This is a genomic window from Thalassolituus sp. UBA6592 (assembly GCF_002433655.1).
In the GTDB taxonomy this organism is placed as follows: Bacteria; Pseudomonadota; Gammaproteobacteria; order Pseudomonadales; family Oceanobacteraceae; genus Venatoribacter.
Window position 1 is genome coordinate 1 of the sequence record NZ_DJIO01000063.1, and the last position, 45,265, is coordinate 45,265.

At 51.8% G+C, this 45,265-nt stretch carries 43 protein-coding genes and 1 pseudogene; 24 read left to right on the forward strand and 20 right to left on the reverse strand.

From position 1 onward, the window contains the following. Positions 1 to 390: 390 nt before the first annotated feature. From B2Z72_RS05555 to pptA, 10 genes and pseudogenes are all read left to right on the forward strand, one after another. A complete protein-coding gene (locus tag B2Z72_RS05555) occupies positions 391 to 888 on the forward strand; it encodes a (2Fe-2S)-binding protein (protein WP_296983980.1) in 498 nt (165 codons plus the stop codon). Beyond that, complete coding sequence (locus B2Z72_RS05560) at positions 885 to 3,281, forward strand: xanthine dehydrogenase family protein molybdopterin-binding subunit (RefSeq protein WP_297004325.1); 2,397 nt, start codon at positions 885 to 887, stop codon at positions 3,279 to 3,281. The genes B2Z72_RS05555 and B2Z72_RS05560 overlap by 4 nt, the downstream gene beginning before the upstream one ends. A 69-nt stretch (positions 3,282 to 3,350) precedes the next feature. Beyond that, positions 3,351 to 4,331 carry an XdhC family protein gene (locus B2Z72_RS05565; RefSeq protein WP_296983984.1) on the forward strand — a complete coding sequence of 327 codons (981 nt, stop codon included), beginning with the start codon at positions 3,351 to 3,353 and terminating at the stop codon, positions 4,329 to 4,331. Beyond that, positions 4,321 to 4,992, forward strand: a complete 672-nt coding sequence (locus B2Z72_RS05570) for a nucleotidyltransferase family protein (protein ID WP_296983986.1) — start codon at positions 4,321 to 4,323, stop codon at positions 4,990 to 4,992. Before B2Z72_RS05565 ends, B2Z72_RS05570 begins: the two co-directional genes overlap by 11 nt. Before the next feature lie 343 nt (positions 4,993 to 5,335). Beyond that, positions 5,336 to 6,157: a carboxymuconolactone decarboxylase family protein gene (locus B2Z72_RS05575; RefSeq protein ID WP_296983988.1), complete on the forward strand. Its 822-nt coding sequence runs from the start codon at positions 5,336 to 5,338 to the stop codon at positions 6,155 to 6,157. Between the two features lie 150 nt (positions 6,158 to 6,307). Continuing rightward, a pseudogene (locus tag B2Z72_RS05580) lies at positions 6,308 to 7,237 on the forward strand (MFS transporter); the annotation flags it as partial. 316 nt (positions 7,238 to 7,553) lie between these two features. After that, positions 7,554 to 7,916 (forward strand): cyclophilin-like fold protein, encoded by a 363-nt coding sequence (locus tag B2Z72_RS05585; protein ID WP_297004328.1) that lies wholly within the window; start codon positions 7,554 to 7,556, stop codon positions 7,914 to 7,916. A gap of 105 nt (positions 7,917 to 8,021) precedes the next feature. Next, positions 8,022 to 8,492, forward strand: coding sequence for a (R)-mandelonitrile lyase (locus B2Z72_RS05590; RefSeq protein ID WP_296983991.1), 471 nt, complete (start codon positions 8,022 to 8,024; stop codon positions 8,490 to 8,492). A gap of 128 nt (positions 8,493 to 8,620) precedes the next feature. Continuing rightward, on the forward strand, positions 8,621 to 9,619 hold the full coding sequence (locus B2Z72_RS05595) for an aldo/keto reductase (RefSeq protein ID WP_296983992.1): 999 nt from the start codon (positions 8,621 to 8,623) through the stop codon (positions 9,617 to 9,619). Between the two features lie 58 nt (positions 9,620 to 9,677). After that, complete coding sequence (gene pptA / locus B2Z72_RS05600) at positions 9,678 to 9,908, forward strand: tautomerase PptA (RefSeq protein WP_296983993.1); 231 nt, start codon at positions 9,678 to 9,680, stop codon at positions 9,906 to 9,908. 101 nt (positions 9,909 to 10,009) lie between these two features. Here pptA and B2Z72_RS05605 read toward each other — a convergent pair whose 3' ends face one another. After that, positions 10,010 to 11,203: a MalY/PatB family protein gene (locus B2Z72_RS05605; protein ID WP_296983994.1), complete on the reverse strand. Its 1,194-nt coding sequence runs from the start codon at positions 11,201 to 11,203 to the stop codon at positions 10,010 to 10,012. Between the two features lie 109 nt (positions 11,204 to 11,312). Beyond that, complete coding sequence (locus B2Z72_RS05610; protein WP_297004331.1) at positions 11,313 to 12,170, reverse strand: DUF3737 family protein; 858 nt, start codon at positions 12,168 to 12,170, stop codon at positions 11,313 to 11,315. Positions 12,171 to 12,722: 552 nt separating this feature from the next. On the opposite strand from B2Z72_RS05610, the gene B2Z72_RS05615 reads away from it, so the two are divergent. Next, positions 12,723 to 13,814: an MBL fold metallo-hydrolase gene (locus tag B2Z72_RS05615; protein ID WP_296983996.1), complete on the forward strand. Its 1,092-nt coding sequence runs from the start codon at positions 12,723 to 12,725 to the stop codon at positions 13,812 to 13,814. 186 nt (positions 13,815 to 14,000) lie between these two features. Here B2Z72_RS05615 and B2Z72_RS05620 read toward each other — a convergent pair whose 3' ends face one another. The 3 genes from B2Z72_RS05620 to B2Z72_RS05630 form a co-directional block, all read right to left on the reverse strand. Next, entirely contained in the window at positions 14,001 to 14,357 is a 357-nt protein-coding gene (locus B2Z72_RS05620; protein WP_296983997.1) for a cyclophilin-like fold protein, read from the reverse strand. A 233-nt stretch (positions 14,358 to 14,590) separates the two neighbouring features. Beyond that, positions 14,591 to 15,538 (reverse strand): alpha/beta hydrolase, encoded by a 948-nt coding sequence (locus tag B2Z72_RS05625; protein ID WP_296983998.1) that lies wholly within the window; start codon positions 15,536 to 15,538, stop codon positions 14,591 to 14,593. 210 nt (positions 15,539 to 15,748) lie between these two features. After that, positions 15,749 to 16,192, reverse strand: coding sequence for a (R)-mandelonitrile lyase (locus tag B2Z72_RS05630; RefSeq protein WP_296984000.1), 444 nt, complete (start codon positions 16,190 to 16,192; stop codon positions 15,749 to 15,751). A 118-nt stretch (positions 16,193 to 16,310) separates the two neighbouring features. Here B2Z72_RS05630 and B2Z72_RS05635 point away from each other — a divergent pair, with 118 nt between their 5' ends. Further along, positions 16,311 to 16,580: a helix-turn-helix domain-containing protein gene (locus B2Z72_RS05635; protein WP_296984003.1), complete on the forward strand. Its 270-nt coding sequence runs from the start codon at positions 16,311 to 16,313 to the stop codon at positions 16,578 to 16,580. Positions 16,581 to 16,595: 15 nt separating this feature from the next. After that, positions 16,596 to 17,198 carry a LysR substrate-binding domain-containing protein gene (locus B2Z72_RS05640; protein ID WP_296984004.1) on the forward strand — a complete coding sequence of 201 codons (603 nt, stop codon included), beginning with the start codon at positions 16,596 to 16,598 and terminating at the stop codon, positions 17,196 to 17,198. Positions 17,199 to 17,215: 17 nt separating this feature from the next. On the opposite strand, the gene B2Z72_RS05645 is transcribed toward B2Z72_RS05640, so the two are convergent. Further along, positions 17,216 to 18,055 (reverse strand): SDR family NAD(P)-dependent oxidoreductase, encoded by an 840-nt coding sequence (locus B2Z72_RS05645; RefSeq protein ID WP_296984006.1) that lies wholly within the window; start codon positions 18,053 to 18,055, stop codon positions 17,216 to 17,218. Positions 18,056 to 18,076: 21 nt separating this feature from the next. Continuing rightward, complete coding sequence (locus B2Z72_RS05650; protein ID WP_296984007.1) at positions 18,077 to 19,000, reverse strand: alpha/beta hydrolase; 924 nt, start codon at positions 18,998 to 19,000, stop codon at positions 18,077 to 18,079. A gap of 108 nt (positions 19,001 to 19,108) precedes the next feature. Here B2Z72_RS05650 and B2Z72_RS05655 point away from each other — a divergent pair, with 108 nt between their 5' ends. Continuing rightward, positions 19,109 to 19,759, forward strand: coding sequence for a TetR/AcrR family transcriptional regulator (locus B2Z72_RS05655; protein WP_296984008.1), 651 nt, complete (start codon positions 19,109 to 19,111; stop codon positions 19,757 to 19,759). On the opposite strand, the gene B2Z72_RS05660 is transcribed toward B2Z72_RS05655, so the two are convergent. Continuing rightward, a complete protein-coding gene (locus tag B2Z72_RS05660) occupies positions 19,731 to 20,615 on the reverse strand; it encodes a LysR substrate-binding domain-containing protein (protein ID WP_296984010.1) in 885 nt (294 codons plus the stop codon). The two genes, B2Z72_RS05655 and B2Z72_RS05660, sit on opposite strands and share 29 nt — an antisense overlap. Before the next feature lie 106 nt (positions 20,616 to 20,721). On the opposite strand from B2Z72_RS05660, the gene B2Z72_RS05665 reads away from it, so the two are divergent. Beyond that, positions 20,722 to 21,642, forward strand: coding sequence for an AEC family transporter (locus tag B2Z72_RS05665; protein ID WP_296984011.1), 921 nt, complete (start codon positions 20,722 to 20,724; stop codon positions 21,640 to 21,642). Between the two features lie 37 nt (positions 21,643 to 21,679). On the opposite strand, the gene B2Z72_RS05670 is transcribed toward B2Z72_RS05665, so the two are convergent. Further along, positions 21,680 to 22,438 (reverse strand): MBL fold metallo-hydrolase, encoded by a 759-nt coding sequence (locus B2Z72_RS05670; RefSeq protein WP_296984012.1) that lies wholly within the window; start codon positions 22,436 to 22,438, stop codon positions 21,680 to 21,682. A gap of 181 nt (positions 22,439 to 22,619) precedes the next feature. On the opposite strand from B2Z72_RS05670, the gene B2Z72_RS05675 reads away from it, so the two are divergent. Further along, on the forward strand, positions 22,620 to 23,978 hold the full coding sequence (locus B2Z72_RS05675) for a DEAD/DEAH box helicase (protein WP_296984013.1): 1,359 nt from the start codon (positions 22,620 to 22,622) through the stop codon (positions 23,976 to 23,978). A 64-nt stretch (positions 23,979 to 24,042) separates the two neighbouring features. Further along, a complete protein-coding gene (locus tag B2Z72_RS05680) occupies positions 24,043 to 25,266 on the forward strand; it encodes a S10 family serine carboxypeptidase-like protein (protein WP_297004334.1) in 1,224 nt (407 codons plus the stop codon). A gap of 25 nt (positions 25,267 to 25,291) precedes the next feature. On the opposite strand, the gene B2Z72_RS05685 is transcribed toward B2Z72_RS05680, so the two are convergent. Beyond that, a complete protein-coding gene (locus tag B2Z72_RS05685) occupies positions 25,292 to 26,212 on the reverse strand; it encodes a LysR family transcriptional regulator (RefSeq protein ID WP_296981535.1) in 921 nt (306 codons plus the stop codon). Positions 26,213 to 26,413: 201 nt separating this feature from the next. Between B2Z72_RS05685 and B2Z72_RS05690 the strand changes: the two genes are divergently transcribed. Next, positions 26,414 to 26,683, forward strand: a complete 270-nt coding sequence (locus tag B2Z72_RS05690; protein ID WP_296981533.1) for a hypothetical protein — start codon at positions 26,414 to 26,416, stop codon at positions 26,681 to 26,683. Positions 26,684 to 27,106: 423 nt separating this feature from the next. Next, the gene (locus B2Z72_RS05695; protein WP_296981531.1) at positions 27,107 to 27,946 is read left to right on the forward strand and encodes a hypothetical protein; all 840 of its coding nucleotides are present in this window, start codon (positions 27,107 to 27,109) and stop codon (positions 27,944 to 27,946) included. A gap of 194 nt (positions 27,947 to 28,140) precedes the next feature. On the opposite strand, the gene B2Z72_RS05700 is transcribed toward B2Z72_RS05695, so the two are convergent. Together B2Z72_RS05700 and B2Z72_RS05705 are read right to left on the reverse strand one after the other, a co-directional pair. Further along, positions 28,141 to 28,599 carry a CopD family protein gene (locus B2Z72_RS05700; RefSeq protein WP_296981529.1) on the reverse strand — a complete coding sequence of 153 codons (459 nt, stop codon included), beginning with the start codon at positions 28,597 to 28,599 and terminating at the stop codon, positions 28,141 to 28,143. 80 nt (positions 28,600 to 28,679) lie between these two features. Then, complete coding sequence (locus tag B2Z72_RS05705) at positions 28,680 to 29,489, reverse strand: sulfite exporter TauE/SafE family protein (protein WP_296981527.1); 810 nt, start codon at positions 29,487 to 29,489, stop codon at positions 28,680 to 28,682. Between the two features lie 291 nt (positions 29,490 to 29,780). Between B2Z72_RS05705 and B2Z72_RS05710 the strand changes: the two genes are divergently transcribed. Continuing rightward, complete coding sequence (locus B2Z72_RS05710; RefSeq protein WP_296981525.1) at positions 29,781 to 31,262, forward strand: TrkH family potassium uptake protein; 1,482 nt, start codon at positions 29,781 to 29,783, stop codon at positions 31,260 to 31,262. Positions 31,263 to 31,339: 77 nt separating this feature from the next. Here the strand turns inward: B2Z72_RS05710 and fabG are convergent, their stop codons facing one another. The 8 genes from fabG to B2Z72_RS05750 form a co-directional block, all read right to left on the reverse strand. Next, positions 31,340 to 32,104 carry a 3-oxoacyl-ACP reductase FabG gene (fabG, locus tag B2Z72_RS05715; RefSeq protein WP_296981523.1) on the reverse strand — a complete coding sequence of 255 codons (765 nt, stop codon included), beginning with the start codon at positions 32,102 to 32,104 and terminating at the stop codon, positions 31,340 to 31,342. Between the two features lie 31 nt (positions 32,105 to 32,135). After that, a complete protein-coding gene (locus B2Z72_RS05720) occupies positions 32,136 to 33,539 on the reverse strand; it encodes an aspartate aminotransferase family protein (RefSeq protein ID WP_296981521.1) in 1,404 nt (467 codons plus the stop codon). Then, a complete protein-coding gene (locus B2Z72_RS05725; protein ID WP_296981520.1) occupies positions 33,539 to 34,639 on the reverse strand; it encodes a phosphotransferase enzyme family protein in 1,101 nt (366 codons plus the stop codon). The genes B2Z72_RS05720 and B2Z72_RS05725 overlap by 1 nt, the downstream gene beginning before the upstream one ends. Before the next feature lie 85 nt (positions 34,640 to 34,724). After that, complete coding sequence (locus tag B2Z72_RS05730) at positions 34,725 to 35,744, reverse strand: heme-dependent oxidative N-demethylase family protein (protein ID WP_296981517.1); 1,020 nt, start codon at positions 35,742 to 35,744, stop codon at positions 34,725 to 34,727. 9 nt (positions 35,745 to 35,753) lie between these two features. Then, on the reverse strand, positions 35,754 to 36,704 hold the full coding sequence (locus tag B2Z72_RS05735) for a PDR/VanB family oxidoreductase (RefSeq protein WP_297004337.1): 951 nt from the start codon (positions 36,702 to 36,704) through the stop codon (positions 35,754 to 35,756). Continuing rightward, on the reverse strand, positions 36,704 to 37,312 hold the full coding sequence (locus B2Z72_RS05740) for a dimethylamine monooxygenase subunit DmmA family protein (protein WP_296981896.1): 609 nt from the start codon (positions 37,310 to 37,312) through the stop codon (positions 36,704 to 36,706). The genes B2Z72_RS05735 and B2Z72_RS05740 overlap by 1 nt, the downstream gene beginning before the upstream one ends. Before the next feature lie 338 nt (positions 37,313 to 37,650). Next, entirely contained in the window at positions 37,651 to 38,007 is a 357-nt protein-coding gene (locus tag B2Z72_RS05745; protein WP_296981898.1) for a cupin domain-containing protein, read from the reverse strand. 32 nt (positions 38,008 to 38,039) lie between these two features. Next, positions 38,040 to 40,397, reverse strand: a complete 2,358-nt coding sequence (locus tag B2Z72_RS05750; protein ID WP_296981900.1) for a DUF1989 domain-containing protein — start codon at positions 40,395 to 40,397, stop codon at positions 38,040 to 38,042. Positions 40,398 to 40,834: 437 nt separating this feature from the next. Here B2Z72_RS05750 and B2Z72_RS05755 point away from each other — a divergent pair, with 437 nt between their 5' ends. From B2Z72_RS05755 to B2Z72_RS05770, 4 genes are all read left to right on the forward strand, one after another. Then, positions 40,835 to 42,043 (forward strand): ATP-binding protein, encoded by a 1,209-nt coding sequence (locus B2Z72_RS05755; protein ID WP_297004340.1) that lies wholly within the window; start codon positions 40,835 to 40,837, stop codon positions 42,041 to 42,043. A gap of 75 nt (positions 42,044 to 42,118) precedes the next feature. Next, entirely contained in the window at positions 42,119 to 42,925 is an 807-nt protein-coding gene (locus B2Z72_RS05760; RefSeq protein WP_297004343.1) for a response regulator, read from the forward strand. Further along, on the forward strand, positions 42,925 to 43,704 hold the full coding sequence (locus tag B2Z72_RS05765; RefSeq protein ID WP_297004346.1) for a PAS domain-containing protein: 780 nt from the start codon (positions 42,925 to 42,927) through the stop codon (positions 43,702 to 43,704). Before B2Z72_RS05760 ends, B2Z72_RS05765 begins: the two co-directional genes overlap by 1 nt. Positions 43,705 to 43,834: 130 nt before the next feature. Next, on the forward strand, positions 43,835 to 45,211 hold the full coding sequence (locus B2Z72_RS05770; protein ID WP_297004350.1) for an NAD(P)-binding domain-containing protein: 1,377 nt from the start codon (positions 43,835 to 43,837) through the stop codon (positions 45,209 to 45,211). Positions 45,212 to 45,265 lie beyond the last annotated feature (54 nt).

Here is a 45,265-nt window from a genome sequence, read left to right on the forward strand (position 1 = left end):
TAGATAGATAGATAGATAGATAGATAGATACATAGATAGATAGATAGATAGATAGATAGATAGATAGATAGATAGATAGATAGATAGATAGATAGATAGAAGCGCCACCTCATTCCCCTGCCTGAAGATCCGGCTTTACACTTCCCTACACGCCCGGCGCTCCTATTGGAGAATCAGGCAATACAGCCGGACGATCTATCTAAATCCACGGGACTTTTCTGGCGGATACTTAGACACAGGATTAGTTTTATCACACGCCCTTTTATGCCCACTACTTATATCCACTATGGGCGAAGTGTCAGGCAGGCACACAAGATCTGCCGGCACAGGGGCCGCAGCAGTCAGCGCAGACTGCTCTCTGTCATGGCAAGAAGACTCAGAGGAAGCAAGATGATCAAGGTCACCATCAATGATGCAGAACATTCGCTGGATGTTCCGGAAGACACCCCGATTCTGTGGGTGCTGCGGGACACTCTGAAACTCACCGGAACCCGTTTCAGCTGCGGCATGGCCCTGTGCGGTGCCTGCACAGTGCATGTAGACGGCAACCCGGTACGCTCCTGCTCTACCCCAATCTCATCCGTCGCCGGCAAACACATCACCACCATTGAAGCCATGAGTGCTGATCCTGTGGGTCAGAAAGTACAACAGGCGTGGATGGACGAAGCCGTCGCTCAATGCGGCTACTGCCAATCCGGCCAGGTGATGAGTGCAGTCGCTCTGCTGAAGCAGCATACCAATCCGACCGATGAACAGATCGATAGCCTTATGAGCGGCAATATCTGCCGTTGCGGCACCTACCCCCGTATCCGCAGCGCCATTCATCGCGCTGCCAGCAATCAGACCGCAGATATCGAAAGCAGCCTGTTTACGGAGGTTAAGACATGAACAGTAAAGTGACTCACGACAATCATCAGGCCTCTGAATTGGCAAACGGCGCAGAGAGCACAATGAACCAGGATCTGATGCTGGCCAATGTCAGCCGTCGCCGCTTTATGCAGGGAGCCGCGGCTGCCAGTGCATTTGTTCTGGCAGCCCGCTTCACTCCGGCCAGCGCAGAAGAGAAGAAACCGGCCTACGGTGCTGCCGCCATGCCCAATGGCTGGGCAGATAATCCGGATGTGTTTATCAGCATCGCCACCGACGGCACCGTCACACTGATCAACCACCGCGGAGAAATGGGTCAGGGCATCCGTACCAGCATCATTATGGTGATGGCTGATGAAATGGGTGCCGACTGGCAACAGGTCAAAGTTGAACAGGCCATCGCCAACGAAGAAAAATACGGCAACCAGAACACTGACGGTTCACGCTCCATGCGTCACTGGTTTGAGCCGATGCGCCGTGCCGGAGCGGGTGCACGCTACATGCTGGAACAGGCTGCAGCCAAACAGTGGAATGTTCCGGCCGCTGAATGTAAAACCGATGTTCATAAAATAGTTCACCAGCCAAGTGGACGTTCACTGTCATTTGGTGAACTGGCAGAAGCAGCCGCTGACATTGCCGTACCGCAACGCTCGCAGCTGACGCTGAAAAAGCCCGGCGAATGGCGCTACATTATGCAGAAGCCTGAACAGTTTCCGGCTGCCAACAAAAAGCAGCCACTGGCCATCGATGGTATGGACATCGTTACCGGTAAAGCTCAGTACGCCGCAGACGTGTATTGGGAAGATATGCTGTACGCCGCCATTGCCCGTCCGCCATCTTATGGCTCTGCGGTAAAATCTTTTGATGATAGCGCTGCTTTAAAAGTACCTGGCGTCGTGAAGGTTATTGAAATGCCAACCGCCAGCCAGCCATCAGCGTTTGCTCCGTTAGGCGGCGTTGCTGTTCTGGCGGAAAATACCTGGGCTGCAATTAAAGGCCGCAACGCACTGCAGATTAAATGGGACGATGTGCCGGCCGGGGCCAACGCTGCCTATGACTCAGTGAAGTACCGCAAATATCTGGAACAAACCGCAGAACAGCCGGGCCAGGTGGTACATAAAAAAGGCAGCATTAACCGCGCCCGTAAAGGTGCAGAACAGGGCCTCACCGTTAATTACTACGCCCCACACATGTCACAGGCTCCAATGGAACCCATGGCTGCCATCGTGCGTATTAATGGTGATAAAGCGGATGTCTGGACCTCAGTACAGAATCCCCAGGCTGCGCGTGACGGTGTAGCCGGTCGACTCGGACTGAAGCCTGAAGACGTGACCGTACAGTGCGGCCTGATGGGTGGTGGCTTCGGCCGTAAAGCCAAACCGGATTACGTGTTTGAAGCGGCGGATTTATCAAAAGCCATGGGTGGTCGTCCGGTGCTGGTACAGTGGACCCGTGAAGACGATCTGCAGAATGGTTTCTTCCATACAGTTGCGCTGGAACACATGAGTGCCTGGATGGATGGTGATGGCAAAGTCACTGGCTGGCTGCATCGCTCCGTATCACCAAGCATCAGCTCACTGTTTGCACCAAACGCTGAACACCTGTCACCACCAGAACTGGCGCAGGGTGTGCGTAATATGCCGTTCAATATTCCGGCTGTACAGCTGGAAACCGGTGCCGCCCCGGGACACGTGCGTATTGGCTGGTTCCGTTCGGTTTACAATATCCCGCACGCTTTCGCAGTACAGAGTTTTATTTCAGAGCTGGCGTACAAAGCGAAAAAAGATCATAAGGAATTCCTGCTCGATCTGGTGGGTCCGGCGAGACAGATTGATCCACGCAAACTGGATGAACCGTGGAACTACGGCGAAGATCCAGAGCTCTACCCTATCGATGCCGCGCGTTATCGCGGTGTGATCGAACGTGCCTGTAAAGAAGCCGGCTGGGGCAAGAAAATGCCGAAAGGCCGTGCGCTGGGTCTGGCTGCGCACAACAGCTTCGCATCCTATTGTGCGGTGGTTGTTGATGTCGAAGTGACCGATGCCGGTGAAGTGATTGTTCACCGCGCAGACATGGCCTTCGACTGTGGCCCGCAGATCAATCCGGACCGGGTAAAATCCCAGCTGGAAGGTGCCTGCGTCATGGGTACCGGCATCGCACTGATGACAGAAATTACCGCCAAAGACGGACGTATTGAGCAAAGCAATTTCCATCAGTATCTGGTGCCACGTATTCCACAGGCACCAAAAGAAATTCATGTGCATGCGGTGAATAACAATATTAATGTCCCACCTGGCGGTGTCGGTGAACCGGGTATGCCACCGGTCGCACCGGCTATCTGCAATGCAATCTTTGCCGCCACCGGCAAACGCATCCGCAGTCTGCCAGTGGCGGATCAGTTAACCCGCAGTTAAAACCACCGGCCAGTCCCACGACCGGCCAAAGCATGCCCTTAAAAAGCATGCACTGAAAGGAAACGCTTAATGCAACACCTCGACGTTCAGATCGCCGAACAGGCGCTGACATGGTTAAACGAAGGCGAAACCATCTGGTTCTGCACGGTGCTGTCGACATTTGGTTCCTCTCCGCGTGAGCCGGGATCAACCATGGTCGCCAAAGCCGATGGCAAGCATCTGGGCTCTCTTTCCGGCGGCTGCGTCGAGGACGATTTTCTCGAGCGCCTGCAACAGGGCGAATTTGCTCAGCGTGTGCGTCAGGAGCGCTACGGTGAAGGTGATCAGTCTGATCGCCCACAAATTCAGTTGCCCTGCGGCGGATTGCTGGATGTATTAATCGAACAGCTGGCACCCGTGCCTGACAATATTCAGCACATGCAGCAGCTGCTCGACACATTAAAAGGCCAGCGCCAGATGATACGTTCTGTATCCCTGAGCGACGGCAGCCTGACACTGGATCACACCGACATTCAGAGTGGGCAACGTATTAAAACCATTGGCGACAGAATTACTATCCGTGTCGGTCCGGCGCAACGTCTTATTATTGCCGGGCTGTCCACTGTTTCGCGCTTTTGTGCGGAATACGCGGTATCTCTCGGCTATGACGTGATTGTCTGCGAACCACGCGAAGAGGAATTCCAGGATTTCTTCTGTGCCGGAGCAAAACTCGAAAAGACCATGCCTTCTTCGTTTATCCGCCGGGAAGGAAATGTTCACGCACAGACGGCGATTGTCGCCATGACCCACGATCCGCGCATTGATGATCTGGCCATGATCGAAGCGGTAAAAACCCCGGCGTTTTATATTGGCGTTATGGGATCACGTAAAACCTCCGACAAACGCGCTGAACGTCTGATGCGCTCCGGCGGCTTAAACGCAGAACAGATTGAACGCATTCATATGCCAATCGGCCTGTCGCTCGGCAGTAAAACGCCGGCAGAAATTGCACTTGCAGTGATGGCCGACGTACTGCGCTGTATGCGCGGCATTGAGCGTCATGACCTCTGATTCCAGCCTGCGAGATGAAACCGGCAGATCAGCACCGGACGACACAATCAATATCGTCCCCGGGCTGGTCATGGCCGCAGGATTTTCGACCCGCTTTGGTGATAAAGACAAACGTATCGCAGGGTTTAGGCAGAATGGCAGCAGTACTGGGTTACTGAGCACGACACTGAATAATGTACTGCCAGCATTTATTGATGCTGATGGTCAGTGCTGTCTGGCCGTTGTTCTCCGTCCGGAAGATTCTGCCGAAGCGCTGGGTGTTCCGCCACAGTGCAGAATTATTCATGCACCCAATGCAGCCGCAGGACTCGGGGCCAGCATTGCCGATGCTCTGACAGTCATTGCGGAAAATAATTATTGGCCATCAGCTCACGCATTGGCATTAATACTGGGCGATATGCCTGAACTCCGGGCTGAAACAATCACCGACCTGACACAGCAGATAAGTAAAAGCACCATAATTCGCCCGTACTTTAACGGAAAACCAGGGCACCCGGTATTATTTGGACGTACGTTCTGGACACAGCTAAGCAAAAATATCCATGGCGAAGGTGCACGACAGATTATTAAAAATAATCAGCAGGCATTTAAAGCTGTCGAGGTATCTGACCCTGGTGTTTTATTCGATATAGATACACCAGATCAGCTGTCCCGGGCATAACCATCAGGCCTTTCCATAGGACCTACCGTTATGCGCGCCAGAACAAATTCAGGCGTAATATATTGTCAGGATTTTTACAGTCAACGGATCAGTATTTTCTGAAAGACTCCGGGAATTCAAAAGCTGTTTTACAGTACCAACTACAAACACAATCAGTGCTTTAAAAAAATGGATTTATCTTAGCCTCAGCGGGTTTAAACCTGACCTGTCGCAAGAAGATTCACGCGTAATAAAGATAAATGGATTCATGAGCATTGGTCATAGCATCAACCTCGGGGATGTATTGATCCTGTCATACGAATCTGAAATTTTATATACGGTTAATTCAACACACGGGGTTCTTATGTCATTCGCAGCAGAATGTAAGCAGCAGCCTGAATCCATCAGCGACGTTATGCCTAAAAGCTTTTTTCGCCGGCTGTTCAGTACACTGTCACTAACAGCCGTTCTGGGCATGACTGCCGTCGCGCAGAATGCCAGCGCTGAAAGCACACTGGAAAAAGTATCGCCGTCACTGGCTCAGGCGGATGATGAGCTGGTTGGTAAAGAATTATGGCAGCGTAAGGGACTTTCCCCCCGTGACCGCAGCTTAGTGACCGTTGCAGCTCTGGTTGCCCGCAATCAGACCTTCCTGCTGCCACGCGAAGTGGAACGCGCCCTGGATAACGGGCTGAAACCGGCCGAGATCTCCGAACTGATCAATCACCTTGCCTATTATGCTGGCTGGGATAACGCTCTGGCCGCTGCCGACGTTACCGCAAAAGTTTTCGCCAAAGCCAAAGTAGGTAAAAACGCTCTGCCAAAAATTTCGCCCAAACTGCTGTCCTTTGACCAGAAAGCAGAAGATCAGCGTCAGAGCTTTGTATCCTCTACCTACGGTGAAGTATCTCAGGGTGTCGTGGATTACACCCAGAAGCAGCTTTTCCTGAACATGTGGCTGCGCCCGGGTCTGGCACCGCGTGACCGCAGTCTGGTGACCGTCAGTGCACTGGTCGCTTCCGGTCAGCCAGAGCAGATCGGATTCCATCTGAATAAAGCCATGGATAACGGCCTGACTCAGCAGGAAGCCGGCGAAGCGCTGACTCAACTGGCATTCTATGCCGGCTGGCCAAAAGTGTTCTCTGCTCTGCCAGTCGTCAAAGAAGTATTCGAAGGCCGTAAATAAAACACCGGACAAACTCACCGCCGGTGCCGGTCATTTCCGGTACCGGCGGTAAACAGTACCCACGATAATTAAAGAAGACAGTAACGGAGCATAAAATTGGAAAAAGGCGGCGACAAAATATCTTTTATCGGTGCGACGGCATCCCTGCTGATGGTGTATCTGGCCTCCGCTGCCCCCATTCCGCTCTACGGTATTTACCGCGCTGATGGTGCACTGACCTACACAGATTTATCCCTCAGCTCAGTTTTTTATTTTGCTGGTGCCGTCATTGCACTGGTTATTTTTGGCCGCTTATCCAACCATTTTGGTCGCAAGCCCGTGGCCTTTGTTTCTGTCATTCTGACAGCCCTGGCCTGCCTGTTATTTTTTAATGTCCACAGCGCGACACCGCTGCTGTTTGGTCGCTTACTGCAGGGACTTTCCTGTGGCTTAGCCTCAACAGCACTGGCTTCCTGGGTTGTGGATTCTTCCGAATCAGTACCCGCCTGGCTGGCACCGGCTGTTCTCAGTACAGGACCAATGACCGGGTTAACCATCGGCGACATCGGCTCCGGTATTCTGGTCGAATACGGGCCAATGCCGCGCCAGTTCACCTTTATGATTGTTATTGCTCTGCTGGTGTTATGTGCCTTTCTCATTCTGAAGGGTAAAGAAACCATTAACGGTAAACCCGGCGCTCTGGCTTCACTTAAACCCAACATGTCGCTACCGGCAACAGCGCGCAAAGCATTTCCTCTGGCGGCGGTTACCTTCGTCTGCACCTGGTCATTGGGTGGATTTTTCCAGGCGTTCGGACCAGCCATGGCCCGCGAGCAACTTCATTCAAGCAGCGCCTTAGCTGCCGCTCTGGTATTTGCCTCCATTATGGCGCCGGGCAGTATTGGTGCCTCACTGGCAGGACGCATGCATGCGGTAACAGCTCAGAAGCTGGGCATGCTGAGTTTTACCATCGCTGTAATGGTTTTATTGTGGACTCTCGACTTCGGCAACCTGACACTGTTTTTAATTGTTAGTGTCATTACCGGTATCGCTCAGGGTACGGTTCTGGCCGGCAGTATCCAGACCATGGTCGCCGATCTGTTGATTACCGAACGCGCCGGTGTGCTGTCCGTTATTTATGCGTCTTCCTATACCGGCGCTGCCATTCCTACTCTGGTGGCCGGGAAAATGTCGGAAGAATTCAGTCTGCTGCAGGTGGCTTCCGGTTACGGCGTAATGGCCATTCTCGGCTGCCTGGCAGTCTTTCTGGTGCCGGCACTGAGTCGTCGCGGAAAACCCCATGAAGTACATTAAGCCAGTTTTTACCGCCGGCATACTGTTGCTGGCCAATACCCTGACTTATGTCCAACCACAAAACCTCCAGGCAGAGAATGCACCCGGAAACAAGGAGAACACCATGCAGATCACTATGGAAATTGACGGCGAAATCATTAATGCCAGTCTTGAAAATGGCAGCTCAGCCGCAGCCGATTTCTATGCCTTGCTGCCACTGACCCTGACCCTGACCCTGACCGATTACGCTTCCACTGAAAAAGTCAGCGATCTGCCAGGCAAATTATCTACCCATACAGACCCGGCGGGCACCAGCGCAAAAGCCGGTGACATTACCTATTATGCCCCCTGGGGTAACCTGGCCATCTTTTATAAAAATTTTGGTCATGCCAATGGTCTGGTCAAACTCGGCACCATGGAATCCGGTGTTGATCTGCTGAAAAAGCATAAGGAAGCCTTTGAGGTTGTCATCAAAGCTGCCGATTGATTTAACCTTCCATCATTTTTTACAGAGCAGTGGTCGCATAATGTGCCACTGCCCTGACTGAGTTAACCCTTCACTCACTCAATCTGGACATAACCGGAGTTAATTATGACCAAACTGAAAGCACTGATCCTTTCAACTGCACTGGCTGCAGTATCCGCCGGCGCCTTCGCTGATGGGATGGAAATCAGCAAAAATGGCAGCCGTGAAGTCATGAACGGACCTGCAGACAAATTCACCGGCGACGCCAAAGTGGAAATGCTGTTTGGCAACAACGAGCCTTTTATGGTGAACGGCGGTAAAGTCCGCTTTATGCCTGGTGCCCGCTCCAACTGGCATACACATCCGGCTGGTCAGGTTCTGATTGTTACCGACGGTCAGGGCTGGGTTCAGGAAGAAGGTAAACCAAAACAGGTTATGAATCCTGGTGACGTTATCTGGTGTCCACCAGGTGTAAAACACTGGCATGGTGGTACCGATAAAACATCGGTTACCCACATGGCTATCCAGCAGTTTAAAGACAAGAAAAATGTCGAATGGCTGGAGCCGGTAACTGACGGGCAGTATCTGGGTAAATAAGCCTCACGACTGCTGCGCAGGCAGAAAATCTTTCACGATTCTGCCTGCGTTCCGCTATCACATCTCCCGCGCAAATCCACCACCAGTAATCCGAAAGCACACTCAGCTACCTTAGCGGAAGACTCCTTATGAAAACACGTATTCTTGGACAGGGTCTGGAAGTTTCTGCCATGGCGCTTGGCTGTATGGGCTATGGCAAAAGCCGTGATATTCCCGACCGTAAACAGATGATTGAATTACTGCGCTATGCAACCAACAGGAGCGCAACGGATCAGGCAATCAACTTTATCGATACAGCAGAAGTCTATGGCCCATGGACCAATGAAGAAATGGTCGGAGAAGCGCTGCATAGCCGCCGTGGAGAGATCATTCTGGCGACTAAGTTTGGCTGGAATATCGAACAGCGAACGGGCCAGCAACTGGCAGGACTCAACAGCCGCCCGGAGCAGATACGGCAATCACTCGAAGGCAGTCTGCGCCGCCTGAACACAGATTATATTGATCTTTACTACCAGCATAGGGTTGATCCTGATGTGCCTGTTGAGGAGGTAGCTGGTGTCGTCAAAGACCTGATTCAGGAAGGAAAAGTCCGTTGGTTTGGCATGTCTGAAGCCGGAGAAGAATCCATCCGTCGTGCCCATGCAGTGCAGCCACTGGCGGCGCTACAGAGCGAGTATTCACTGTGGACCCGTGAACCGGAGCAACAGATTTTACCTGTATTAGAAGAGCTGGGTATTGGTCTGGTGGCCTTCAGTCCTCTCGGCAAGGGGGTTCTGACCGGAAAAATTGATGACAAAGTTCAGTTCACAGACAATGATCTGCGCTCAAAGATGCCGCGTTTCAGCTCTGCCTGTCGTAAAAAGAATCAGGAAATTGTTCAACTGATAACAGACATTGCAGACCATCATAATGCCACCCCAGCACAGATTGCGCTTGCCTGGTTACTGCAGAAAAAGCCCTGGATTATTCCGCTGTTCGGTACCCGCAGCATTGATCGCTTCAACGAAAACGTCACAGCATTAACGATTAGTTTGTCAGAAATGGAACTTAAGCAGATAGAAAATGCCGGATTTATTACAGCGGGTGATCGCTATCCGGAATATCTGATGAAACTTTCCGGTCGCTGATAGCTTCAGGCTCTTCTATAGCGACACCGCAAATTTACCGCAAAGAAAGGAAACCACTATGCCTCATGTAGATATTAAATATTTTCCCAGAGATCTGAGTGAAGAAGAAAAGCAGATCATTGCCGACAAAATATGTTCGGTACTTAAACAACACCTTCATGCCGATGAAGGCTCGATTTCGGTTGCTATGACCGAGGTGCCATCAGGCCTTTGGAAAGAAACGGTATACGATCGGGAAATTTCCCCAAAGCTGGATCAACTGGTGAAAAAGCCAGGTTACAGCTACTGACAAAGGTATGTCAGGGACAGGGATGTAGGGTAAGAGCGTGTCAGGTGCTTTTGTACCTGACACGCATGACCGCAGTGATCAGAGATAATACGGAATAATCATCAATCGGATGGCAGGTGCAGATCAAAGGCGTTGTCGTCGAACGCACGCTTAAGCCGGTTCAGGCCTTCTTTTACCCGCTCGCGATTGGTCGCCAGATTCATGCGGATAAAGGTATCCGTTTCATCTCCGTACATAGTCCCTTCGTTAAGCCAGAGGCTGTAATCGCGCTTCAGTATCTCTGTCACTTCTGAGGCAGGAATTGCCAACTCGCTGAAATCAATCCAGGCCAGATAGGTCGCTTCCAGCTGAGGCACTTTAAGCTGCGGCAGATGTGCCCCCAGAAACTGCTGAAGATATGCGAAATTCCCCGCGATGTATTCACACAGTTCATCCAGCCAAAGATCGCCTTCACTGTAGGCTGCAATTAAAGCTTCAGCAGCAAACGGGCTGATATCACAGACTTCATTAATATTAATCTGTTTATCGATGCGTTTACGCTTCTCTTCATCTGCCACCAGAATGTTCGAGACCTGAAGTCCAGCCAGATTAAACGCTTTGCTTGGCGACGAGCAGGTTACCGACATCTGCATAAATTCGCTGTTTAACGCAGCAAACGGAATATGCTGATAGCCCGGTTGAATCAGATCGCAATGGATTTCATCAGACAAAACAGTAACGTTATGCTTGAGACAGATATGACCAACCCGCTCCAGATCGTCAGCGTGCCAAGCACGCCCTACCGGATTATGCGGATTACATAAAAGCATCATGGTATTTTTCGGGTCTGCCGCTTTTTCTTCCAGATCGTCGAAGTCCATCAGATATTTACCATCTTCGTAGATCAGCGGACTGGAGATCTGACGACACTGGCTGTTACGGATAGAAGAGAAAAAGCAGTTGTACGCTGGTGTCTGCACAATCACCCCTTCTCCCGGTTCACACAGAGCCTGAATAATCGCTGACAACGCAGGTACGACACCTGTGGTATAGATCAGGTGTTCACGCGGAAAGACAAAACGGTGGCGACGCTTAAACCAGCCGGTAACTGCTTCATAATAAGCGTCCGGCGCACGGGGGTAACCAAATGCGCCGTGCAGTGCCCGATGCTGTATTGCCTTCAACACTGCTGGCGCAGTTTCAAAATCCATATCAGCTACCCACATGGGTAACATATCAGGATCACTGCTGCTGTCCCATTTATAGGAATTGGTATCGCGACGATTCAGCGGTTTATCAAAGTCGAAGGTGTTCATCGTTTCCTCTTATTTCCTGTCCCTGTTCGATGGTGCGTTTGCCTGTGTGCTGAATCAGGAGGGCGAAAAAATTCCCCCTGCTTCACAACACTGATGTGTGTCAGCCAGATCAGGCGGACACTTTTTCTTCAGTGCTGATTTTACAGGCACCTGGATTCACGCAGTTTTCATCAATGATCAATTCACCGATTTCCCGTGCATGAATACGACCACCTTTCGGGTTTTTAATACTGGTCACTGAACTGATAATATCAGCATCCAGTGTACTGTACTCAAAGCACAGGTCTGCGCTCTCTTCCATAATACAGTTTTCCATCACCAGATCCGTGGTATAACACAAAGCCTGCGTACCTTTGATGGTGCAGTTCACCAGGCGCAGATTTTTTGAATGCCAGCCAAGGTATTCGCCATCCAGCACAGAATCATAAACAGTAACATTCTCTGAACACCAGAAGGCATCTTTGGAATCCAGCCGGGAGTTACGTATGGTCACGTTACGTGCATCCTGAAAGCTGTAGTTACCCTGCATATCAACGTTTTCAACAAGGATGTCGCGGCCATTCATCATAAAGTAGTCGCCTCTACGGATGGTCACGTTACGCAACTCGACGTCACGGCAATTCCAGCAGGTTTCTTCAGCGTCCGACAGCACGACATGATCCAGATACAGGCCGTCCATTTCGCGGAACATTTTAGGCGCATCAACCTTAGTGTTGCGCATGCGAAGATTCTTTGTGTACCAGATAGCAGCACGGGCATAGACGGTAAAGAGGCAGTCTTCGATCAGCACATTTTCGTTGTGCCAGAACGGATATTTACCCATAAACTCGCAATGCGATGCTTCAATATCACTGCAGTGCTTGATCGCCGATTCGCCCGGGTAGAACTTAACCTGTTCAAATCGGGTATCTTTGGCGGCAAAGCAAGGGCGTTCACCTTCAAAGAAAGTATTCTTAATTTCTTTCATCGTTTTTTTCTGTTCCTGAAATATAAAAACTGATCCGGACTTATCCGGATCAGTACCTGTAACGTTATTGCTGCAGAGCAACAGCTCAGCTACCGCACGCTTAAACCGGTCTGAGAGAAAAAAGAACCCCTGTCCCGGGAACTGAATTTTTCCGGCCGACATGCAATCAGCGGCAGTCAACCTTTACCCGATCATTAGACGTCCGGGTCAGTTGTTAATAAATAGCGCCATGGTTATTGAATTAATCTGTTTTACTCATAACAGGCACTGATTGTTTTCATCTGCAAAGAATCGCACAACAAAGGCGCTATCTTCGTGCCTGCTCACAGAATTAAGACAGCGGGTTTTCTGCTTTCTGTTCCACACAACAAACTGTTGCATAAAGTGGATACTAACTTCCTGAATGAATCCGGCTTTTTTACGCCACAGCCTGTTGATAGCCACCATCCTGTATCACGCCTTATTAACCCTTCTTTTTAGCGAACCAACCCGGCATAATTCCGATGACATACACAAACATGATCCGAAGGGGGGCCAACTTTGAGGAAAGTTATGCTGTCAATCATCGTCATTATCCTTGCGCTGGCTGTCGGGATATTCTTCTACCTGAAAGCGCCAAAATTCGGACAACTGCCAGCAGGTAACGATCTGGCCAGAATTCAGCAATCAGCCAATTACGTTAACGGGCAGTTTCAGAACCTGATCGAAACGCCTATGTTTACAACCGATCAGTCGTTTCTGTCTGTGCTCTATCAAAACATGACCACCCGTACCGAACGTTTACAGCCTGAGCACAACATCCCCGCGGTAAAAACCGACCTGAAGGCAATTCCCCGTGATCAGGACACGGTTGTCTGGCTTGGCCATTCATCGTTTTTCATTCAGCTGCATGGTCAGCGCATTCTGCTGGATCCGGTTTTCAGTGATCACGCGGCGCCAGTGTCTTTTGCTATTCCGGCATTTAAAGGCACCAGCATTTATCATTCTGACGACATGCCAGGCATTGATGTCCTGCTTATTTCCCACGATCACTGGGATCACCTCGACTACCCCAGCATCATGGGCATGAAAAATAAAACAGCCCGCGTTATTACTGCACTGGGAACCGGTTCCTATTTCCGCGGCTGGGGATTCGACGCCAGTAAAGTTTCCGAGGGTGACTGGTACGACGAATTTCCGATCAGTTCAGATGTTACTGTTCACCTGGTACCGGCCCGCCATTACTCCGGACGCCTGCTGAAACGCAATCAAACGCTGTGGACCGGTTTTGTCATCGAAGCAGCAGATAAACGCATGCTGTTCGGCGGTGATTCCGGTTACGGTCCACATTTTTCTGAAATCGGCCAACGCTTTGATGGCTTTGACCTGGTCGCTCTCGACAGTGGCCAATACGATCAACGCTGGGCGTATATCCACATGACACCGGAAGAATCCATGCAGGCAGCGGAAGACCTCGGTGCCAAACAGTTTCTGCCCTGCCATATCGGTCGCTTTGCTCTGGCCAAACACGCCTGGGATGAACCCTTTAAACAATTAGCAGCGGCCGGCAAAGAACACAGCTTCCGCTTGCTGACACCACGTATCGGTGAAGCGGTTTATCCGTATCAGCAACCAGCACAGACCTTTTCGTTCTGGTGGCTTTAACCGGTGCCAGCATTCCATCATTTTACAATGACCGGCAGGTCATACCATATAAAAAGCCGCTGATGTTTTACGCGGCTTTTTTATGCGCAGATGATTTGCTGCGCGATTCTCTCAAAACTACCTTAAAACTACCTTCAGACTCTGCTCAGACTACCGTCAGACTGACTATCTTTCGCCTGGCTTCTGTCAGACCCGGCGCACGGTAACCGTCAGGCTGGCATCCAGTTTTGCAATGCGTTCCAGATATGCTTCGTCGACGTGACCAATAATCATCATGTCTTTATACACTGCGGATTCATCTTCGGCACTGAACAGGATACTGAAATAGCCCGCTCCATAACCTATGTCGCCATTACTCCAGCCATCACGCAGCTGGGAAGTATCACAGGGCAGATCATCTGCAGAACCACAATAGTCGTGCTCATAGCGGCTGACCCGTACGGTAAAAGGCAATTGTTCAGCAAACGCTGCCGCCGTCACTGTGTCGTTGAGAATTGCCGGAATCCCGATTGCACCTACTTCAATTACGACCGGAACAGTCATCTGCTTACCTCTAAGAATGTCTTTGTTCACTGTCATCCTGACATTATCTCCAGCACTCAGGCATACGGATTCCCAACCTCATCAGAATAGCGCCAGTGGCGCACGGAACGCTCACCCGATAAAGGAGAATTATTGCCTGATTCTTTAAATTTCAGACCGTCGGCATGACGGTTATGGGATAACAGTGCCAGATCAGCACAAAGCTGATCTGGCCTGCCTGAGACAGGACGAAATTATTTCAGCGTTGCTGAAAAGAAGTCTTCCAGTTTATCAAACGGAATTTTGTCTGTTTTATCGTACAGGTCCACGTGGTTGGAATCCGCTACCACAAACAGCTCTTTTGGTTCTGCCGCCTGGGCAAGAATATCCTCACTGTAAAACCGGGAGTGCGCTTCATCCCCCACCACCAGCAGGATTGGTCGTGGAGCAATCCACTGAATTTTATCGACCATAGGGAAGTTCATAAACGCCATGGCCGAAGATTGGGTGAACTGCGTAATGGCATTCGGATGATAGCCCCGGGGACGTGAGTAGAACTCACCGAATTCGCGGCCAATCGGATTGGTATCTTCATTGATTTCGTTTGGCGCACCACGATCGGTTAATTGCGGACGACCACTTTCAAAATCATCCCAACGCTGCTGAGCGATCGCATTAAGCATGGCTCTACGGGAATCAGCATCAGGGGACCCGGCGAAACCTTCAGCATGCATACGGGAAATATCATACATGCTTACTGTGGCCACGGAGTGGATACGGGGATCAACGGCTGCTGCAGTCAGTGCAAATGCACCCGAGCCACAGATGCCCAAAGCACCAATGCGTTTGCGGTCAAGGCCTTTTATCGTACCAAGAAAATCCACACCGGCGTGAAAATCTTCAACAAACATTTCCGGTGAAGACAGGCGTCTCGGCTCACCAGCGGAATCACCGTTGTAGGAAGGATCAAACGTCAGCACAGCAAAACCACGTTGTGCCAGCTCATTTGCATAGATGCCAGGCCCCTGCTCTTTTACCCCACCATAAGGCGCACCAATCACCAGCGATGGCAATGTTCTGCTGCCATCGAAATCAGCAGGCAGATACAGATCGCCCGCCAGGCGAATACCAAAACGGTTGGTGTAACTCACAGGTTTACGGGTAACACGGCCTCTGAGCGAAAAAATATAATTTCCCATCATGTTTCTCCTTTTTGCATATCGTTAACGACGCTATCTACAGCAGATCATCCACAGCAGATCGTTCACGGCTAACCGTCAGGCGTGCGTGAACACGACACAGGCAGTACACGATCAAAGGCTGTGATAAATGACGTCGTTTTAGTGGGAACAGATAACGGAAACAGGGCGGAAAACCGCCCTGTCATTTTGTAAGGATGAGAAATGTGACGATCAGCCTTTAACGACCGGACCCGCCAGATATTCTTCATCAGCTACTGGCTCAAGCCAGGTAACCGGACTGCCATCCACAGATTCCTGAATGGCAACATGCTGCATGTAGGTTGTGTCGGTGGCACCGTGCCAGTGACGACGGCCACAGTTACAGTAAATCAGATCGCCAGGACGGATTTCAGTACGTGGACCACCTTCACACTGAGTCCAGCCCACACCGTCAGTCACCAGCAGAACCTGACCCAGTGGGTGAGTGTGCCAGTTGGTACGTGCACCGGGTTCGAAATTCACAACCGCAACGCCAATACGGGATGGCTCTGGTGGGTTCATCATTTTGTCGATACGTACGGTACCGGTGAACCAGTCAGCTGGTCCTTTGATGGCTGGTGTAGAACCTGCGCGGATAATCTGCATGTCCTCGAAGGATTTATCTGTGTCGCTCATAACACGCTCCTTAAATCGGTTGAATATCGATATTTCTGTCTATGTTTTAACTCTAGCAAAGCTCTATTAGGTCGTGTGTAGGTAGAATCCTGAACTCAGTGTGAAGCAAATCTTAACAATGTCAGAACACAGTCTGGATGATCTCAGCACCTTTGTTACCGTCGCCCGGGAAGGCAACTTTACCCGTGCCGCAGCAAAGCTTGGCGTTTCTCCATCAGCGGTCAGTCAGACCATGCGTAATCTGGAAGAACGCATTGGCCTGCGCCTGCTGACCCGAACGACCCGCAGTGTTACGCGCACAGAAGCCGGTGAAAATCTGCTTCAGGAAATTGCGCCCCTGCTCGATCAGCTACAGTTAAATCTGACCGCGATAGCGGAACTCGGTTAACGGCCAAGCGGCAGCGTGCGTATTAATGCGGACGAATACGCCGTGCGCTACGTATTATGGCCAAAGCTTAAACCCGTATTAGATCAATACCCCGACATTACACTGGAGCTGACCACAGATTATAGTCTGGCGGATATTGTCTCCGAACGCTTTGATGCCGGTGTGCGTCTGGGCGGCATGATTGCAGCCGATATGATTGCGCTGCCAATTACCGGCCCGATGCGCATGGTGGTGGTTGCTTCGCCCGGATATCTGCAAAAATATGGTGCACCGGAAACACCACAGCAGCTTACCGATCATCGCTGTATTAATCTGCGTCTGCCAACTCATGGCGGGCTTTACGCGTGGGAGTTCAGTGATAACGGCCGGGAATTTCAGGTAAAAGTAAATGGTCCGTTAATTATGAACAGCGTCATTCAGATTCTTGATGCCACTCTGGCAGGAGCCGGTCTGGCGCAGGTACCAGACGGACTTGTACGGGATCATATTCAACAGGGGGAACTGGTGGAGGTACTGGCCAGATGGTCAGAGCCATTCCCTGGCTACCACCTGTATTATGCCAACCGCCGCCAACAGACGGCAGCATTCCGGGTAGTACTGGAGGCGTTACGCAGCTGAACATCGCCTCCATTTATTCAACGTTTGTTCCAGCCTGTGACTGAAGCTGAATCGATGGATTCCCGAATGCTTTTATCTTTAAACAACATGGCCAATACCGGCCGCAGTAAATCGGCTATTTTCGCCGATACCGTCATCTGCAAAGGAACGACCCTGAACGATTGACGCTTTTTCATCATCCGCACAGCCACCCGGACCACATCCTCACAGGAAATCATTTTCCATAACCCACCGCGGTTACCACCCCAGAGTTTACTGCCAGCAGAATCCTGCAGAGTATTTTCCATCATGGCAGTGCGGAAAAATGTCGGGTGAATAGTGCCAACACGCACACCGTATGAGCGCATTTCTAAACGAATACTGTTGCACATCGCCCAGACCGCCGCTTTGCTCGAAGTATAATGTGCCTGCAATGGCGAATGAAAAAATGACGCCATAGATGCCGTCGCCAACAGGTATCCTCTGCTCTTTTTAACATGCGGCGCTGCAGCATGAAACGTGCGCCAGACACCGGTTAAATTAATATCAATTACCCGTTCAAAAACATCCGGCTGCATCGTTTCCATGGGCGCAAACGCAGTAATACCTGCATTGGCGAACACAATATCAATGCCACCAAAATAGGCGGCGGCTTCATCCATGGCCTGTTGCAGATTTTCCATATTACGCACATCCACTACCCAGCTGCGCACATTATGAATATTACCCAGCACAGACATCTGTTGCGCCAGCGTCTCTTCATTCACATCCATTAATGCCAGCTTCGCGCCTTCCGCCAGACAGGCTTCAGCAACACCATTGCCAAGGCCTCCGGTCGAGCCGGTTATAACGATGACTTTATCTTTCAGACTTTGCATACGCTTTCCTTTTATTGTTATTCAGCAGTTATTGTGAAGTGGAATGTGGCTGCTCAAAAATGCCAGCTGGCGCTCAACGACCTGTTCAAATGCCGGGCCGCCGTAAATATCAAAATGTCCAAGATCCAGTTCCAGAATTTCTCCCAGCCGCGCCTGCTGAGCATAACGCCGGGTTTGCCGGGCCGGTGCCACGGAGTCTTTTTGACAGATGCAGAACAGCACCGGCACATGAATATCTTTTACTTTTCGCCCGGGGTAATAACGCAGAATATTCAGACCGATACGGGCCGCCACTTTATTAACAAACGACGACTGCTCAGGTACCAGCGCCAGATAACCTGGCATAGCATCTGCCGCGGTCATCAGACCGGCAGTAAAGGGACTGGAAGCCGTGTTCAGCAATAGCGGCTGCGCGCCAAACCAGCTGCCGGCAATATCCAGCAGACTGAGCAGGGTCACCTGCAGCGACGATACCGGATTCACTGCCAACACCGAGGCCAGTCCATCGGTGAACGGACACTGACTCATCACCGCCCGGACGCCACTGTCTTCCGCACTCAGGGTAAGGACATGGCCGCCACTGAAAGAACTGCCCCACAGAATCAGCTGGCGGCCATCAACACTGTCGAGAGTACGGGCAAAACCTATGGCTGCGCGCCAGTCATCCAGCTGCTTATCAATATCCAGCAATTGCCGTGGCTCACCGCCACTTTCGCCAAAATGGCGGTAATCAAATACCAGACAGGCATATCCGGCGGTACAGAAGCGTGTGGCGAAAGCATCCAGGCGCATGTCTTTTACGGCACCAAGGCCATGGGCCATAACAATCACTGGCGGCAGACGGCCAGAGACAGTATCTGGCGCAGGAGAGTAAAGCCAGGCGGCACAAGGGGTATCCGCCGAGCGGAATGTGAGATCGGTACGTGTAGTTGTAGGTGTAGGCATAATCACCCCGCATTCATGGTTTTTGTTGTTGTTTTACCATTCTTAAATTTGAATATACTCAAATTTTTAATACATTCAAATTTTAATTCTGCGTGTTAGAATTCCGCCATGAATGCAAAAAACACTGAACAGCGCCCGGGCAGGCGTAACAACAGCAAATCTTCCAGTACCCGCAGTACCATCATAGACAGTGCTGAAGCACTGGTGAACGAGCATGGCAGCGCCGCACTGACGCTGGATGCCCTGGCGGCCGTCTGTGGCGTGACCGTACAGACCATCTACAACCGGGTGGGAGGACGTTCAGCAATTCTGATCGCGGTTGCCGAAAAAGCGCTGGAAGAAAACCGTGCCTATATGAACGAGTCCTATAACCAGCCCGGCACTCCCCAACAGCGGTTACTGGCGGTGACTGCAGGCTATCTGAAGTTCGCCCGCGAAAAGCCCCACGCCTTTCGACTGATGGCCAATCCACCGGAAGATCCCAAAGCGCTGGCGCCAATTACCGAACTGGTCAGGAAGCACAACGGCCAGCTGGAACAGGTTATCCGTGATGGTATTGCTGAGGGTGTGATTAACGCCGGGATCGATCCGGCCAAGGCTGCAACCGCACTGTGGGCGGCCGCCAATGGTCTGCTGAGTCTGCAGTGGCGCACCGACGGTGAGACCATGACAGATGGCGACCTCGACGGCGTGATCAACAATGGCCTGCGCATGGTGATGACAGGCCTGTTTAACAGTCAGTCACACACGGCGGAATAATACTGAGAAAGCGCTGCAGGCTTGGATTCATATTCTGTGGCTGCCAGTAAACTCCCTGTGCTACCGGGCGTGAATATTCCAGCGGCACAAAGACAGCGCCTTCGAGTTGCATACGGCTCATGGATTCCGGCACCAGAGATACCCCCAGCCCCTTAGCCACCAGATTGACAATGGTCTGCTGCAGATTGGTTTCCAGGCGGATATCCGGTTCAAACTGGTAATGCAGGCAACAGTCGCTGACCGCTTCGTGCAACTCGGGAGCGGTACTGCCGGGAAAAGTCACAAAGGCTTCTTCCGCCAGCTCGCCGGCGCTGATAGCCGCCCGCGCCGCAAGAGGGTGCTGCGCCGGTAACACGGCGCAGAGGGATTCGCGCAGCACCTCCTGATAAGACAGCCTGTCGGCAGCCGCAGCCGGAAAGCTGATCCCCACATCCACTTCCCCACTGAGCAGATCTGCGTGCAGATCTTTTGGCAGCGTCTCCTTAAGCTTCAGCGATACATCGGGACAGTGCTCACGGAAGCGCGCCAGCAGGTCCGGCAACACGCTCCAGGCAGCACACATAGTAAAGGCGATGCGCAGTTCGCCCATTTCGCCGCGGGCAGTGGACTGAGCCGAACGCACGGCAAACTCATAATCCTCAAGCAGTCGGCGGGCATTATGGCGGAAGTTTTCCCCGGCGGCGGTCAGCACCACAGAACGCGAATGACGCTCAAACAGCGTCACTCCCAGCGCATCCTCAAGCGCACTGATCTGGCGGCTCAGCGGCGGCTGCGTCATATGTAAGCGTTTCGCCGCCTGACCAAAATGCAGGGTCTCGGCCAGTACGACAAAACTGCGCAGATGTTTTATGTTCACATCAATACCATAACTGCATCAATTACCGATTTAAATAGCATTAGACGGTATTGATGAGCAAGGTTAATCTGGCCCGGTTACCCACAGCTGCGCACTGATACGCCTTATGGTCTACATCCTCACCACTCTGACACCGGTATTCGGGCTGATTTTTCTTGGCTGGTTTTTACGCCGTCAGAAGCGCCTTGGCGAATACGCAGCTACTGAGCTGAACCGCTTTGTGGTGTGGCTGTGTCTGCCGGCGCTGTTGTTTTATGCCATGGCCACCAGCCCCATCAGTGAGATCTGGAATCCCGGCTTTGTCGCCGCCTTCACCCTGTCTACTATGGCGGTATTCACTGCCACTCTGTTGTGGCGCATAAAACACCATGGTCTGGCCGTCGCCGGTCTTGATGCGCTCAGCGCCTCTTACGCCAATACCGGTTATGTTGGCATTCCGATCTGTTTGTTCGTACTGGGCGATGCCGGTCTGGCGCCAGCGCTGATTTCTTCATTAATCGTCGTCAGCGTGTTATTTGCCATCGCGGTGATCTGTGTCGAAATCAGTCTGCAGAAAGGTCAGGGAGCCGGCGCTGCGCTGCGCAAAGTCAGCGTTGCGCTGCTTAAGAACCCGCTAGTCGTCTCCCCTTTCCTCGGAGTCATCTGGAATCTGGCGCAGTTGCCTCTGCCGGATCTGGCATCAACGTTTCTGCAATTAATCGGCGACGCCACGGTGCCCTGCGCACTGGTTTCACTGGGCGCGTTTCTGGCGCATAAACAGCCGGGCTCCAGTCAGGGCGCAGTGCCTCTGGTGCTGATCAAACTGATTGTTCATCCGGCTCTGACCTGGCTGCTGGCTTATCACGTCTTTCACTTGCCGCCATTGTGGGCCAGCGCTGCGGTACTGCTGGCAGCTCTGCCCACCGGAACCGGCCCTTATATGCTGGCCGAGCTTTATGGTCAGGAAGCCTCAGTGGTGTCACGCACGATTCTCTGGTCAACCATGGGATCGGTAGCCACCCTGTCGCTGGTATTGCTGACACTGTGATCATGCTGCGGTTTTAAAAAAACTTCGGGCTTCACGACTATTGGTCGTAGGTATCAAGGAAAGCGCGAATCAGCTGCTGACAGGTTTTACGGCCAAAGCTGGGAAAATGTCCGCCATGCACCTGATTCACTGGCAGCTCCAGCAGGCGTTTCATCGTGGCAATATAATCCCCCATGTCCGAATGATGATTGTCCGCCAGTAACGGACCATCATAAATGGCGTCGCCGCTGAACAGCACACCATGGCGTTCGTCCCAAAGAGCCACCGAGCCCGGGGAATGACCCGGCAAATGCAGAACTTCAAAACTGCGGTCGCCGGTGTCCAGCCGGGTGCCTTCCACCAATGGTTTCACCTTATTTTCGTCCACAGGCTCCACCCGATAACCGCGGGAATCAAATATTTCCGGCACGGCGCCGCTGAACATCTCAGCCGTGGCGTATTGATCCGCCAGGGTTTCCCGACCATCCGGTGCTGTTAATACCGCCAGCTCCGCCGGGTGTGCCAGGCAGTGATCAAATTCGTGATGACAGCCAATATGATCAAAATGCGCATGGGATGCCACGGCCGTTACTGAACGCTCTGCCAGAACAGCCACGCTTTGGCGCAGGCTGTACAGACCGCTGCCGGAATCCACCAGCAGATCGCTGTCGCGGCCACGGATATGCCAGATATTGCAGCGATAAAACGGATCGATGGCCATTTCCGAGATCAGGGTAATGTCGTGATCGACTTTTTGGGTGCTGTACCAGCTGTGATTAACCGGCAATTTTCTGCCAATATTCTTACCATCGTTCATAAGGACAACGCTTCTCTGTTGAGGATGGATTAACCTTGCATAACACCCGGAGAATAAAAGCTGGCCCGGTAAAAATCCAATCGTCCTGTGCTCTGTAACAGGCTGTGCATAAGATATACTGCCAGACCTGTTCAATCACGGCGGTAATCCATACCGCACAGCCGTAACGCCGGAAACCTTTATGACCCGATTCTCTGAGCTTGGCCTCGCGCCGCAACTTCAGTCCACCCTTGATAGCCTGGGTTATCAGGAAGCCACCGCCATTCAGGCGAAAGCCATTCCACTGGTATTGAAAGGCCGTGACCTGATGGCCGCAGCGCAGACCGGCACAGGTAAAACAGCTGCCTTTACTCTGCCCTTGCTGGAAAAACTCAGCATTGGTGGCAAAGCCGGCAGCAATGCGGTGCGGGCTTTGATTCTGGTGCCAACACGGGAATTAGCTGAGCAGGTCATGCAGGCGGTACAGAAATATACCGGCGAATTACCGCTGCGCAGTTACGCCGTGTATGGTGGCGTCAGTATCAATCCGCAGATGATGGCGATGCGTAAAGGTATGGATATTCTGGTGGCCACGCCGGGGCGGCTGCTCGATCTTTATCGCAATAACGCGGTGAAATTCAGCGAACTGCAATATCTGGTACTGGACGAAGCGGACCGTATGCTCGATCTGGGTTTTGCCGGTGAACTGGATGAAATTTTCTGTGCGATTCCACGCAAACGTCAGACCCTGCTGTTTTCCGCCACGTTTTCTCAGCGGGTAAAAGACATGGCAGCCATGATGTTGCGCGATCCGCTCAGCGTCGAAGTATCAGCACCCAACAGCGCAGCAGATACCCTGCAACAGTGGCTGATTCCACTGGATAAAAAACGCAAAACCGAATGTCTGCAGCAGCTGGTGAGCCGCAATGCCGGCAAGCAGATTCTGATTTTTGTCAAAACCCGTAAAAGTGTTGATGAACTGGAAAACCTGTTTATTGCCGATGGATTATCTGTCGCCGGTATCCATGGCGAAAAATCTCAGGCAGCGCGGATGAATGCCATGCAGTCATTTAAAAGCAGCGAAGTGCAGTTGCTGATCGCCACGGATGTGGCTGCCCGTGGCCTGGACGTCGAAGAACTGCCACTGGTGATCAATCTGGAATTACCGGTCAATGCTGAGGATTATATCCATCGCATTGGCCGCAGCGGCCGAAAAGGCAATACCGGTGAGGCCATTTCTCTGGTCTGTGCCGACGAAGTACAGCAACTTGCCACCATCGAGAATATGCTTGGCCAATTAATCGAACGCCGCCCGCAGCCCGACTTTGAAGCAACGCATAAAGTACCGGAGACCGCGCTGGGTGGCATCATTGTTAAAAAGCCGAAAAAAGAGAAAAAGAAACTGATTCCGGGATCAGGTAACAGCATGGCGAACGCTGCGCGCAAACCTGCCAACAGCCGTTCCGGCAGCGGCCTGCGAATGTTCGACCACAGCGAAGAAGGCGGCACTAAATCCGCAGGAAACCGTCCGGACCGCCGCCGGCCACGTAAGAAGAAATAATAGCCCGGTGTAACCCATTTATTAACAGGTATAACCCATTTATTAATCAGCCCGAGTAACAGTCATGAACAGGAAGTCCGCAACAACAGATCTGGTTACCTCACTTCCCGGCATTGGCGAACCAACGCAGACACAGTTTGCCGGTTACGCCGCCATAACCGGCAACATCGTTGAGAAAACGTCGTCAGGCAAAGAAGAGTCTTTGTTTTACTGGTTCGTCGGCTGTGAAGATTACGCCAATAAACCCACCATTATCTGGACCAATGGCGGACCGGGCAGCAGCAGCTTCTGGGGATTTTTTCTGGAGAATGGGCCGTATGAAATCGTCAGTGCAGAAAAGCCGGCGTTAGCACCCAGAAAAGAAGCCTGGAACAACTACGCAAACTACCTGATTTTTGAACACCCGCTGAGCGTCATGCTCTCCTTCGCTGCCGACGACGAAGATATTCCGGCCAATGTCGGTGAAGGAATTCAGCAATATTATCAGGCGCTGATTAACTTTATGGATATGCATCCGGAGATCGCCGCCAACCCGATTATTCTGGCTGGTGAATCCTATGCAGGAACCTACCTGCCGCTGCTGTCTCAGGCAATCCTCGATGGCAACCAGAAGGAAGGCAACCGTACACTGCAACTTAAAGCCACTGTTCTGCTGGATGCATGGGTCGACCCGTATACACAGATGGCGCAGAACACAAACTATGCGCTGATGCACGGCATGATCTCAGCGCAGGAAAAACAACAGCTGGATGAAAAATATCAGCACAATCTGCCCGCCATCAATGCTGCGATTCAGGAGAAATGCGGCCTGTATATGACCAACATCGCCCAGCTTGCTGATCCGGATTTTTCACCGATTTATGACTATCTGAACCGTGCCGATGTACGCGCGGCCCTGCATATTCCGTCCACACAGCCGCTGACCGTCAACTGGTCGCAGCAGGTCAGTACGAATTATCAGTCTGGCGTGAATGACTCGTATCTGCCGGCGGTGGAAAAACTGCTGGAGCAGAAACTGCAGATTATGGTGATCTCAGGTCTGAATGACGCCAAGGACTGTAACTTCCTCGGCACTCAGGCGTGGCTGAATAAACTCAGCTGTAAGGCCGCGAAGGACTTTCACCAGGCAGAGACTGAACAATGGAAGCTGCAGCCAGATGGCGCCGTGCTCGGCTTTACTCAGAACGGCGGCCAGCTGAGCTGGACCAAAGTACTGAACGCCGGCCATATGGCGGTGCGCGATCAGCCCGCCATCATTATGTTGCTCAAACAGCTGATCGGCTTTTAAGCCAGACGGACCAGTCGGCGGCCGGTTATGGCAATACGCTCTGTAACCGGCTGCTGATGGCTTCAATCGCCATTCTTACCAGTATCGGCATATCCCCTGAATAAGCATGTACCGCGTACACCGGGGCCGCCTCACACAGAAAGTCCGGCATGGCTTCAGTCAGCTCACCGGTCTGTTGATATTTCCTGAAGACAAAATCCGGAATATAAGCAAAGCCACAGCCGGCACGTACCATCTCCACCACCGCAGGTAATGAATTACACATGCGGTTAGCCCCGAACGACAATTCTACCTGACGGCCCGAGCCTTTCTCCGACAACCTGTGGGTGATGTGGGTCCCCTGCCAGGAATTGGCAACATAATTCATCTTCAGCTTCTTACCGGACTGCTCACGCAGAGAATTCTGGCTGATGCCATTACGGGCGAAGAATTCCGGACTGGCGCACAACACATCACGGAATTCACCTATTTTGCGCTGTTTGTAGTCGCTGTCCGGCATTCTGCCCACGCGGATCGCCAGATTGATCTCATCACGGATAAGGTTGACCTGTACGTCGCTGCCCAGCAGGGTTGGTGTAATCCCCTCATGCTGTTCAACCAGACGACCCAGCGCCGGTGCAACAATAGGTTCGATCAGGGCGTTGGGGGCACTGATACGGATACTGCCTTTGGCCTGCCCCTGACTGCTGCGGACCTCACCCCAGGCCTGAGAGACGATCAGATTCAGCGATTTACAGTGCTGATAGAAGGCCTGTCCGGCGGCGGTAACGGCCTGAGAACGGGTATTGCGGTTCAGCAGAGTTACCCCTAACTCCTTTTCCAGAGCTTTCAGCTGCTCACTGACCACAGACTTTGAGATACCGAGTATTTCTGCGGCGCGGCTGACGCTTCCCCCTTCAACAATATGGGAAAAGACCACCATGTGACGGAGATAGTGAATATTCATTGTTCGGTTTTACCTAACGAACCATTTGCTAATATTAGATTCAACAAAAAAATTATTAAAGATATTATTGGCCTCAGTTAACGAAAGCTCTCTGCGCAGACAGCTCTTTTACGCCATGGTCCACTGATCCGGCCCCCCATTTTAGTGGGACCATGGTTCCTTTTATGCCTGTTTTATGTTGGCAAACAATGGAGAAAGTCGATGTCATTCGCTCAGGAAGTTGCATTTGATAGCTGGTCCGATTTTGGTCCTCTTACCCGTGAAAGCATCCGTGTTTTCAACGAAGTCATTCGCAGAGTCAGCGGCATTAGCTACGAACCCCACCGCGTATCCACAGACAACGATATGAGTTATCGCTTTCTGTGTGCTGCAACCAATTCTCAGGGCACCACCAGCTGGGATGTACTTGTCGTGGTTAACGAACCTGTTAAAGGCCGCCCACGCATTACTGGTGTGCGCAGCCTGCTCTGATTGATACCTTGGCTGGTAACGCGCTGCAGAATCTCTTTTGCACCATTACCGGCCCGGTAATTCCTGCCGTTGTTACTTCCATTGTTATTGGCCATTGTTATTGGCCATTGTTACTGGCTGTTGTTATTAGCCGCTGTCATGGCTCAGCGTCACTGGCTCACTTCCCTTCCCGTTTACATTCCGGACAAAATTCACTGCCCCCATTAACTCACTGACACCCATTAATACGCGCCAGCTATTCATAGCTCCCACAACGTCTGAACACGCCCCTTAAACAATCACGATCACTCACGAACTATCATTCATGCCGCCGATCCGCCAACAGAAAGCAGCGGACAGGTATTATTTGCTCTTCTGCTCAGACCAATAAAGAGTTTATCCTGCAGAACCTGTATTTATTTACCTGTTCAGCAAAGGATGACCATGACCGACAATACGTTTGATTTTCCGATCTATTATGAGCAGAACCTGCTTACCGATGCCATGACCGAAAACCTGAGCCTGACCCGCTACGCCATCGTGGATGGGCAGCCAGATAAATCCAAACCGGCGATGACCACAGATGCCGGCATGGTATTTATTCGCCAGGGCGTTACCAACTGGGTAGTCGACAGCACCAATAAAACCGGCCTGCAGTCAGGCGCAGAATTCCCACATAAAGTGACGGTTAAAGCTGAGTGGCTGAGTGCTACCGAAGCACTGAAAGAAAATGTCAAAGTAGTCGCGGGCAGTGACGGTAATGTCTTTGGCAGCATGGGCGCACTGCTGGTACCGGATGACTTTAAAATTCCGGCCGTGGTTGCCGACCAGGAAAACATCAAACACTACAATCTGCAGCTGATCAAAAATGGCGACGTGCTGGCCGTAGAATCACCGGAAGTGGATCTGTTGATGCTGGAATATGACTACACCAGTATTTACCGTGAAGAATTTCTGATGAAAGAACACGGTGGTGGCGGTGTATTTGTTGAGTACCACAATTTCCCGCATATCCATATTCCCATGGAAGAAAGCTGTGGTGGTTATATCGTCATTGGCAAGAACAACGGTGACGACACTTTTGATTTTACTGCGTATCAGATCCCTTACGGCTATGCGCTTTATACGCCAGCCAACACCATTCACGGTGACGGTACCCTGGTCGGCAAATACGGTCTGGCACTGGCAGATTCACAGATGATCAGTGCCAACACCGTACTGATCTACAATAAAAATACCGAAACCATGGCAAAAAATATTGTGCCCGACTGGCCTCAAAGCTAATAGCCTCAAATAGCCTCAAAGCTAACAGACACAAAGCTAACAGACACAAAGCTAACAGACACAAAGCTAATAGCCACAAAGCTAATAGCCACAAAGCTGGGCGCTAAACAAAAGTGGCAACGCAGACCACTGTGTCATACACGGGGTCTGCGTTTCTGCTTTCAGATTATAAGCAACAGCTGCTGAAAAGCCTGTTATCCCCAATAGCGCCCGGCGACACCAATAATAATTTCACACATCCCGAGAATCAGATTCATCGCGATCACCGGCTTCATATTGGTTTTAATCACTTTACCCGCGACTTCGGTCTGTCCGTTGTCCACGGCCTTACACAACAGTTTGTAAGGCATAAAATACAGCCAGGCAAACGCCAGAATCATAAACAGCCCGACCGCCTGCATCAGATGAATGTAGGCCGGCGCTTTTTTCATGCTGCCGAGCATGAATATCTCACCATATCCTGTGATCAGAATAACGGCGATAAACAGCCATACCCAGCGAAAGAAGCGATCAAATACCGCGCGCATCAGAGCCACACGCTCAGCAGGCTGCAGCACAGCTTCTGCTGACGGGCGCAGCACCATAAACATCAGAAACATACCACCCACCCACAGAACCGCGGCCAGCGCGTGCAATGCAGGGATAAACGACATCAGAAACATGCTTTTACCTTTTGCAGGCTGACCACAGAAGGCAGTCAGCGGATTGGAATCAGAAGGGCTCAGGCGCTGAATTATACAGCCATGGCCAGCAGGGTTTTAACCAACAGCATCACAGACACCAGACTGGCAAGTATTGCAAAGCCCCACTGTAAAGCGTTGGCCGGAATACGCGGTGCAAAACGGCGTGCGACAATAAGTCCTACCACGGTGGCACCAATAAACCACCAGCTCGACGGTGCTATGGTCGCCCCGCGCAACAGAGTACCGGTTACCGTACCGGCAGAAATCAGGGTAATCACCGCCAGTGAGGTAGAGACAATGCCGTGCATGCCAAGATTGGAAAACTGACGCACCCCCGGCACGATCAGAAAGCCGCCACCCACGCCGAGCATACCGCTGAACAGTCCGGACATGCCGCCAATGGAGGTTAACGTAGCGAAGCAGCGCGGATTCCATTGAAAGCGGCCGGTATCCGGCCGCAGCATACAGTTGGCACCGATCACCTGATCCATTTCATCTGCCGCACCGGAGCCACGGGCCTGCCGCGCCATACGCAGGGCAATATAAAACAGCAGAAAGCAGAACAGGATCATCATCACATCATGGGGTAACTCATGTGATAACCAGATCCCCAGTGGCGACAGTATGGTACCGGCAATGGCCATAACGATGGCGGCACGATAGCGCACCAGCTTTTTGCGCAGCCCTTCGAGGGTACCGATGGCCGATGCCATACCAATGGCAATCAGAGACACAGGCACCGCTTCCGGTAATGTCATACCAAGACCAATAATCAGTGCCGGTACCGCCAGCACACCACCGCTGCCGGTGAGCCCAAGAGCAGCGCCAACCCCCGCTCCGAGCAGAATTTCAGTCAACATAGGATTATCCACAACTTGCGTAGGCGTCATTATTACATAACTGCCGGGTTATTTAGCACCCACTCTCTGTTCTGCGCCCGTCTGACGACCGCTGACAGTCAGACGATTCCTTTACTACAGCATAGTGTACCCTGCAGGCTACCGATATGACGCAGTCTGGCTGTCAGCTTTTTTGACACAGATGCAACAATGGGTTCCGTTTGATGCGGTAAGATGTCCGCCTTAAACATTATTTTTTATTCCTGCTGTGGGCTAGACTGCGGCTCATTCTCATATCACGGCCCCAATTTTATGAGCAAAGCCTCCCTGGTGTTCAGACTTATCCGTCCGGTGTTTTACGTGTGCGGCATTCTCGCCTTTATTATGGCTGCGCTGATGCTGGTGCCGGCATGCTATGCCTACCTGACCGATGATCACGAGTATCAGGCCTTCCTGATCGGCTCAGCACTGACTGCGCTGGCCGGTATGTTTATGATGGCGCCGGGTTACGAACATCCGTTTTCGCTGACCGCACGGCAACTGTATCTGCTGACCTCCCTGAGCTGGCTGCTGCTGTCGTTTTTCAGTGCCCTGCCGCTGACCTTTACCCATCATCCACTCACGCTCACCGACGCCGTCTTCGAAGCTGTATCCGGCATTACCACAACAGGCTCGACGGTCATGCATGGGCTGCATGAATTACCCGGTTCACTGTTGCTGTGGCGCTCCATGCTGCAATGGGTCGGCGGTTTTGGCGTGATCGGTATGGCGGTCTCGGTACTGCCTTTCCTGCGGGTGGGTGGTATGCGTCTGTTCCAGACCGAATCATCCGACTGGTCAGATAAGTCCCTGCCACGTTTCCGCGACCTTGCCCGGGCGCTGATGGTGCTGTATTTCAGCCTGACCTTTTTCTGCGCACTGAGTTATTTCCTCGCCGGTATGACGGCCTTTGATGCGGTCAACCACGCCATGACCACAGTCTCAACCGGCGGCTACGCCACTGATGACAGCTCCATGGGGCGCTTTGATAACGGCATTCTGTGGATTGCCACGCTGTTTATGCTGCTTGGCGGTATGCCCTTTATGTTGTTTATCCGCTTTATGAACGAGCGCCGGCTGGAATCCTTAAAAGATGAACAGACCAAAGGCTTTGTGGTTATTGTCATCGGCCTGATTGTCCTGCTGACACTGGAGCAACTGCTCACCAGTGATGGTGGTAAAAGTGGCATGACGCCTTTCGATACCCTGACCCACGTCGCTTTCAATATCGTTTCTGTGATTACCACCACGGGCTTTGCTTCCGGCGATTACACCCAGTGGGGCGTATTCAGTATTACCCTGTTTTTCTTCGTCACATTTATTGGCGGCTGCTCAGGCTCCACCAGTGGCGGCATGAAAATATTCCGCTTTCAGTTGTCCTGGCTGTTTCTCAAAGATCAGATGAGCCGTCTGGTTCATCCCCATGGCATCAACCGCGTGCGCTACAACGGCAAGGTCGTATCCGACGACATTATGTCTTCTGCCGTGGCATTTTCTTTCCTGTTTTTTATAACTCTGGTCATTACCACACTGATTCTGTCGTTAACCGGACTCGACTTTGTCTCCAGCCTGACCGGTGCGGCCACAGCACTGACTAACGTCGGCCCCGGCCTTGGCGATATTATTGGTCCTGCCGGTAACTTTGCCACGCTGACCGATACTGCCAAATGGATCTTATGTTTTGCCATGGTGCTCGGGCGACTGGAACTGCTGACCGTCATGGTGTTGCTGACACCGGTATTCTGGCGGGGCTGACACCCGGGCGAAGCTGATCGCAGCCATAAAAAAACCGGTCTTTGTGACCGGTTTTTTCTGTTCAAACTAAATAACGCTTAACCAACCGCTTCAAGCGACTCCGGCAGAATCTGCCCACCATCCACCACAATGGTCTGGCCGGTCACATAGCCTGCGCCTTCGGATGCAAAGTAATAGGCAGCATGGCCAATATCTTCCACTTTACCCAGACGCTTCAGCGGAATGGAATTAGCCATCTGTTGCAGGTAATCCTCACCCATGCCCTGCAAACCTTCGGTGATAATATTGCCTGGCATCACGGCATTGACGGTAATCTGATATTTCGCCAGCTCGATGGAAGCCGTACGGATAAAACCAAGCTGGCCGGCTTTACTGGCACCGTAATGTGACCAGCCGGGAAAACCGGTTACCGGTCCGGTAATGGAGGACGTTACAACAATACGTCCGGCACTGCTTTCTTTCAGCGCAGGAATTGCTGCCTGAACGGTAATAAACGTACCTTTCAGATTAGTATCCATCACCAGATCCCAGTCTTCTTCTGTCATGGTTTCCAGCGCCGCATCCGGAAAAATACCGGCATTGGCACACAGTACATCCAGCCCACCGAATTCACTGACCACTTTTTCCGTCGCGGCAATCATAGAGGCTTTATTGCTGACTTCTCCGGCAACCCCGATGATTTTACCGCTGCTGGTTTCCGCCAGTTCTGCAGCAACCGCATCGGCTGCCGCCTGATCGCGGCCAAGAACAGCCACATCGCAACCGTGACTGGCAAAAACCATAGCGATGCCTTTACCGATACCTTTGGTACCACCGGTGACCAGAACTTTCTGTGTGCTCATATTCAGCTCCTGTGTATAAAAATAAAACCTGTCAGTCGTTATTCAGAGATGTCAGTACCGTGCGTAAACGCCCGATAAACAGCGCGACGTTTTCTGCACTGAAACATAATGGCGGACGGATTTTTAACGTACTGCCCGATTTGCCTGCAGCACCAATCAGAATACCCAGATCGCGCATGGCATTTATAACCTGACTGGTCAGTTGCGCGTCGGCGTTGCCGGCAGCATTGACCAGGTCCACACCGAGAAACAGGCCAGCGCCCCGCACGGCTTTAATGCAGGTAAATTCGTCCATCAGGGCGTTCAGTTCACGCTTGAACAGCGCACCGGTCTCACGGGCGTTATCCTGCAGATGTTCGGTCTGAATGGCGCTTAATACTGCCTGCGCAGCGGCAATAGCCGCATGGGTGCCGGCAAAGGTATTGAAGTAGCCTTCCTCATCGGCAAACGTCTGCAGTAATGCATTACCTGTGATCAGTCCGGCTACCGGGTAGCCGTTCCCCATGGGCTTACCAAAGGTGATGATATCCGGCACCAGTGGCTTCTGTTCTGTACTGTGACGTAAGTACCCCCAGAATTGCTCGCCCGTGCGGGCAAAGCCTGGTTGCACTTCATCCGCAATAAAAAGGCCTCCGGCTTCGCGCACAATATCCACAGCTGTGGTTAAAAATCCCGGGGGATGGGAATACACACCATCGCTGGAGAAAATACTGTCAACCAGCAGAGCGGCCACACCATAGCCATGATTACTGAGGGTATTAATGGCGCGGTTTATTTCCAGCGTGATCGCCGCCTGCGCCTGCTCTGGCGTCAGGTCCTCCTGCTGCAACGCATCCAGCGAAAAGGTTGCCACCCAATCAGGGACTTTTTTGCAGGACGACGGCGACACCTGATTCACCAGATACGTATTACCGTGATAGGCCGCTTCAGAGACAATCACGCCCTGTGCACCACTGGCAAGAAAAGCCAGGCGCAATGCCACATCATTGGCTTCACTGCCGGTGCAGGTCATCAGCAGGCGTGGATCATTCAGATAGTCGCTGCGGGTATCGGGGACTGTCGACAACAGCTGCTGCGCATAATCGTGGCTGGCTTTATTCAGATAACGGCTGTGGGTATTCAGCTTTTTCAGTTGTTCGCTGACCGCCAGCTGCACTGCCGGATGCGCGTGCCCCAGCACGGCGACATTGTTGTATACATCGAGAAAACGATTGCCATCGCCATCAAAAAGCCAGGCACCGTCACCATGAGTAAACTCCAGTGGTTTGCGATAAAACAGTACGGAAGTCGGCCCCATGGTGTGCAGCCGTTCCTGCACCAGACCATCGATATGTTCGTTACCGCTGGCAGAAAAATCACAGGCATTCTGATCAAGAATTTTCTTAACCGCCCTATTTTTCCCCGCCTTTGATGTATTTTCCGGCTGCCGGGTCATTACGCCGGCTCCTGTGTACTGAGCTTTGCCAACGACCCATTAACCACATCATTGAGCAGCTCATCCTGCAGATAGCGCGCGGCCAGCATGGCCGTACCGCGGGTAAACTCTTCGCCCTGCTGCTGTGCCAGTTCGGTTTCTGAATGCGAACCAATCCAGGCCAGCAAGGTCATGCGGCGCAACATAATAAAGGTTGGAATTTCTGCAATATCATCTGCGCCCAACTGACCCTGAGTCTGATAACCTTCGAGCCAGGCGGAAATCAGTTGCGGCAGATCGTCACGGGTTTCGATAAAACTGACGGCACTGGCGAGATCGTACATAAACCAGCCAAGGCCGGCATCATCGAAATCAATCACCCGGGTTTCACCGTTGGACTCAAGCAGATTGGCCAGCCGCAGATCGGCGTGAATCAAACCAAACTTATCATCACCAGCACCGTAAGCGCGCAGACGCTGTTCCAGTTTGACCTGGGTATTTTCCAGCACCACGTTCATATCGGCACACAGCCCCGGCGCTTCGCGCCAGTCGCCCCACAATTTCACTGCGCCCATACAGCCGTCAAAATCCCACACCAGACGCTCAAAATACTCTGGCCGCGTCCAGCCACGGGCATGCTGATGCATCCGTGCTGTCACGGCACCCAGACGCTTAAAGGGTTCGATCAGCTGCGACTCGTCCGGTGCTTCGCCGGGAATCAGTTCGAACAGCACGACAAAACGGCTTTCATTTAATTCCGCAGTTTCGACAGTCTGAATAATTTCATTATTTAATGCGGGAATGGCCTGAGGAGTCGCCAACTGTGCTTCTGCCTGCAGCGCTTTCATCCACGCCAGCTCAGTACGGATAGCATCTTTGCTGTGATAGCCGGTGCGATGCACGCGCATAATCACCGGCTGCGGCGCGCCGCTTTGATCTTTTACCGGTGAATCATCAGCACTGATCAGATAGGTCGCATTCTCAGACAGGCTGAGTAATTTAATCCCGGCCCCGGCATTTATGCCCCAGGCCGGTAAGGCGCGTTTGGCGACAGCCAGCAGATGATCCAGCTGCTGCTGAGGGGTCAGTAATTCAAAAGGTTCTTTTTCCGTAACTGTCATAACAATTCCAATAAAGTGCAACTCCCGCACAGAGGCGGGAGTATGGCTTTAAAGACATCAGATTGCCGTCAGGCAATACAGAAAATCAGTTAACCGGATCGTATTTTGACAGCCAGTCGATCAGAATCTGATGATAATGCGTCAGGCCTTTATATTCGATTAACGGCTCCGGTAAGTTCTTCATAACACGATGCATACGCCGTGCCCAATCTTTATTCGTGACCAGATCGTCCATACTGATCAGATAAGTACGGATACTGAACATCAGCGCATTGGAACGGGCCATACGGTCGAGAACCTGCAGTTCTACCCGCAGATAGACCTTTTCACCAACGTTTTCCGGCGTTACTGAGCGGTTTTCAACACCCCACATTGGGTAGGTTTCCGGTGACGTATCCATGCGTGCATTCACGGTTAAGGTCCAGTTCAGTCTGCGCACCGGGCGGTCAACCGGAATCGCTGTGAGATATTTCAGTGCACGATCAAAAACACCCATTTCATGCGCCATCGGAACCGGGCCGTGCCATTCCTTAAAACTCATGCCGGCATCAAAGGCCAGTGACCAGTCTGCCGGACAGGTGACAATGCCCGCGTCGAGAAATAAATCGCCATCACGCTGATCCAGCAAAGCGATATCGCCCTGTACCTGACGGCCCATGTATTCCAGTGGTGGGCACGGCAGCGTGCTGCTGTCACCGAAGGTAAAAACGTCGTCGAGTTTCAGCAGCCGATTCTGCCAATGCCATTTATCGCCATTTCGTTCAAGGCGGAAATAGTCCGGGTAATCTTTAGCCATGCTGGTCATCGCACGTTCGATAAAGTCCCAGCAGGCCTGTTCCATATGTGGCATGGCCAGACAGCGTTTTGGGTTTTCTTTCAGAACCAGGTCACGCTCGGCCATTTCCGACAGGTAATGCTCGTCAATATCAAACAGAAATTCGTTTACGGAACCAACCGGGCCTGGCAATGTATGCGGCTCGATATTAACGGAATAAGAATATTCGTCTTCCGGAAAAGGAAACGGAAAGCGCTCAATCGCTTCTTCACTGTTAGTGTAAGTAAAATCGTCGCGGAATGTTTCCAGCTTAGTTGGTGCTAAACGCATAATCCTTCCTCACAAATCCAGTGTCAGACTGTCGCTGACGGCGCGGGATACACAGGGCATCACGCATTGATTGCTGTTCTTTTCATCGGCAGATAAAAAATCATCGCGATGTTCCGGAATACCATCGGTCACTTTGGTAACGCACTGGCCACACACACCACCGCGACACATATTGGCGACTTCAACGCCGGCGGCTTCCAGTGCTTCCAGCATGCTGGATTCACTGTCGACCACTACCTGCTTATCGGTTTTGGCCAGATTAACCAGAAATGGCTTGCCCGGTTTGGGCGCAGCAAATTCTTCATAATGAATAATACCGGCAGGAATACCCAACGCTGCGGCTTCATTTTTGACGGCATCGATCAGCGTATCCGGACCACAGATATAGACGTGGGTACCCGGTGTAAGCGTACTTAACAACTGCTGCACGACGCACAGCTGACCATTATCCGAGTCATAGCTGAAAAAACGCTCACCCAAATCATCTGCCAGTTTCTGACGATAAGCGCCGGTCTGATTGCTGCGGTACAGGTAATGCAGTTCAAAATCCGCGTTACGACGCTGCAGCTCCGGCAGATACGACATAAACGGCGTAATGCCAACACCACCAGCGATCAGAATATGTTTTTGGGCTGCCCAGTGCGGGGCAAATAAATTGGCTGGCGGTGTAATCTTAAGTACATCACCTTCTTTCACCTGAGTGTGCATAAACACCGAGCCACCACGGGATTCATCCTGCAGGCGCACGGCAATGTGATAGGCCGAGGTATCAGCCGGATCACTCATCAGCGAATAGGCATTGCGATAGGTTTTATTTTCTCCGGCCATTTCCACCATGACATGAGAACCGGCAGAAAAAGGTGGCAGAGATTCATCAACCGCGGCCAGACAGAATTCACGGATTTTCGGCGCTACATCATTTACGGCGGTCACACGGACTGCGATCATCTGATTACTCATCAGCTTAATTCCTCCGCTTTTTCCGGCAGGTCCGCCGGATCTTCTGCATCAATCTGTACACCGACGTAAGCGCGGTGAATTTTAGAGAAGTGATCACGCACCAGCAGATTACGACCACAGCCGCTGCATACTGCAGGTGACTGTGTTACTGGCTCGGTAATTTCGTAACAGTGGGTACAGAACAGCCGGCGCTGATTATTCACCGGCGGCAGCAGATGAATCTGCTCCATAATAAAACCGGCATCCTGAATCAGTTTGGCCACGTCCCAGATAAAGGCCTCTGTACCCGCCACATAAAAGCTGGATGACAGTGGTAAACCCGCCAGAGTGGTGGATAACTCTTCAATGCCATTGGCTGCAGACAAACCAATGGTTAACACGTCGAAACTGCTGTCACCGCTGTTACAGGCAGCGATCAATGGCGCCAGCAGAGCGTCAGCCTTATCCCGCTCAACATCCTGCTGAGTGATAAAAATCTGATGCTGAGTCGCACTGTTGAGACTCACTGGCGGATACTGTGGCCGGCTTTTTACGCCGGGCACCAGTTCTAAATCTGATCTGGTTAATTCTGACTTGGTCAGTTCTGGCTTTTCTGCACTCGCTTGCATACCAAACTCCGGGAGATTAAAACCATTCACCGCCGGATAATCACTCACAGCGGGAGAAAACCTGGCACCTGAGATTTCCACCGGCTTTCGGGCCAGCAGAATGCATATCTCTGCATATCAGGATATTTTTATTCCTGTCAGGAAAGGCAAAATCCAGACCACCCCCTGAGTTTCTATCTAAACCATTGTTTATTAAAAGGTTTTTGATTTTCAGAAGGGTATTGTCGGAATAAAGCTGCACAAATCCGGTTCAGGACTGCTGCATATCAGTTCACCAACTGGAGGAGGAAGTCGCGGGACCTGATATACAGCAGAAACGTTACCCGATTACCCGGGCCTCAGCCCTCGCCTTCGCGACGCTGACCACAGAAGAAGCCAATGCCGTAGCTGTCGGTTTCAAACGTAATGGTGCTGCCCGCCGGGAAATAGAACACATCACCGGCTTTGGCATGGGCAACATTGCCGTCCTGATCGGTGATTTTAAATTCACCTTCAACGATGCATTTCATTTCGTGATAGGTGTAGTCATACACCAGTGGCGCTTCGGATTTTTTCAGATGAAAGAAGCCGGCGGCGATGGTTTTGTCTTCATCGGTAGATACCGCCGTATCACCCAACCAGGCGTTAACCCCCGGGCGTTCCATATCCGGCTGTTCTGCTTTGATCGCTTCCGGGAAAAATTTCATTGCTGGCATAATCGTTACCTCGTTTTACTGCGTTTTTAAAATTATGAACGTACCCGTGTACGCTCGGGATCGTAAAATGGTGTGGTTGTTACTGTGGCTTTTAAGCGTTTTTTATGGCCATCAAGCTGACCAACCTCAAGCTCCGTGCCTGGCGCAGAAAATTCGGGCGCAACACGGCACATGGCAATCTGTTTGTTGAGTAAAGGTGAGCGGGTAGCACTGGTGATCACGCCCACCGGATAGCGGCCGCTGTAAACCTCATCGCCATGGGAAACGGTTTCAGTGTCTTCAATAAATAAGCCGACCAGCTTTTTCCGGCTTTCCGGATTCTGTGCCGCCATGGCTGAACGTCCGACAAAATCATCTTCTTTAGTTTTCATCGGTACGGTAAAACCAATGCCGGCTTCATAAGGGTTGGTCTGCGGACAGAATTCATGCTCGGCAAAAATCAGCCCGGCCTCGATGCGCAGCATATCCAGTGCATCAAATCCCATGGGGGCAATACCGTATTGCTGACCGGCTTCCCAGATCGCGTCCCACAATTCAGTGCCGTGATCCGGATGACACCAGATTTCAAAACCCAGCTCACCGGTATAACCGGTACGGGATACCATCACCGGCATCCCCTGCGGACCACCTAAGCGGCCAATAGTGAAGTGAAACCAGCGTAAATCTTTTACATCCGGCTGATGGGCAGGTGTCCAGATAATTTCGCTCAACAAGGCACGGCTTTGCGGCCCCTGCAGAGACAGGTTATGAATCTGCTCTGAAGAATTCTGCACCCGTACGCGATAGCCTTTTTTCTCCGCCAGTTCGCGCAGCCAGGTTTCCATATAAGGATCACCGGCAACGAAACGGAAATTCTGTTCACCTAAGCGGAACAAGGTACCGTCATCTATCATGCCGCCGGTTTCACAACAGACAGCGGTATAAACAATTTCACCAATGGCCAGACGCCGTACATTGCGGGTTAAAGCAAACTGCAGCAGCTCTTCCGCATCCGGGCCGACTACTTCAAATTTGCGCAGTGGGGTTAAATCCAGCAGCGCTACTCTTTCGCGGCAGGCCAGATATTCTGCACGGGCACCGTAGCCATCGTACTCACCGGCCACCCAGTAGCCGCGGTACTCGGTAAAATGACTCGACATCGCCGCTGTACGCGGATGAAAAGCGGTCTGTTTGGTCATACGCGGTAATTCCTCTGGCAGAGTGCGGTAAGCGATGGCACGGGGAAATTCTTCTTCTGCGCTGTAGACGCGCACATGAATATCGGTCGGTGTCCAGCCATTGGCCGGATCAATGTCATCGGGACAGGCAGAGCTGCCGATCAACAGATCGCGCTGGGCACGCAGCAATACGTAATCCCCGGCGCGGGAAAATGGCTCGTCTGAAAAAATCGTGCCGCAGTCGCCGACACTGGTATTAAAAAATAAATTAATTGCCGGCCAGCCGGCGCGTGGCGCTATGCCATACGGCTTCAGTGCCTTATTAAAATTATCGCTGCAGCTGACATGACCAAAATAGCCGGCGTCTTCATAAAATTTATTGGTGCAGGCGAATAAAAAACTGTCGTGGCGGCCCACGGTATCCTGCACAACTTCCAGCATGCCCTGCATATCGGCATCGAGGAATTTCGCATGCAGACCCGGCTGTGGCAGATTCAAACCCTGAATCGTACGTGTCGCCGTTGCATCCAGCATGACTTCCCGGCCTTCCTGTATTGCCGCCAGATCAAAGGCTATTAAATCCGAGCACTGCTTGCCGGCGACATCAATAATCTGAATCCACTGCCCGGCTTTTACTTCATACACATCGGCTGTGCTGTTTTTTATGCGATATTCCGCCACAGGTTCTGCCAGAGGCTCCGGCAGATCGTCATAGGGCTGTGGAGCATCCAGAGCGCCCCACAGTTGTATTGTCAGTTCAGTGGGTGCCATCTGCACAGCGCCTGCTGCGTAGTTTTCTGAGTAGTTTTCTGCGTCGCTATCTGCATCGTCTGTAGTCAGCAGCAAAGATTTACCTGGAGCAATAATAACCAGCTCCGCATCTGTGCTCAGTGTCATGCGCGGTAACGCATCGGCCGCAAAGACCAGCGCCTGATCCAGCAGTGCAGCGCTCACGCCCCACTGATCAAACTTCTGTTGCAGGCTGCGCGCTGCCTGACTGCCTTCACTCAGCTGAGCTTTGGTGAGGCTGGCCTCTGCAGTCTGCAAACCGGCAAAAGCACTGTGCTGGCCGTTAAGTACCAATATTTCACAGGGCTGAAAGCCGCAGGCTGAGGTGATCTGCAGATAATCTCCGGCACGGGCCTGAATGCGCAGCGCCTGCTGCCCTTCTGCACGCCAGACACGGGAAGGAGGCGACACTCTGTCGATACCACCTGACTGCGCTGAATCCATGACCTTCTCCTGCCTGACTATCAAATTGTCTGAAATTGTCGTCGTTTCGCCTGTTACCTGAGCTGTCGCTGTACAGGTGTTGACGGAGAACACACAGCACCGGGATCGCCCATTTCAGTTCTGGTTTGCGCCACTGCTGTGCGTTTTGCGGGTCACACAAGAGAGCGCTTCCAGGTAAAAAACCAGGGCGGCCGGACTCTGATACTGCTTAAACGACCCCGGAACTGGTGTTTCTCACTGGTTAATAATGTTTACCAGCAGGATTTTTCTCTCAATCCTCCGCTGGGAGTACCCACTTGGTAGTAGCAGGGAAAAAAGCCGTGGGAATGGCACAACTTCTGCTCATACAAGCGGGCAGAAAACAAAAGGAGCTGCCGGCGAAAGACCGGTGCCCAGAGGAAAGACGTACTCAATACGCGAAAACACAGGAGGGGAATATGTCAGCCGTTACTGATCAGAAACCATCCCGCTTTTTTCACTGGATGCAGTCATGGTTCAGTAAAGCCCGGCCCATGGCGGCGGCCAGAATGCCTGCGGACTATCAGGCGCTGACGCTGGAGCTGGCCGCTGCGGACGACAGCAGCATGAGTCAGATCATTCAGCGCAGTCAGCAGCGTCTGCGCTATCTGCTGCATGATCATTCACTGCAACTGGCAGTGGTATTACCCGCAGCCAGTGGCGGCCAAACCCTGTTTCATGCCGGTGGCATTGGCAGTGATATTGGCGACAGTGCTGCAGACAGTTACTGGCTGCAGACTCTGACGCTGCAGCTGACGTCGGCGGATCTTGTGCCCGGTGGCCGGGATCATCAGCGCACCATTGCGTTATCCCACAATGAAGACATTACCCTGTGTCAGCTGGACCTTGGCGCGGACAATAACCCGGGCTGGCTGGCTGTACTTTCATCGCTCAGCGATTACGACAAAGAATCTCTTTATTCCCTTACCCAGACACTGCGTCCCGCCTTTTCCCAGGGATTAACCATTTATTGCCAACGTCAGCAGGCTGTCGCTGTGGCACTGAAGCAGGAACGCAGCGCACAGGCGGCCGAACTGCATGACTCTCTGGCACAGGTATTAGGCTACCTGCGCATCCGCACCGCGCGGCTACAGACATTTGCCGCTGACAGCGAAAATTTCTGCCAGCAACAGAATGCCATCCGCGAGATCAGTGATGAGATAGCCGGCCAGACACTGATGGCCTACCGCCAGGCACGGGAACTGATTTCGGCCTCACGCCTGACATTGCGCGAACAATCGCTGGAGCAGATTTTCAGCCATGCCATTGATGAATTTGCACAACACAGCGCCATCGTCTTTCAGCTCGATAACCGCTGTACAGATATCTCATTGAACGAGCGCCAGTTAACCCAGTTAAGCCATATTGTGCGTGAATCTCTGGCCAATATTGTGCGGCACTCCCATGCCTCTCATGCCCGGATCCGCGCGCTGTTACGCCATGGCAAACTGCAGATAAGCATTGAAGACAATGGTCGCGGTATTGCCGGAAATCAGGCGCGCAGCGACAGCTACGGACTGATGATCATGCAGGAACGGGCTGCCACCATCGGCGCACGCTGTGTCATAAAGGCAAGGAAAAGCGGTGGCACCGTGGTCGAAATCAGCTTTCCTGTTAAAGACAAATAAGCTCAGAGAAAAACCTGCGATAAAAACATCGCTGAAAAATACACTCAGAGAAAACAGTTTCAGGGAATAATCGCTATGAACGCGTCACCGGACATCCACACCACCACAGTCGCCAGTGCCGAGCCGACCATCCATGCCGTGGTGGTGGATGACCACCCACTGTTCCGGCGTGGTTTGGTGCAGCTGCTGAAAGAAACACCAGGGTTCCGTGTGTTAGCGGATTTTGATAATGCCCATGACTATATCGCCCAACTGGATCAGTACGACGCTGAATTATTACTGCTGGATCTGCAGATGCCGGATATTTCCGGCCTCGAAGCGTTGAAACAGATCCGTGCCAAAGGCGGCAGTATGCGCATTGTGATGGTAACCGCCTCGGATGACAGTGAGCATTTAATTGAAGCTCTGAGCGCCGGGGCCGATGGCTACCTGCTGAAAGACACCGCCCCGGATGAAATGACCAGCCAGTTGCGTAAAGCCATGCAGGGCGAAGTTGCCCTCAATTCTGTTGCCGTCAATATTCTTGCCCGCGGTCTGCGCAATGGTCAGTTTAATGGCCAGAATACTCTGCAAAGCAATGAACAGAGTAATGAAAGCCGCCACGAAACCGCCACCGAAAAAAATACCATCCCAGCGGATTACGCCGATACCAATGAACTCACCCAGCGTGAACAACAGACCCTGCAGCTGATCAGCCAGGGCATGAGTAATAAATTGATTGCCCGTGAACTGGGCATCAGTGATGGCACTGTAAAAGTGTACGTAAAAAATATGCTGCGCAAACTGAATCTGCATTCGCGTCTGGAATTGGCAGCCTGGGCATACAATCATGGAGCGACAGGCACAGTACAGGATACAGCAGAAAAAACGGAACAGGATTAATGGCATTGCTTAATTTATTCCGCACTGAATCGTCACCACAGCTGGACTATTCCATGGAACAGCTGCTGGATTCTCTGGAAGACGTTGTACTTACCGTGACGCAGGGTGACTGTCTGCAATATGTGAACCGTTGCTGGGAAACGCTCACTGGCGTGAGTAAAAAAGACAGCAGTGGCCGTCCACTGACAGCCTTCTTACACCCGGAAGATATACACAACTGGCGTATGGCTGTGCAGGAAGTTACAGCAACCCGCCAGAGTCAGATGATCTGGATACGCATCAGTGGTCCGGATGATGACGTGCGCTGGTGTGAAATGCGCCTGCAGTCGATGAATCCGGGCACACTCTACCCCATCAGTGCAACCCTTTGTGATATCACCCCTCAGGTGCGGGAAGATGAGATCCGTAATGCCAGCCACCGCAGTCTGAACGGCCTGGTACAGAATGTACCTGCCATGCTGTTCCGCTCGCGCAATAATCTGAGCTGGACCATGGAATACGTCAGCGACGGTTGCCTGGAAGTAACCGGCTACCACCCGGAACAGCTGATTAACGAATCGCAGCTTTCTTACGGCTCTATGATTGACGCACAGGATGCCGGCTATGTGTGGAGTGAAGTGCAGGATGCTCTGCGCCATAAACGTCCGTATGAATTGATTTATCATATCTGTGATGCTGATGGTAAACGTCGAACAGTGCGGGAAAAAGGTCGTGGAATTTATTCCGCCAGCGGACAGGTTCTTGGTGTTCAGGGCGTTGTTTTCGAAAGCAGTCATTAATCACTGATAAAATTCAGCCTGAATATTAAAAAATAACTGTTTTTACACCCTTTTGGTTACCCACACGGGGGAGTAGGTAAAAACCTTAAATCTTTTTATCTTGGTCTTATCAACTAAAAAGGAGATCAAGATGACTCAGCGTGTTGCAATTATTGGTGCAGGACCCAGTGGCATGGCTCAACTCCGGGCTTTCCAGTCAGCGCAGGAAAAAGGTGCTGAAATTCCGGATATGGTTTGTTTCGAAAAACAAAGCGACTGGGGTGGCCAATGGAATTACACCTGGCGCACAGGCATGGATGAGAACGGTGAACCGGTACACACCAGCATGTATCGCTATCTTTGGTCAAATGGCCCGAAAGAATGCCTTGAATTCGCCGATTACACGTTTGAAGAACATTTTGGCCGCGCCATCGCCTCCTACCCTCCCCGCGAAGTATTATGGGACTATATTAAAGGCCGCGTAGAAAAAGCCGGCGTACGCAAATACATCCGTTTTAATTCCGCCGTACGTCATATCGAATACAGTGAAGAAAATGATAACTTCACCGTCACCGTTCACGATCACAATGACGACAAAATCTACAGCGAAGTTTTTGATTATGTCGTGGTCTGCAGTGGTCACTTCTCAACACCGAACGTTCCCGAATATCCTGGTTTTGCCAACTTTGGTGGCCGCGTACTGCATGCCCACGATTTCCGTGACGCACTGGAGTTCAAAGACAAAGACATTCTGGTCGTCGGTTCCAGCTACTCTGCTGAAGACATCGGTTCTCAATGCTATAAATACGGTGCGCGTTCCATTACTTCCAGCTACCGTTCAGCCCCCATGGGCTACAAGTGGCCGGAAAACTGGGAAGAAAAGCCGGCATTGACCCATGTTGATGAAAATGTCGCCTATTTTGTCGATGGTACCAGCAAGCATATTGATGCCATTATTCTGTGTACCGGTTACATCCACCACTTCCCCTTCCTGAATGACGATCTGCGTCTGGTTACGGATAACCGTCTGTGGCCACTGAATCTGTATAAAGGCGTGGTGTGGGAAGATAACCCGAAACTTTTCTATATTGGTATGCAGGATCAGTGGTACAGCTTCAACATGTTTGATGCTCAGGCATGGTATACCCGCGATGTGATTATGGGTCGTATTCCATTGCCATCCCAGGATGAGATGCGCGCCGACAGTGCCCAGTGGCGCATCGAAGAGCTTAAGCTCGAAACCGCCAAAGAAATGTACGAATATCAGGGTTCATATATTCTGCACTTAATTGAACAGACGGATTACCCGACATTCGATATTGATGGTGTTAACCAGACCTTCCTGGAATGGAAGCATCATAAAAAAGAAGACATCATGGGCTTCCGTAATAACTCTTACGCTTCCCTGATGACAGGAACCATGTCACCTCCGCATCACACACCATGGCTGGAAGCTCTGGATGATTCGCTGGAAGCCTATCTGGCTAATGGTGAAAGTTCAGAGATGAAAAAGAAAGCCGCAGGCTGAGCTTCAGCCTGCCGGAAAAAGCAGCCCCTGTCAGGCCACTGCTGTCCCACAGTT

Coding starts and splice junctions, on each gene's coding strand:
- B2Z72_RS05730 (WP_296981517.1), bottom strand. CDS start 35,744: ATGCGTTTAGCACCAACTAAGCTGGAAACATTCCGCGACGATTTTACT.
- B2Z72_RS05725 (WP_296981520.1), bottom strand. CDS start 34,639: ATGACAGTTACGGAAAAAGAACCTTTTGAATTACTGACCCCTCAGCAG.
- B2Z72_RS05750 (WP_296981900.1), bottom strand. CDS start 40,397: ATGGATTCAGCGCAGTCAGGTGGTATCGACAGAGTGTCGCCTCCTTCC.
- B2Z72_RS05755 (WP_297004340.1), top strand. CDS start 40,835: ATGTCAGCCGTTACTGATCAGAAACCATCCCGCTTTTTTCACTGGATG.
- B2Z72_RS05650 (WP_296984007.1), bottom strand. CDS start 19,000: ATGCCTACACCTACAACTACACGTACCGATCTCACATTCCGCTCGGCG.
- B2Z72_RS05720 (WP_296981521.1), bottom strand. CDS start 33,539: ATGACCCGGCAGCCGGAAAATACATCAAAGGCGGGGAAAAATAGGGCG.
- B2Z72_RS05690 (WP_296981533.1), top strand. CDS start 26,414: ATGTCATTCGCTCAGGAAGTTGCATTTGATAGCTGGTCCGATTTTGGT.
- B2Z72_RS05685 (WP_296981535.1), bottom strand. CDS start 26,212: ATGAATATTCACTATCTCCGTCACATGGTGGTCTTTTCCCATATTGTT.
- B2Z72_RS05575 (WP_296983988.1), top strand. CDS start 5,336: ATGTCATTCGCAGCAGAATGTAAGCAGCAGCCTGAATCCATCAGCGAC.
- B2Z72_RS05705 (WP_296981527.1), bottom strand. CDS start 29,489: ATGTTGACTGAAATTCTGCTCGGAGCGGGGGTTGGCGCTGCTCTTGGG.
- B2Z72_RS05625 (WP_296983998.1), bottom strand. CDS start 15,538: ATGATGGGAAATTATATTTTTTCGCTCAGAGGCCGTGTTACCCGTAAA.
- B2Z72_RS05675 (WP_296984013.1), top strand. CDS start 22,620: ATGACCCGATTCTCTGAGCTTGGCCTCGCGCCGCAACTTCAGTCCACC.
- B2Z72_RS05645 (WP_296984006.1), bottom strand. CDS start 18,055: ATGCAAAGTCTGAAAGATAAAGTCATCGTTATAACCGGCTCGACCGGA.
- fabG (WP_296981523.1), bottom strand. CDS start 32,104: ATGAGCACACAGAAAGTTCTGGTCACCGGTGGTACCAAAGGTATCGGT.
- B2Z72_RS05635 (WP_296984003.1), top strand. CDS start 16,311: ATGTCAGAACACAGTCTGGATGATCTCAGCACCTTTGTTACCGTCGCC.
- B2Z72_RS05595 (WP_296983992.1), top strand. CDS start 8,621: ATGAAAACACGTATTCTTGGACAGGGTCTGGAAGTTTCTGCCATGGCG.
- B2Z72_RS05605 (WP_296983994.1), bottom strand. CDS start 11,203: ATGAACACCTTCGACTTTGATAAACCGCTGAATCGTCGCGATACCAAT.
- B2Z72_RS05590 (WP_296983991.1), top strand. CDS start 8,022: ATGACCAAACTGAAAGCACTGATCCTTTCAACTGCACTGGCTGCAGTA.
- B2Z72_RS05670 (WP_296984012.1), bottom strand. CDS start 22,438: ATGAACGATGGTAAGAATATTGGCAGAAAATTGCCGGTTAATCACAGC.
- B2Z72_RS05740 (WP_296981896.1), bottom strand. CDS start 37,312: ATGCAAGCGAGTGCAGAAAAGCCAGAACTGACCAAGTCAGAATTAACC.
- B2Z72_RS05630 (WP_296984000.1), bottom strand. CDS start 16,192: ATGAGCGACACAGATAAATCCTTCGAGGACATGCAGATTATCCGCGCA.
- B2Z72_RS05695 (WP_296981531.1), top strand. CDS start 27,107: ATGACCGACAATACGTTTGATTTTCCGATCTATTATGAGCAGAACCTG.
- B2Z72_RS05620 (WP_296983997.1), bottom strand. CDS start 14,357: ATGACTGTTCCGGTCGTAATTGAAGTAGGTGCAATCGGGATTCCGGCA.
- B2Z72_RS05710 (WP_296981525.1), top strand. CDS start 29,781: ATGAGCAAAGCCTCCCTGGTGTTCAGACTTATCCGTCCGGTGTTTTAC.
- B2Z72_RS05770 (WP_297004350.1), top strand. CDS start 43,835: ATGACTCAGCGTGTTGCAATTATTGGTGCAGGACCCAGTGGCATGGCT.
- B2Z72_RS05760 (WP_297004343.1), top strand. CDS start 42,119: ATGAACGCGTCACCGGACATCCACACCACCACAGTCGCCAGTGCCGAG.
- B2Z72_RS05700 (WP_296981529.1), bottom strand. CDS start 28,599: ATGTCGTTTATCCCTGCATTGCACGCGCTGGCCGCGGTTCTGTGGGTG.
- B2Z72_RS05655 (WP_296984008.1), top strand. CDS start 19,109: ATGAATGCAAAAAACACTGAACAGCGCCCGGGCAGGCGTAACAACAGC.
- B2Z72_RS05735 (WP_297004337.1), bottom strand. CDS start 36,704: ATGAGTAATCAGATGATCGCAGTCCGTGTGACCGCCGTAAATGATGTA.
- B2Z72_RS05680 (WP_297004334.1), top strand. CDS start 24,043: ATGAACAGGAAGTCCGCAACAACAGATCTGGTTACCTCACTTCCCGGC.
- B2Z72_RS05765 (WP_297004346.1), top strand. CDS start 42,925: ATGGCATTGCTTAATTTATTCCGCACTGAATCGTCACCACAGCTGGAC.
- B2Z72_RS05665 (WP_296984011.1), top strand. CDS start 20,722: ATGGTCTACATCCTCACCACTCTGACACCGGTATTCGGGCTGATTTTT.
- B2Z72_RS05610 (WP_297004331.1), bottom strand. CDS start 12,170: ATGAAAGAAATTAAGAATACTTTCTTTGAAGGTGAACGCCCTTGCTTT.
- B2Z72_RS05560 (WP_297004325.1), top strand. CDS start 885: ATGAACAGTAAAGTGACTCACGACAATCATCAGGCCTCTGAATTGGCA.
- pptA (WP_296983993.1), top strand. CDS start 9,678: ATGCCTCATGTAGATATTAAATATTTTCCCAGAGATCTGAGTGAAGAA.
- B2Z72_RS05615 (WP_296983996.1), top strand. CDS start 12,723: ATGCTGTCAATCATCGTCATTATCCTTGCGCTGGCTGTCGGGATATTC.
- B2Z72_RS05555 (WP_296983980.1), top strand. CDS start 391: ATGATCAAGGTCACCATCAATGATGCAGAACATTCGCTGGATGTTCCG.
- B2Z72_RS05565 (WP_296983984.1), top strand. CDS start 3,351: ATGCAACACCTCGACGTTCAGATCGCCGAACAGGCGCTGACATGGTTA.
- B2Z72_RS05585 (WP_297004328.1), top strand. CDS start 7,554: ATGCAGATCACTATGGAAATTGACGGCGAAATCATTAATGCCAGTCTT.
- B2Z72_RS05745 (WP_296981898.1), bottom strand. CDS start 38,007: ATGCCAGCAATGAAATTTTTCCCGGAAGCGATCAAAGCAGAACAGCCG.
- B2Z72_RS05570 (WP_296983986.1), top strand. CDS start 4,321: ATGACCTCTGATTCCAGCCTGCGAGATGAAACCGGCAGATCAGCACCG.